The following is a 57671-nucleotide window of genomic DNA, read 5'->3' on the forward strand; positions in this document are numbered from 1 at the left end:
AGCGGGTGTCGTACGGCGCGCGGGCGATCACCGCGGGCGGGCTGCTGTCGCTGCCCAGGCTGGTGTTCCCGGGCGGCGCGCTGGTGGGCGACGACGCGGGTTTCCTGAACGCCTCGCGCATCAAGGGCTCGCACGCCGCGATCAAGACCGGCATGCTCGCCGCCGACGCCGCGTTCGACGCGGTGCAGGCGGGCCGTCAGGCCGATGAACTCGCGGCCTATCCGGAAGCGTTCAAGACCTCGTGGCTCTATACCGAGCTGTACCGTGCGCGCAACTTCAAGCAGTGGATGAGCAAGGGGCTGTATCTGGGCACGCTGATGGTGGGGCTCGAGCAGAAGGTGCTGGGCGGCAATGTGCCGTGGACGCTGCATCACCGGCATTCGGATCACGAGATGCTCAAGCCCGCCTCGCAATGCAAGCCGATCGTGTACCCGAAGCCGGACGGCAAGCTGACGTTCGACCGGCTCTCGTCGGTGTTCATCTCGAACACGAATCACGAGGAGAACCAGCCGGCGCACCTGACGCTCAAAGACCCGTCGGTGCCGGTGAACGTGAATCTGGCGACGTACGCGGGCCCGGAAGCGCGTTACTGCCCGGCCGCTGTTTATGAATTCGTAAAGAACGACGACAACACGGAGCGGCTTGTGATCAATGCGCAGAACTGCGTGCACTGCAAGACGTGCGACATCAAGGACCCGACGCAGAACATCGTGTGGGTCACGCCCGAAGGTGGCGGTGGGCCTAACTATCCGAATATGTGATCCGGCTGCACTGTGATGCAGTAAAAAGAGTAAAAAGCCCCGCGACCGAGCGGGGCTTTTTGTTTCTCGGCGCCTGCGCCATTCGCCGTACGAAAGCGCTACACAGCGTGCTGACTTCAGCGCATCAAGGTGCGCTTGCCGCGATCTTCGGCGTGGCGACGACGACATCGCCACATTGCGCGCGATGCCGCAGCGCGTGATCGATCATCACCAGCGCGAGCATCGCTTCCGCGATCGGCGTCGCGCGGATGCCGACACACGGATCATGACGTCCGAACGTTTCGACGATAGCCGGTTGCCCCGCCTTGTCGATCGAGCGACGCGGCGTACGGATACTCGACGTCGGCTTGATCGCGATCGAAACCGTCACATCCTGCCCGCTCGAAATACCGCCGAGCACGCCGCCGGCGTGATTGCCGACGAAGCCTTCCGGCGTCAGTTCATCTCCATGTACCGAGCCGCGTTGCGCGACGCTCGCGAAACCCGCGCCGATCTCCACACCCTTCACCGCGTTGATGCCCATCATCGCGTGCGCGATATCGGCATCGAAACGGTCGAAGAGCGGCTCGCCGAGCCCCACCGGCACGCCCGATGCCACCACATTGATGCGCGCGCCGATCGAGTCGCCATCCTTGCGAAGCGCGTCCATATATTCTTCGAGCTGCGGGACGATGTCGGCGTTCGGCGCGAAGAACGGGTTCTCCCGCACGTGCGACCAGTCGACGAACGGCACGTCGATCTCGCCCAGCGCGCTCATGTAGCCGCGAATTTCGGTACCCAACTTCTCGCGCAGCCATTTCTTCGCGACGGCACCGGCCGCGACGGCCGGTGCCGTCAGACGCGCCGACGAACGGCCGCCGCCGCGATAGTCGCGGATACCGTATTTCTGCCAGTAGGTGTAATCGGCGTGCCCCGGCCGGAACGTATCGGCGATGTTGCCGTAATCCTTGCTGCGCTGGTCCGTGTTGCGGATCAGGAGCGCGATCGGCGCGCCGGTGGTCGTGCCTTCGAAGACGCCCGAGAGAATCTCGACCTTGTCCTCTTCCTGGCGCTGCGTGACATGACGCGACGTGCCCGGCTTGCGGCGATCGAGTTCGAACTGGATATCGGCTTCCGTCAGCGCCATTCCCGGCGGACAGCCATCGATGACACAGCCGATTGCCGGACCGTGCGATTCGCCAAAGGTCGTGACGGTGAAAAGCGTACCAAGGGTATTGCCGGACATGAGCGTCGTCCAAAGAAAGGCGGGGAAGCCGCTATTATGCCAGCCCGTCCGCCTGAACGCGCCCTCCGGCGAGCGGCGCGGGCCCTGTTCGAATGCCCGCCGCCCGCTGGAAACACGCAGCCGGACCTGGCCGCGAGGCACACCCGGCGATCGTGGCGCCGCGGCTATTTACGCGCGCCGCGCAACTCCGTCACGACCTGCTGCAAACCTTCAGGCGTAACGGTTACCGGATCGAGCGGCTCGCCGACCGCGAGCGTCAGACGGCTCATCACGCCTTTGCGGACCGGCCGGGGCAGGTGCGTGGCCTCATGCCGCGAAAACACGCTGCCCCACAGTCCGCGCAACGCCATCGGGATGACCGGAACCGGCGTGCGCTGGATGATTTCGCTCACGCCATGCCGGAACGGATTCAGATCGCCCGTACGCGTCAGCTTGCCTTCGGGAAAGATGCACACCAGATCGCCTTCGGCGAGCGCTTTCGCACAGGTCTCGTAGGCGCGCGTGAGCATCTCCGGGTTCTCGTGCGCGGGTGCGATCGGGATCGCCTTCGCCTGACGAAACAGCCATCCGGCAAACGGCGAGCGAAAAATCCGGTAGTCCATCACGAAACGGATCGGCCGCGGGCTTTCCGCCATGATGACGACCGCATCGAGATAACTCACGTGATTGCACACGAGCACCGCGCCGCCCTCCTCGGGGATACGTTCGGCGTGCACGAGGCGGATGCGATAAAACGTGTGTACCAGCAGCCACGCGATAAAACGCAGCAGAAACTCCGGCACGAGCGAATAGATGTAGGTGGCGACCACGATATTGAGTATCGCCGTCACGAGAAAGATGCCAGGAATGCCGACGCCCGCCGCACTCAGCGCAACCGCCATCAGCGCCGACACGATCATGAACAGCGAATTCAGAATATTGTTCGCCGCGATGATGCGCGCGCGATAGCCGGGCTGGCAGCGGCTCTGGATCAATGCGTAGAGCGGCACGCTGTAGAAACCGCCGAACATCGCGAGCAGGAAAAGATCCGCGAGGATACGCCAGTGCGGCAACAGCGAAAGAAACTCGCCGACGCCCAGCAGATGCGCGGCCGGCGGGATCGCGTGGCTCGCGAAGTAGAGGTCGATGGCGAACACGCTCATGCCGATCGAGCCGAGCGGCACAAGACCGATCTCGATGCGTCGTTTCGACAGCCGTTCGCAGAGCAGCGAGCCGATGCCGATACCGATCGAGAACGTGCCGAGCAACACCGTGACGACATCCGGGTTTGCCGAGAGCACGTCTTTCGCGAAGCTGAAAAACGACGACAGGAACGTGGCGCCGACGAACCACAACCACGAAATGCCGAGCAGGCTCAGGAACACCGTGCGGTCTTCGCGGGCGAGTTTCAGATTGCGCCACGTTTCGCTGACCGGATTCCAGTTGATGGGCAACTCCGGATGCGGCGCGGCCGACTCCGGCACGGCACCCGACACGAGCCGCCCGACCAGTGCAATCGCCACGCAGCCACACGCGAGCACCACGGCACCGTGTTCCACAAAGCCCGCAGCCGCTCCGCCGACGATCGTCCCGATCAGGATCGCGACGAACGTGCCCATCTCGACCATCCCGTTACCGCCGACAAGTTCCTGTTTCGACAGATGCTGCGGCAGATACGCGTATTTCACTGGACCGAACAGCGTGGAATGGACGCCCATCAGGAACGTGCAGACATACAGCAACGCCGCGCTGTGGAACACGAATCCTGCTCCGCCGACCAGCATCACGCCGATCTCGAACGTTTTCACGAAGCGCGTGAGCATCGCCTTGTCGTACTTGTCGGCGATCTGCCCCGAGGTGGCCGAGAACAGCACAAACGGCAGGATGAACACGGCCGAAATCAGAAACGCGGCCGTCTTCGCGTCGACGCCTGAAAACCGCGCGGTCTGAAACGTGACCAGCGACGAGAAGCCGATCTTGAAGACGTTGTCGTTCATCGCACCGAGAAACTGCGTCCAGAAAAACGGCGCGAAACGGCGCTCCCGCAGCAGGCGGAACTGCGATTCGTGCTCCCCGCCAGGACGACTGGCGCGACGGACTCCAGGTAACGGACGATCGTTCATGAAAACGGTAACCAGGACTTGAGGTAAGGGCGACCAGCGGCCTGCGCGGACACAAAAAAAGCGCACGCTTTCGCGCGCGCTTTCTGCTCAGATTCCATTTCTACTGCAGCGACGCATTGAACGCGGACGGCGATCTATATCTATGCCCGCCCGCTGCGGCGAACGCTCAACGCGACTGTTCCTGCTCCTGCTCGGGCCAGTCGCGGATATACGCCTTCAGCATGCGGTTCTCGAAACCCTGTTCCTCGACGACCGCCCGGGCAACGTCATAGAACGAGATCACGCCCATCAGCGTGCGACTTTCGAGCACGGGCAGATAACGAACGTGATGCTCGATCATCATGCGGCGGACTTCGTTCACATCCGTTTCCGGCGTACAGGTAAGCGGATGGTCGTCCATGATCTTGCGGATCGTCGACGTGCCGACGCTGCCGCCATTTTCGCGCAGCGTGAGAATGATTTCGCGGAAGGTCAGCATGCCGACCAGATCGCCGTATTCCATGACGACCAGCGAGCCAATATCGTGCTCGGCCATTGTGTTGACTGCTTCGCTCAGCGCGGTATCGGGCGTGACGGTGAAAAGTGTATTGCCCTTGACCTTGAGGATGTCGCTGACTCGCATGATTGTCTCCTGTAATGCCGTAAAGCCTGACTGACTTTCGATCCTAGCGGAAAGGGGTGCAAAAGGAAAGCGGGCAAACCGCATGCGGACGCGCCCGGGCCCCGGTGATACGATGGCCCCCACTTTCATCCTTCGCCGGGCCACCCGTGGCTCCGCCGCTCACGATGTCCGCCAACCGTTTCGACACGCTTGCGCTGCATGCCGGCGCTGCCCCCGACCCGACGACCGGCGCCCGCGCCACGCCGATCTACCAGACCACCTCGTTTTCGTTCCGCGACGCCGACCACGCCGCATCGCTCTTCAACATGGAGCGCGCCGGCCACGTGTATTCGCGGATGTCGAACCCGACCGTCGCCGTCTTCGAGGAGCGCGTCGCCGCGCTGGAGAACGGTGCCGGCGCGATCGGCACCGCCAGCGGCCAGGCCGCCCTGCACCTTGCGATCGTCACGCTGATGGGCGCTGGCTCCCACATCGTGGCATCCAGCGCGCTTTACGGCGGTTCGCACAACCTGCTGCACTACACGCTCCGGCGTTTCGGCATCGAGACGACGTTCGTCAAACCGGGCGACCTCGACGCCTGGCGCGCCGCGCTGCGTCCCAATACACGGCTGCTGTTCGGCGAAACGCTCGGCAATCCGGGCCTCGACGTGCTGGATATCGCCGCAGTCGCGAGCATTGCCCATGAGCACCGCGTGCCGTTGCTCGTCGATTCGACGTTCACGACACCGTACCTCATCAAGCCGTTCGACCTCGGCGCCGACTTCGTCTACCACTCGGCGACCAAGTTTCTCGGCGGACACGGCACGACGATCGGCGGCGTGCTGGTGGATGGCGGTACATTCGACTTCGAGGCGTCCGGGCGCTTTCCCGAATTTACCGAGCCGTACGAAGGCTTTCACGGCATGGTGTTCGCCGAGGAAAGCACCGTCGCGCCGTTCCTGCTGCGCGCCCGCCGCGAGGGCCTGCGCGACTTCGGCGCGTGCCTGCATCCACAGGCCGCCTGGCAGCTGTTGCAGGGCATCGAGACGCTGCCGCTGCGCATGGAACGCCACGTCGCGAACACGCGCAAGGTGGTCGCGTTTCTGGCCGCCCACGCGGCGGTGCAATCCGTCGCGTATCCGGAACTGGAATCGCATGCCGACCACGCGCTCGCGAAACGTCTTTTGCCGCGTGGCGCGGGCGCGGTATTCAGCTTCAACCTGCGGGGCGACCGCGCCGCTGGGCGCCGGTTCATCGAAACGCTCTCCCTCTTCTCGCACCTCGCGAACGTGGGCGACGCGCGCTCGCTCGTCATCCATCCCGCGTCCACGACGCATTTCCGCATGGACGCCGCCGCGCTTGCCGCAGCCGGGATCGCCGAAGGCACGATCCGGCTGTCGATCGGCCTCGAAGATCCCGACGACCTGATCGACGATCTCAAGCGCGCGCTGAAGGCGTCGCAGAAATCCGCCGGTACAGGCGCGGCGAAAGACACCGCGAAAGGCACTGCAAGCAACGGGGCGGCAACCCCACCCAGGGAAGGCGGCGCGCGCAAGGAGTCCGCATGATTCTCGACGTTCACGGCCAGCCCGCGTACGCCTACACCGGCGGCAAACCGTTCGATCCGGCGCTCCCAACGGCCGTGTTCATTCACGGCGCCGAACACGACCACAGCGTATGGGCGCTGCAGACCCGCTACTTCGCGCACCACGGCTTCGGCGTGCTCGCGGTCGACCTGCCGGGTCATCACCGCAGCCGCGGGCCCGCGTTGCGCGACATCGGCGCCATGGCCGACTGGCTGGCCGCGCTGCTCGACGCGGCGGGTGTCGCGCGCGCGTTCTGCGCCGGCCACAGCATGGGCTCGCTCATCGCGCTCGATTTCGCCGCGCGCTACCCCAAGCGCGCGACCCATCTCGCGCTGCTCGCCACCGCCGCGCCCATGACTGTTTCCGATACCCTGCTCGACGCGGCGGCGAACCGCGAACCCGACGCCATCGCGATGGTCAACCAGTGGTCGCACTCGACCTTCGCCGCCAAGCCGTCGTGTCCCGGGCCGGGCTTCTGGCTGCACGGCATGAACCAGCGGCTGATGGAGCGCGTCGCCGCCACCGGCGAGCCCCGCCTCTTTCACACGGACTTCAGCGCCTGCAACGCCTGGACGGAAGGCATCGCGCGGGCAGCGCAGGTGCGATGCCCCGTGCGGTTGATTGTCGGGTGGCGCGACGCCATGACGCCGCCACGCGCTTCGCGCACGCTCGCCGACGCGTTTGCGCGCGCCGGTGCCGCCGTCGACACTGTCACGCTGGACGCGGGGCATGCGCTGATGTCCGAGCAGCCGGACGCAACGCTCGACGCCCTGTTCACATTTGCATCCCGCGCCGCGCCGAACCCCTGAACCTGCGCGACAGCCACCACGATAGCGAATCGCAGCGGCGCGCACCATCGGCCGGACGGCCAGGTTGCGCCCTTGATCCGTTAGCAGCACAATGAATTCAGTTGTCCGGCAGCACGTGCATGGCGCACGCGACGTGTAACGGCCGGGCATGGAAGAAACGGAGGCGATGATGGCACACACCACTCATACCGGTCACTTCGCGAGTTTCGCGGAGTTCTATCCGTTCTACCTGGAAGAGCATCGTCACCCGGTATCGCGCCGGCTGCATTTCGTGGGCTCGCTGGGTGTGATCGGCTTTCTTGCGATGGCGCTCGCCACCGGCGGCTGGGTATGGCTGCCGGCCGCCCTCGTCTGCGGCTATGGCTGCGCGTGGATCGGGCATTTCTTCTTCGAGAAGAATCGCCCCGCCACCTTCCGGCATCCGGTTTACAGCCTGATGGGCGACTGGGTGATGTTCAGGGACATCTGCACCGGGAAAATCCCGCTTTAGCGGGATAGCAGAATAATGACGAGCGACGAACCGTTCGGGCCGTAGCCGTAATCGCGACGCTCGTCGAACTACGCCGTCTGATGCGGCATCGCCCGCCGCTGTGCGTCGTCCCCGGCGCTGTCGGACGCGCGTGCGGCGGCCCGCGTCAGCAGCAGCGAAGCAAGCGAAATGTCGAGTTTGTCGTTATCGAGTGCGGCGAGCAGCGATGCGCCATCCACGCGCGTCGAATCGAGATTCAACTGGTACTCCAGTTCCGGGCGGTCGATGACGAACATCGCGAACAGGTGCGCAACGGTAATCTGGTTCGGGTTCGCGAGCAGCAGAAAGTGCGGCTGCGCGCCGTTTTCCTCCAGGTGCGCAACCCACTCGCGGTTTTCGAGTTCTCGCGTGATACGGATGGTCGTATCCATATCGCGACGAAGCATGCGCGCGAGCTGCTGGATCGTGTAGCCCGGCTTGCCGGCTTCACGGGCTTCGGAGAGCCGTGCCAGAAGTTCGAGTCCGTCGAACAGGTCGCTGCCGGGAAACTGCGGCCGGTGGAACTGGCCGGTGCGGATGGCCGGCAACGCCGAGGCGATCATCGCGCCCGCCAGCGTGACGAACCAGCTGAGATACATCCAGAGCAGGAACATCGGCAGCGCGGCGAACGCGCCGTAGACGGCCGTGTACGTTGGAATGCGCCGGATGTAATAGCCAAAGCCGCGTTTCGCGAGTTCGAAGGCGAGTGCGGCGCACAGGCCGCCGACCACCGCGTCGCGCCATTCGACCCGGCAGTTCGGCAGATAGACGTACAGCATCGTGAACGCGAGCGCGGTGAGCGGCAACGCCGCACCCGTCAACGCCCATTCGATCACGGTCGGCACGTGCTGCGCGCCGGTGAACGCCATCGACTGCGTGAAGAGATAGGAGGAAATCGACAGGCTGAAGCCGATCAGCAGCGGGCTCAGCGTGAGAATCGCCCAGTAGACCAGCACGCGCTGCGCGAAAGGTCGCGGCTTGCGCACGCGCCAGATCACGTTGAAGGCGGATTCGACCGTCATCATCGTCATCACCGACGTGAGGAACAGGAAGATCATGCCCATCGTCGTCAGGCCTTTAGCCTTCGACGCAAATTCGTTCAGCCAGTTGAAAATCTGGTTGTTGATCTGCGCGGGCATCAGATGGTCGGCGAGAAAATCCTGCAGCGACACCCGGAACGACGCAAAAATCGGAAATGCGGTGAAGAGAGCAAACGCGACCGTCGCGAGCGGGACTATCGCGAGCATCGTGGTGAACGTGAGGCTGCCGGCCACCTGCGGAATACGGTCTTCGCTGCTGCGTTGCGCGGCAAACTGCGCAAGACGCCGGACTACGTCGAGATCGACACGCATTCTGGACAACAAAAGCACCTCCTTCGCCGCGCGAAACCGCCCGCCGCGCAACGTGCGCGCGGACCCAGCCCCTATAATACCCGCTCACCGACGAGGCCTATGAAAGACATTCTTGTGCTCTATTACAGCCGTCACGGCGCCACGCGCGAGCTTGCGCTGGCGATCGCACACGGCATCGACAGCGTGCCGGGCATGCAGGCGCGCGTGCGTACCGTGCCGCCCGTTTCGACCGTCTGCGAGGCGACCCAGCCGGACATTCCCGCCGGGGGCCCGCCGTATGTCGAACTGCGCGATCTCGAGGAATGCGCCGGGCTCGCGCTCGGTTCTCCCACCCGCTTCGGCAACATGGCCGCTTCGCTTAAATATTTCCTCGATGGCACGACACCCCAGTGGCTTTCCGGCGCGCTCGCTGGCAAGCCGGCCTGCGTGTTTACGTCGACGGGCAGCCTGCACGGCGGGCAGGAAACCACGCTGCTTTCCATGATGCTGCCGCTCCTTCACCACGGCATGATGATCCTCGGCATTCCGTACACCGAGAGCACGCTCACCACCACGCAGACCGGCGGCACACCCTACGGCGCGTCGCATTTCGCGCGCGCGGGCTCGGCCGGACAGGGTATTTCCGCCGACGAAAAAACGCTCGCGATCGCGCTGGGCACGCGCGTTGCCCGGGCGGCTTCGATGATGAGCGAGCGGCCATGAACACACCGCATGTGCCGCCCGCCGGCCTCACTCCAGCACCCGAGCCATCGACCGCGCCCGTTAGCGCGCCGCGCGGCTTCGCGCACGGCGCCTCGGTGACGCTGATCGCGCTGATCGTGTTGTCGATCGCGTGGGAATGGTGGCTTGCGCCGCTGCGTCCAGGCGGCTCGGCGCTCGTGCTGAAGGCCGTGCCGCTGTGTTTCGCGCTGGGCGGCGTGCTGCGCCATCGCGTGTACACCTTGCAATGGGCTTCGATGCTGGTGCTGCCTTATCTCGCGGAAGGCATCGTGCGCGGCATGACCGATGCGGGCCTGAGCGCACGGCTCGGCTGGTTCGAAACGGTGCTCGCGGGCGTTTTCTTTGTCTGCGCGCTCGGCTACGTCGCGCCCTACAAACGCGCGGCGAAGCGCGCGAAGAAAGCCGCCGTATGAACAGCCGTAATGCGCACGCCACGCACGCCACACACGTGGAAAATCGGCTGAAACAGATATGCATGCCGGTCGCATGCATCGCGCACGCAAGACAGGAACCCACGCCCGAAGCCCGCAATACACACTGACCGACCATCATGACTCAACCTGCTGAAGCCTCCCGCCATCACACGTTCGTCGACGCATGCCGCGCGACCATTGGCGCCGCGCACGTCCTGACGGACCCGCACGACACCGCGCCGTACGTCACCGACTGGCGCCGCCGCTACACCGGCGCCACGCTTGCGGTGCTCTGCCCGTCGTCGGCCGGGGAGGTGGCGGCGCTCGTCAGGCTTGCCGTCGAACACCACATCGTGATCGTCCCGCAAGGCGGCAACACCGGACTCGCCGGCGGCGCAACACCCGACAGCAGCGGCGAGCAGGCCGTGCTGAGCCTGAAGCGCCTGAACCGCATTCGCGATATCGATCCGCACAACAACACGATCACCGTCGAAGCAGGCGTCGTGCTCGCCGACGTCCAGGCCCGCGCGCAGGAAGCCGGCCGTCTGTTTCCGCTCAGCCTCGCGGCGGAAGGCAGCTGCACGATCGGCGGCAATCTCGCGACGAACGCGGGCGGCACTGGCGTCCTGCGTTACGGCAACACGCGCGAACTGTGTCTCGGCCTCGAAATCGTCACGGCGCAAGGCGAACTCTGGGACGGCCTGCGCGGGCTGCGCAAGGACAACACCGGCTACGACCTGCGCGACCTCTTCATCGGTGCCGAAGGCACGCTCGGCATCATCACCGCCGCTGTCATGAAGCTGCATCCGCAACCGGCCGCGCGCGTCACGGCGCTCGCGGCGCTTGCGTCGCCGCATGCGGCACTCGAATTTCTCGCGCTCACGCAGCGCTTTGCCGGACCGCTGCTGACCGGCTTCGAACTGATGTCGGATTTCTGTCTGAAGCTCGTCGGCAAGCATTTCCCGCAGATGCGCTATCCGTTTGCAGAATCGCACGCACAGGCCGTGCTCCTCGAACTGTCGGACAGCGAGAGCGAGGAGCACGCGCGCGCGCTCTTCGAACGGCTGATGGAACACGCGCTCGAAGAAGGCCTCGTCGAGGATGCGGTCGTCGCGGAAAACATCGCCCAGTCGCGGGCGTTCTGGAACCTGCGCGAACATATTCCGCTCGCCCAGGCCGAGGAAGGACTGAACCTCAAGCACGATATCGCCGTGCCGGTTTCGCGCATCGGCCACTTCATCGATGAAACCGGCGCGGCGATCGCCGAGCACGTGCCGGGCGCACGCATGGTGACGTTCGGCCACCTCGGCGACGGCAATCTGCATTACAACGTGCAGGCGCCCGAAGGTGTCGACGCAAAGGCGTTTCTGACGCAGTATCAGACATCGATCGCCCGCATCGTGTACGACAGCGTGCACCGGCATCGCGGCAGCATCAGCGCGGAACACGGCCTCGGGCAGCTGAAAATCGACGAGGCGATGCACTACAAGCAACCCGTCGAGGTTCAGCTGATGCGCACCCTGAAGGCCGCGCTCGATCCGCTCAATCTGATGAACGCCGGCAAGGTGATACGCTGAGGTCCGGCGCATCGATCTTGAAGGAGGAGCCGTGCCTGTGAAGATCCGTGTCCTGTCCGACCTGCATCTCGAAAGCGACGAGCCCGAAGTGATCCCCCATGCGAACGCGGATCTGGTGGTGCTCGCCGGCGACATCCACAATCACGCGCTCGGCCTGCGCTGGGCGGCGGAAACGTTCGATGACGCGGTGCCCGTCATCTACGTGCCGGGTAACCACGAGTACTACGACGGCGAGTTCGGCGCGCTGGAGTCGGCCATGCACGACGCGGCGCATGCGGTCGATAACATCCACTTCCTGAACAATGCTTCGCTGGTCGCCCCCGACGGCCGCTGGCGCGTGCTCGGCACCACGTTGTGGACCGACTTCGCGCTCTACGGCACGAGCGACGAGGCGCGCGCGGAGTCGATTGCCGCGGCCGAGCGCGTGATGCTCGACTTCCGCGGACTCATCCAGCTCACCTGGCCAAACGCCCAGGATGCCGGTAACGAAGACGGTAACGCCGCCGGCCCACGCGACTTCACACCCGCCGATTCGCTCGCGCTACACAGGAACGCACGCGCCTGGCTCGAGGCGGAACTGGCGAAGCCGTTTGCCGGCAAGACGATCGTCGTGACCCACCACGCGCCGCACCGGCTCAGTCTCGCCGCCCGTTACGCCGACGACCGCGTGTCGGCCGGCTTCGTCAACGATCTGCCGGAACTCGTCCGGGCACCCGCCGCGCTGTGGATCCACGGGCATACGCATACCGCGTTCGACTACACGGTGAACGGCACGCGCGTGGTGTGCAACCCGCGCGGCTATATCGACCGGCGCACCCGCAAGCTCGAAAACCCCGATTTCGCGTGGGACAAGGTGGTGGAAATCTAGCGCCGCGGTTCCCATGCGTGGTTCTTTCCGACGCTGCCATTGCGGGAACCTGAAACGATGGCGCGCAACGACTGCGTGCCGGCGGGCGAATTCGTGTGGTATCGCGTGGGCGGCGATGTCAACCGCCTGCCTGGCGGCAAACAGCGTCTGATCGAAGTCTTACCGTGACCAGACGTCACGAACGCAGGCGATCCGGTCAGCGAATGTCGGAACGGTCTGAACGAACGGGACGGGACACCTTGAGCGGCACGAGTTGGGGTTGCGGGCGCAGGGTGCGCAGCAGATTGCGCCCGGCGGCGATTCCGATCAGTCCGAGCATGACGGCAATGCCGACGAGCAGATGCGTATCCATGAAATTCCTCTTCGTCCGGTTCAGGTGATGCGATTGATTCGGGTGCTGCGTGTACACATCAGATCGATCGGTGCACCCGCCACACGTTAGCAAATCGATTCGCGCGAAGAAGTAAGGAAGTGTTGCGGTGCGCCACGGGTGTAACAGCGCGCAACCGCATGCGCACGTCCGGCTAGACAGTCACAACGCGGTCACACGCGTAGTCAAGTCCGCGCGAAACGGCGCAACTCGGCCTGATCGGTGGCAAGCGTCGCCGGCAGTTCATCGCGCATGAACTCGACCCACGTGCGGATTTTCGCGTCGAGATACTGGCGCGAGGCGTAGAGCGCGTACACGTTCATTTCCTGCGACGTGTATTCCGGCAGGATCCAGACAAACTCACCGCTACGCAGGCCGCTGATCGCCGAGTAGATCGGAATCAGGCCGATGCCCATGCCTTCGCGCACCGCCACCGCCATCGCTTCGGCGACGTTCACCTGAAACGTCGCCGGACCGAGGAACACGGATTCCTGGCCGTTGGGGCCATCGAAAATCCATTCGTCGGACGGGAAAACCGGCGTCATCATCTGCAGGCAGGTGTGTTTTGCGAGATCGGCCGGCGTTTGCGGAATGCCATTGCGCTCCAGATACGCCGGCGACGCGCAGGCGATGCTGAACGCGCTGCCGAGTCGCTGCGAAACGAGACCGGAATCGGGCAGGCCGGTCGCGAGCGTGAGGGATACGTCGTAGCCTTCGTCGAGCAGGTCAGGCATGCGCGGGGCGAGCGTCAGCTCGACGTGCACATCCGGATATCGCTTCTGATAACGACCGACGGCGGGCACGACGTAGTGCTGGCCGAAGCTCGTCATCCCGTGTATTTTCAGCTTGCCGGACGGACGGGCGTGCGCGTCGCCCGCCTCCGCTTCCGCCTGGTCGACATAAGCGAGAATCTCCTCGCAGCGCTGCAGATAACGCTCGCCCGCTTCGGTCAGCGCGATGCGCCGCGTCGTGCGGTTGAGCAGCCGCGTGCGCAGGTGCGCTTCCAGATCGGACACCGCGCGGGAACAATAGGCCGTGGTGGTATTAAGGTGCTGCGCGGCGCCCGTGAAGCTGCCTGCTTCCACGACCCGGACAAAGACGCGCATGTTTTGAAGCGTATCCATATATCCTTCCTTTAACCCGGTCGATTGTTACATGAATCGCAAGAACGATTATCTCAATTCCCGTAAAAATGCCTTTCACTTTTACGGGTTATTCAGTAATCGCTGAAAAAATATAATGACGCACAGTGTTCTATAGTCATTTGAGGAGCAAATCGTGCAGTCTCCGGTATCGAAATGGATCGTTGCGCTCAGCGTTCTTACGATCTCATTAATAATCACCGGCTGTGCCAATACCGGAGGCATCGCGCCGCAGGCGCAGGGGCTCGATTCATCCACGCTCGACGCCGGCGCGGCGATCCGCACGGCCAACGCGGACGCGAAATGGCCCGACGCCAGGTGGTGGCGCGCCTATAACGATCCGCAACTGAACGCATGGGTGGCCGCCGCGCAGGCAGGCAATCCGACGCTCGCGGTCGCCCAGGCGCGCGTGCTTCAGGCGCGCTCGCTCGCGGGCGTGGTTGCCTCGGCGCTCTCGCCGCAGGTGAAGGGCGATCTGTCGATCCAGCGCCAGCACTGGCCGGACAATGTCTATTACGGTCCGGGCCCGCTCGCCGACGCGAACACCTGGAACAACACCGGCACGATCAGCCTCTCGTACAACCTCGACCTGTGGGGCCACGATCGCAACAACGCCGAACGCGCGCTGGACATGGCGCACGCGTCAGCCGCCGACGCCCGCGCCGCCCAGCTCGAACTCGAAGCGAACGTGGTGCGCACGTACGTGCAGATGTCGATGAATTACGCGCTGCTCGACATCGCGAAATCGACGGTCGACCAGCAGCAGCGCATTCTGGATCTCGCGACGAAGCGCCTGAAAGGCGGCCTCGGCACACAGCTCGAAGTGAGCCAGGCCGAAACGCCGCTGCCGGAATACGAACGTCAGATCGACGCCTACGAAGAAGCGATCGCACTCGGGCGCAACCAGCTCGCCGCACTCGCGGGCAAGGGCCCAGGCGCGGGCGAAGCGATCACGCGCCCGACCATCGGGCTTGCGGCGCCGGTCGGCCTGCCCTCGACGTTGCCGGCCGAACTCATCGGGCACCGGCCGGACGTCGTGGCCGCCCGCTGGACGGTCGCGGCACAGGCGCGCGGCATCGACGTCGCGAAGGCCGACTTCTATCCGAACATCAATCTGCTCGCGTCGGTCGGCGGCTTTGCGGCGGCAGGCCCGATGTTCCAGTTCCTGCACGCGGCGAACGGCGGATGGACGGCCGGCCCCGCGCTGTCGCTGCCGATCTTCGAGGGCGGCCGGCTGCGTGCGCAGCTCGGTGCGGCGTCCGCCGGCTATGACGCAGCCGTCGATCAGTACAACCAGACGATCGTGAGCGCGCTGAAGGATATCGCCGACCAGATCGTGCGCATGAAGTCGCTCGAAACACAGGCGAAGGACGAACAGCGCTCCGTCGATGCCGCGCGCCGGAATTTCCAGCTGTCGGCGGAGGGTTACCGGCGCGGCCTGACCGACTACCTGAACGTGCTGATCGCGCAGACGCAACTGCTGCGCGCCCAGGAAGGCGTTGCGCGCGTGCAGGCCGAACGGATCGGCGTGCAGGCTTCGCTCGTGACCGCCCTCGGCGGCGGCGTCATCGAACCGGAAGACGGCCCCGATACCACCGAGACGCTACCGGCGCATGGACGCGGCAAGAAGACGCCGGCACCGGCCACACCGGTTGCATCGACGACACCCGGCGCGGCGACCGCCGCCACGCCGCGGCCGGTCAGCACGGTGTCACCGAAGTAAGCGCGGCGCTCCCATGTCCACACCGCTTTCCTCCGCCCCGTCGCCGCTCGCCGCGTTCTACACGGCCGCTGCCGACTGGGCCCGCACCGACGGCCGCACCTGGATCTACATGTTCAAGGCGATCGCCGCGGCGCTGCTCACGCTCGGCATTGCGATGAAGCTCGACCTGCCCCAGCCGCGCACTGCGATGACGACCGTGTTCGTCGTGATGCAGCCGCAAAGCGGGATGGTGCTCGCGAAAAGCTTCTACCGGATCTGCGGCACGCTCGTCGGGCTTGTCGTGATGCTCGCGCTGCTCGGACTTTTTTCGCAGCAGCCGGAGCTTTTCCTGCTCTCGACCGCGCTCTGGGTCGGCATCTGCACGGCCGGCGCGGCGCGTAACCGCAATTTCCGCTCGTATGGCTTCGTGCTCGCGGGCTACACGGCGGCGCTGATCGGCATTCCGGCCTCGCAGCATCCGGACGGCGCGTTCCTGTCGGCGCTCACGCGGGTGGCCGAGGTCACGCTCGGCATCCTGTGTTCGGGCGCCGTCAGCGCGCTTGTGTTTCCGCAGCATGCGGGCGAACAGATGCGCTCTACCGTGCGCGCACGCTTCAGCGCGTTTGTCGAATACGTGTCCGGCTCGCTGTCCGGCCGCGTGCCGCGCGAGCAGATCGAAGCGACGAACGCGCGCTTCGTCGCCGATATCGTCGGCTTCGAGGCGACCCGCAGCGTCGCAGTGTTCGAAAGCCCGGAATCGCGGATGAAAAGTGGGCGCCTGTCGCGGCTGAACAGCGAGTTCATGACCGCGTCGACACGTTTTCATGCGCTGCATCAGTTGATGAACCGTCTGCACAGGACGGCCGCCGCCGAAACCATCGCCGCGCTCGAACCGTACTTCAAGGAAATCGCGCCGCTGCTCGCGAAATCGGGCGCGGGCGAGCCGGTGCTGACCGCGAGCGACGCCGAGCACGCCGCCGCGCAGCTCGAAGCGTACAAGGCGGCGTTGCCGAAGCGCATCCGTGCGACGCGCGCGGAACTCGAGACGAAACCCGAGTGTCCGCTGCTCGATTTCGACACGGCGAGCGAGCTGCTGTATCGCTTCGTCGACGATCTGCATGCCTACGCCGCGACGTACGCGTCGCTGGCCGTCGATACGCATGAGCGCGAACGCTGGATCGAGCGCTACGAGCCGAAGACCAATCCGGTCGCGGCGGGCATCGCGGGCCTGCGCGCGGTCGTCGTGATGCTGGTGCTCAGCGCGTTCTGGATCGCGACCGCGTGGCCGAGCGGCACGACGCTCGTACTGAATGCGGCGGCGATCTGCGCGCTGGCGTCGTCGTCGCCTTATCCGACGCGCACCGCGTTCCAGATGGCGGCGGGCACCGTGCTCTCGACGGTCATGGGGATGATCGTCATGTTCGGCATCTATCCGCACATCGACGGCTTTCCGCTGCTCGCCCTCACGCTCACGCCGTTCCTGCTGCTGGGCGTGTTCATGACGACGCGGCCGAAGCTGGCCGGCTACGGCGTCGGCTATTGCATTTTCTTCTGCTTCCTGGCGGGGCCGGACAACCTCATCCACTACGACCCGACGAGCTTCATGAACGATGCGCTCGCGCTCGTGATGTCGCTGCTGGTGTCGTCGATTGCGTTCGCGGTGCTGCTGCCGCCGTCGACGCCGTGGCTGCGCAACCGGCTCTTTCACGATCTGCGCCGCCAGGTGCTGCTGAGTTGCCACGGGCGGCTCGCGCGCCTGCGCTCGCGCTTCGAGAGCGGCGCGCGCGACCTGATGTTCCAGATCAACGCGCTCGCCGAGGGCGAGCCCGAACTGAAGCTGAAAACGTTGCGCTGGCTCTTCGCGGTGCTGGAAGTGGGCAACGCGATCATCGATGTGCGCAATGAACTCGCGACGCTGCCCGCCGATCCGCGCTACGCCGGATCGACGCCGTGGCGGGTTGCGATCCGCACGATGCGCGACTCGCTCGCGGCGCTCTTCGATCATCCGCGTGCCGACCGCATGGACGAAGCACTGCTCGCCAACGCCGACGCGATCGCGTCGACGCAACTGGTGCTCGCGACGTTCACGCCGCCGCGCGAGGAACGCCACCAGCTGCAACGCATTCTGAGTCATCTGCATTTCATACGTACCGCGCTGCTCGATCCGCAGTCGCCGCTGGAGGCACTGGTGGGCGAGCGCGACGAGACGCTTGAGGGAGAACGCCATGCCGCGTGAAATTTCCGTCCTGGACGCCTATATACCGGCCATCGTGCTGCTGTTCATTGGCGGTGCCGCGATCACGTGGGTGCTGGACCGCGTGATCGCGTGGACGGGTTTGTACAGCATCGTCTGGCATCCATCCTTATTCAGGGCGAGCCTGCTCGTCTGTGTGTGCGGGGTGCTTGGCCTCGCCGTTTATCGTTGATCAGAGTCGAAACATGACCATCCGGAAAATCATTGGCTTTATCGCGACGCTTGCGATCTTTGCAGTCGCGATCTTTATTGGCCGCGCGCTGTGGGTTCACTATATGGACGAACCGTGGACGCGCGACGGGCGTGTGCGCGCCGAAGTGATCAACATCGCGCCGGACGTCTCGGGCGCGGTGGTGGAACTGCCCGTACACGACAACCAGCTCGTCAGGAAGGGCGACCTGCTGATGCAGATCGATCCGTCGCATTACCAGATCGCGGTCGAACAGGCGCAGGCGGCGGTTGCGGCGCGCAAGGCGGAACTGCAGGCACGTCGCGACGATGCGCAGCGGCGGGCGGATCTGGACAGCCTGGTCGTATCGAAGGAAAGCCGCGAAAACGCTTCACATTCCGCAGCGGCGGCAGAAGCGCAGTATCAGCAGGCGGTTGCCGCGCTGGATGCGGCGAAACTGAATCTGGAGCGCACGCGGGTGGTGGCGCCGGTGGATGGATATGTCACGAACCTGTCGGTGTATCGCGGGGATTACGCGACGGCGGGCGCCGCGAAGTTCGCGATCGTCGATAGTCATTCGTTCTGGGTTTATGGGTATTTTGAAGAGACGAAGCTGCCGCGGGTCCGGATCGGCGACAAGGCCGAGATACGGTTGATGAGTGGTGGCGTGTTGCACGGGCATGTCGAAAGCATTTCCCGCGGGATTTACGATCGCGATAATCCGCAAAGCAGGGAGCTGCTCGCTGATGTGAATCCGACTTTCAACTGGGTTCGGCTGGCACAGCGGGTGCCAGTTCGAATTCGGATTGATCAGGTGCCTGATGGGCTTGTTCTTTCTGCTGGCACTACTTGTACTGTTGTTGTTACGCCTCGTTGAAGCTGGTTTTGTGTTGCCCCTTTGGCGGGGCGGCATTTTGTTTTTCTGGCTTTTTGGCCTTTCCTTGGTTTGCTTTTGGTCTATTGGCGTTGCCCCTGTGCGGGGCGGCACCAATAGACCGACATGAATGCAAGGAAAGGCCAAAAAGCCAACAACAAAAGACCCCTATACCGCCAGCCGGAACTTCCCAACCATTCCTTTAAGCGCCTTCGCCTGATCATCAAGCGACCTTGCGGCAGCAGTAGCCTGCTCCACCAGCGCGGCATTCTGCTGTGTCCCGGAATCCATCTGGGTAACAGCGAGATTGATCTCTTCGATCCCGGAGCTCTGCTCGGCGGACGCCGCCGAGATCTCCCCCATGATGTCCGTCACGCGCTTCACCGCCTTCACCACCTCATCCATCGTCTGGCCAGCATCGTGCGCCAGCGTAGATCCATTGCCGACGCGCTCGACCGACGCACTGATCAGCGTCTTGATCTCCTTCGCAGCCGCAGCGGAACGCCCGGCAAGATTTCTAACCTCGCCAGCGACAACCGAAAACCCGCGTCCGTCCTCACCCGCCCGCGCCGCTTCAACCGCCGCGTTCAGCGCGAGAATGTTCGTCTGGAATGCAATGCCCTCGATCACGCCGATGATGTCGCCAATGCTGCGCGCGCTATCGTTGATCGCACTCATCGTCGCGACGACGCGACCCACCACCTCGCCGCCCTTCTCCGCAATCTCCGATGCATTGTTCGCCAGCGTGCTCGCCTGCTTCGCATTGTCCGCGTTCTGACGCACCGTCGACGTCAACTCCTCCATGCTGCTCGCCGTGCGCTCAAGCGCAACCGCCTGCTGCTCGGTGCGGCGCGACAGATCGAGATTGCCCATCGAAATTTCACCCGATGCCGCCGCGATCGCTTCAGCACTCGCCGCAATATCCGCAACCGTCGTCGATAAACCGGTCTGCATGTCGCGTAGCGCGGACAGCATGCTCGACGTGTCCTTGCGCCCCAGCACGATGTGATTCGACAGATCGCCCGCCGCGATGCGGCTCGCGATTTCCTTCGCGTACACCGGCTCGCCACCCAGCTGGCGCGCAAGACGCCGCACCACCCATTCGCTCACGAAAAACGCGAGCGCCATCAGCGCAATCGTCATCACGGCCATCATCACGAACGACGAGCGGTAAATGAACGCGGACGCCTCGATGGTCGCTTTCGCAGCCTTGCCGCGCTGGGCAACGAGTTCGTCGACGAGCTTCTCAAGCTTGCCGGTCTCGACCAGCAGCGACACGTCCTGCGTGCCAACCTGCCAGTTCATCTGAGAAAGATCGAGCGGCTGCGCCTTCACGAGCGTCACGAACGCACGCAGGTCGCCACTCCACGTCTTCACGGCGGCCGCGAATTTCTTCTGCTGCGCAACGGCCACGCCGTCCGACGGGTCGACGTACTGCTGCAATGTATTCAGTTCGGTATTGATCGACGAAAGACCCGTCTCGATGTCGCTGCCAAGTTCGTCGCGCTCCTTGCCGGTGGTCGCGGTCAGCAGCATTTTCTGCGCGCGGCTTGCACGCAGCACGTAACCGCGCGCTTCCTCGGCGGCTCGGCTCGCGACGTGACCCTGATCGTAGATCGACCGCGTCGAGCCATTCAGACGGCTGATCTGTGTCAGCGAAAACACGCCGATCGCCATCGTGCCGATCAGCAGCAACGCAAATGCCAGCCGCAGAGTAGCCTTCACCGAAAGCCCCGAAAGACGGCCCGCGCGCTGGCGCGTTTGCGAGGTGCCCTCCGCCCGGCCGCTGTTCGCCCTCAAACCTGCACCCGACTTTGAATCTGCCTGCGCGTCTGGTTGCCTGCCCAGCGAAACTGCTTTCATTCTTTCATTCCCCCGCTTCCGAATGCCGACTGCCGGAAAGGTCCGTTCCGGCATTTCTGCTTGTCTATCCGGGTCTACGGCAACATCCGCTGCGATCTTTAATGCCGCTCAGATGGGCCGCCCCGTGCCACCCGGCCTCGTGAGCCGCGTGTCCGCGCTGGGTTTATACACGTCCAAAAAGTCAGCCGGAAGCATTTGCCGAAATAAAAGCCCACTATTCGGGACGTTTTTGCACCGTTTTGGCGCAATTCGTCGACAAGTCGCTGTCCGATTCGCGACAAATCTTGGCCGGACAATTCTTCCCAGCCAAACTACACTGTCAGCACTAGCAGATAAAAACCGGCAAGAAAATCCCGATAACTGCGTCCTGATGCCGCGGCGCCGGAGACTGCCCCGGTCGCGAGACAATTCTTCCCAGCCCTTTTCGACATTTATGGAAACGAGCCTCGACAAAAGCGCCCTGAGCGCCGCGCCACCTGCTGCCGTCCGGCCGCAGCGCACGATTTACTCCGTGCTCGGCGCAATCAGCTTCACGCATATGCTCAACGACATGATCCAGTCGTTGATCCTCGCCATCTATCCGATGCTAAAGGACAACTTCTCGCTGTCGTTCGGGCAGATCGGTCTCATCACGCTCGTCTACCAGATCACCGCTTCGCTGCTGCAACCGCTCATCGGCAGTTATACCGACAGGCATCCCAAGCCCTATTCGCTGCCGGTCGGCATGGGTTTCACGCTGTCGGGCCTGCTGCTGATGTCGGTCGCGCCGAACTTCGGCGTGCTGCTGATGGCGGCGGCGCTGGTCGGCTGCGGCTCGTCGGTGTTTCACCCGGAATCGTCGCGGGTGGCGCGCATGGCCTCCGGCGGCAAGCACGGCCTCGCGCAGTCGCTGTTCCAGGTCGGCGGGAACGTCGGTTCGTCGCTCGGACCGCTGCTCGCCGCGCTGATCGTGATTCCGCACGGACAGGGCAGCATCGCGTGGTTCTCGGTGGCCGCGCTCGTCGCGATCGCCGTGCTGACGCAGATCGGCCGCTGGTACAAACAGCATCCCGCCACGAAAAGGACGCGCGGCGCGCAGGCCGGCCATCCGACGCTCTCGCGCAACAAGGTGCTGGTGGCGGTGGGCGTGCTCGTGCTGCTCGTGTTCTCGAAGTACTTCTACCTCGCGAGCATCAACAGCTACTTCACGTTCTACCTGATCGACCGTTTCCATCTGCCCATCCAGGCGGCGCAGATCCATCTGTTCGTGTTCCTCGCGGCCGTCGCGGCCGGCACGATGATCGGCGGCCCGATCGGCGACCGGATCGGACGCAAATACGTGATCTGGGTGTCGATTCTCGGCGTCACCCCGTTCACGCTGCTGCTGCCGTACGCGAACCTGTTCTGGACCGGCGTGCTGACCGTCGTGATCGGCATCGTGCTAGCGTCGGCGTTCTCCGCGATCCTCGTGTATGCGCAGGAGCTGATTCCGGGCAAGGTCGGCACGATCGCCGGACTGTTCTTCGGTCTTGCGTTCGGCCTCGGCGGCGTCGGCGCGGCCGTGCTCGGCCAGCTGGCCGACGCGACGAGCATCACGTACGTCTACAAGGTCTGCTCGTTCCTGCCGCTGATCGGCGTGTTGACGGTGTTCCTGCCGAACCTCGAACGCGGGAAAGTCAAGGCCTGAGCGCAGCGCGCCCGATTCGCCCGCTGTCTTTCGAGGCGCCGCACCGCGGCGCCTTTTCTTTTGGCGGGTCAGATCGCCACTTCCTGGCCCGCTCGTCGGGCCGCCTGCCGGATCCATGAGCGGCGCACAGGATGCGAGTCATGGTGAACCCGCGTTGTTCGACGATGCTTCGCTGCTCTATGCTGTGCGCACGCACTGCCCGCGAGCCACCTGCGTGGCCGGAAGTCGCAGGCGCGAAGAAGCCGGTCGCTGTCCCGCTCAACGCTTCCCAGAAGGATCGCCGCAGATGAGCCGTTATCGCGATTTCCACCGCCGCTCGATCGATGACCCTGAAACGTTCTGGGGCACCGAGGCGCAACGCATTCACTGGGAAACGCCGTTCGACACCGTGCTGGACCGCTCGAACCCACCGTTTGCGCGGTGGTTCACCGGCGGCCGGACGAACCTGTGTCATAACGCCGTGGACCGGCATCTCGCGGCACGGGCGCAGCAGAACGCGCTCGTCTACGTCTCGACCGAAACCGGCATCGAACGCCGCTACACGTACGCCGACCTGTACGCCGAAATCAACCGGATGGCGGCGGTCATGCGCTCGCTCGGCGTGAAACGCGGCGACCGCGTGCTGCTCTATCTCCCGATGATCCCCGAAGCCGTGTTCGCGATGCTCGCGTGCGCGCGGCTCGGAGCGATCCACTCGGTCGTGTTCGGCGGCTTCGCGGCGACCAATCTCGCGGCCCGCATCGACGACGCCAAACCCGCGCTGATCGTCACCGCCGACGCCGGCGCGCGCGGCGGCAGGGTGATCGACTACACGCCGCTCGTCGACGAAGCGCTCGCGCGTGCGCAGCACAAGCCGCCGCACGTGCTGCTGATCGACCGGCAACTCGCGCCGGAGCGGCTCAACGCGCATTATCTCGTCGCGTATGAACCGCTGCGCGAGCAGTTCTTCAACGCGCACGTGCCGTGCGAATGGCTCGAATCGAACGAACCGTCCTACGTGCTCTACACATCGGGCACGACCGGAAGGCCGAAAGGCGTGCAGCGCGACGTCGGCGGCTATGCGGTGGCGCTCGCGGCATCGATGGAGTACATCTTCGAAGGCCGCGCCGGCGACACGATGTTCACCGCGTCGGACATCGGCTGGGTGGTCGGGCACAGCTACATCATCTATGCGCCGCTGATCGCGGGGCTCACGACGGTCATGTACGAAGGCACGCCGGTTCGCCCTGACGGCGGTATCTGGTGGCGCCTCGTCGAGCAGCACGGGATCAATCTGATGTTCACCGCGCCGACCGCGCTGCGCGTGCTGAAGAAACAGGATCCGAAGCTCATGAAAGCCGCGGATCTGTCGAGCCTGCGCACGCTGTTCCTCGCCGGTGAGCCGCTCGACGAACCGACCTCTTCGTGGATCGCGGACGCACTCGGCAAACCTGTCGTCGACAACTACTGGCAGACCGAAACCGGCTGGCCGATTCTCGCGATCCAGCGCGGCGTCGAAGCGCTACCGCCGAAGCCCGGTTCGCCCGGCGTGCCGGTCTATGGCTACAACCTGTCGGTGCGCAACGAACACACGGGCGAGCTGTGCACGCCAGGCGAGAAAGGTGTGATCGCGCTCGGCTATCCGCTGCCGCCGGGCTGCATGACGACCGTCTGGGGCGACGACAAACGTTTCGTGGATACCTACTGGTCGAGCGTGCCGGGGCAGCGGCTCTATTCGACGTTCGACTGGGGCGTCCAGGACGACGACGGCTACGTGACGATCCTCGGCCGCACCGACGACGTGATCAACGTCGCCGGACACCGCCTCGGCACGCGCGAAATCGAGGAAGCGTTGTCGGGCCACACGGCGGTCGCGGAAGTGGCGGTCGTCGGCGTCGCGGACAAGCTGAAGGGACAGGTGGCGCTGGCGTTCGTCGTGCTGCGCGAGCCGGACCGTTATGCGGACCCCGCCGCCCGCAACGCGCTGGAAACGGAGCTGGCGGGAACCGTGGACCGGCAGCTCGGCGCGATCGCACGACCCGCACGCGTGCACGTGGTAACGATACTGCCCAAGACGCGCTCCGGCAAGCTGCTGCGGCGCGCGATCGCGGCGCTGGCCGAAGGTCGCGACCCAGGCGATCTGCCGACGATCGAAGATCCGGCCGCGCTCGGGCAGATTCGCGCGGCGCTGGATACGGTGGGTGGCTAAGGTGGGTGGCGCGGGGGATGCGCTGGACGGCGTTGGGTTGGAGCGGCGGATCGAAGTGGCGGACCGAAGAGGTGAGTTGAAGCGCGGGGCCGAAGCAGCGAATCGATGCAGCGACACAGGTTAGCGCCGCTGCATTACGCATCAGCGCCTCGGCTCACCCCGCGCCTGAAAGAACCGCGACAGAATACCGGTCGAATACGCGCCGGCAATTTCCACGAGAAACGTAGCAAACGAAGCCGGCGCGTGCGCATCGGCCGTATCGGAAATGGTCCGCACGATCGCACACGGCACGCCGTACTCGAAGCACACCTGCGCGAGCGCCGCGCCTTCCATCTCGACCGCGAGCGCGTCCGGCAATGCGTCACGCAACACCTGAACCGCCGCGGCGCTTGCGACAAACTGGTCGCCGCTGACAATCAGCCCGCGATGTATACGCGGACCCTGTGTGGCGAAGCGTGTTGAAAGCGCGCCGCCCTCCTCGGCGACAAACCGTTCGCAGGCCGCGTTGAGTTGCGCGGACAGCGTGCTGTCCGCAGCGAAGCGCGAAATGCCCAGCAACGGCACTTCGAAGCGCGGAAATAGCGGCGACGCGTCGAGATCGTGCTGCAACAGCGTATCGGCGATGACGATGTCGCCAATCCGCACGTCTTCCCCGACACCGCCCGCGACACCCGCGAACACGACTTCCTGAACGTCGAATACGTGAATCAGCGCGCTGACCGTCGCCGCGGCCGCTACCTTGCCGACCCGCGCAAGCGTCACGACACACGGCGTGCCCTGCACTGTGCCCACGTGATAGTCGCGCTGCCCGTGCGTGACGGTACGCACGCCGGATTCAGCGCGCATCGCGCCCAGCAGGTCGCCGAGTTCCTGCGGCAGCGCTGCCAGCACGCCAAGCGGACGGCGAGCGGCCTCCCGACCGGGTTGCGGTGTCGCGCTCATTCCACCGCCTGCAGTTTGGCGACGGCGAGCGCGAGCCATTTTTCGCCGTGCCGCTTGAACTTGACCTGCGCCTTCGCGTCGGCGCCACCGCCTTCGAGCGCCGTGACCGTGCCTTCGCCGAACTTCGTATGGAACACCTGCTGGCCGACACGAAAACCGGTTTCCGCGGCCCGCTGCGCGTTCGCGAACGCCGGCAGCGGCGCGGAAGTCGACGACGCCGCGCCGTCCGTATAACCCTGCTGACGGTCCGGACGCGCGAACCAGTCACGTCCATAACCGGCATTGTCCGAACGGCCGCCCCAGCGCGCGCCGGCCTCGACCTTCGGCGTAAGCCACTTCAGCGTTTCCTGCGGCAATTCGTCGAAGAAACGCGAGCGGATGTTGTAGCGCGTCTGGCCGTGCAGCATCCGGCTCTGCGCGAACGACAGATACAGCCGCTCCTTCGCGCGCGTGATCGCGACGTACGCGAGACGGCGCTCTTCTTCAAGACCGTCCGATTCCATCGCGCTGTTTTCATGCGGGAACAGGCCTTCTTCGAGACCCGTGATGAACACCGCCGTGAATTCGAGACCCTTCGCCGCGTGCACGGTCATCAGTTGCACGGCTTCCTGGCCGGCCTGCGCCTGGTTGTCGCCCGCTTCGAGCGATGCGTGCGACAGGAAGCCGGCGAGCGGCGTCATCGTGTCGGGGTTTTGCGCCGGATCGGTGGGCGCGGCGGCGTCGAGCACGACCGTGTCCGGGTCACCGGTGGCGACGAGTTCGGGCGCGCTGGTCGCACCCGCACGCAGCGGAATCGAGCGCGCGGGCGTGTCGAGGCCGTAGCCTTCCTCGCTGACAAAAGCGGTCGCCGCGTTGACCAGTTCCTGCAGGTTCTCCAGCCGGTCCTGGCCTTCACGCTCGTTCTGATAGAAGTCGAAAAGACCGCTCGTACGCACGACGTACTCGACCGTCTCCGGCAAGCTCATCTGTTGCGTTTCCGCGCGCATCTTCGCGATCAGTGTCGCGAACGTGCCGAGGCTCGAACCCGCCTTGCCGGTCACGTACGGAATCGCCGCCGCCATCGAAACGTTGTAGAGACGCGCCGCGTCAGCCAGCTGTTCGATCGAGCGCGCGCCGATGCCGCGCGTCGGAAAATTGACCACGCGCGCGAACGCGGTATCGTCGTTCGGGTTGTCGATCAGACGCAGATACGCGAGCGCGTGCTTCACTTCCTGGCGCTCGAAAAAGCGCAAGCCGCCGTACACACGATAGGGAATGCCCACGTTCACGAGCGTGTGTTCGATCGTGCGCGACTGCGCGTTACTGCGATACAGCACGGCGATTTCACTGCGCGACGTGCCAGTGTTGATCAGCGCCCGGATTTCCTCGACGATCCAGCCGGCTTCCTGCGTGTCGGTCGCGGCTTCGTAGACGCGCACCGGCTCGCCGTGGCCCGCGTCCGTGCGCAGGTTCTTGCCGAGACGGCGCGAATTGTTCGCGATCAGCTGGTTCGCGGCGTCGAGAATATGGCCGTGCGAGCGGTAGTTCTGCTCCAGCTTGATCAGGTGGCGCACATTGAACTCATGCTCGAAATCGCGCATGTTGCCGACGTTCGCACCGCGAAATGCATAGATCGACTGGTCATCGTCGCCGACCGCGAAAATCGCATTCGTCTGGCCCGCGAGCAGCTTGAGCCACGCGTACTGAAGCTTGTTGGTGTCCTGGAATTCGTCGACGAGAATGTGCCGGAAACGCGCCTGGTAGTGCGCGCGCAGCGGCGGATTGTGCGCAAGCAGTTCAAAGCAGCGCAGCAGCAGTTCCGGAAAATCGACGACCCCTTCGCGCTGGCACTGCTGGTCGTAGGCTTCGTAAAGCTCGACGAACTTGCGGTTGAAGTTGTCCGTTGCGTCGACGTCTTTCGGGCGCAGCCCCTGCTCTTTCGCGTTATTGATGAAGTACTGCAGGTTCCTGGCCGGATATTTCTCGTCGTCGATGTTAAGACCCTTCATCAGACGCTTGATGGCTGACAGCTGGTCGGCCGTATCGAGAATCTGGAACGTGGCCGGCAGCGCGGCGTCGCGGTGATGCGCGCGCAGCATCCGGTTGCACAGGCCGTGGAACGTGCCGATCCACATGCCGCGCGTATCGATGGGCAGGAGCGCCTGCAGGCGCGACATCATTTCGCGCGCGGCCTTGTTCGTGAACGTGACGGCGAGAACCGTGGCGGGCGAAGCAAGGCTGTTCTGGATCAGCCACGCGATCCGCGTGATCAGCACGCGCGTCTTGCCACTGCCGGCGCCAGCCAGAATGAGTGCCGGTTCGTTCGGCAACGTGACGGCGGCGTGTTGTTCGGGATTCAGGTTCGCTAGCAGATCGGGCATGTGAGATGGGTAGACGGCGGGGTGAAACAGCATTGGGGCAGGTCGTCGGACATTATAAGTCCGGGCGCTGTTCGTGCCGCTTCGTACTGCCCGCATTGACCAACCGGCCAGGACTTCGGTGAGTTCTTTGCCGGGCTCGCCTTGTCCGGATGGCCAGTCGGAGCGGGCCTGCGCCGTGCCGGCCGCGCCAGCCTTTATAATTGGGCATTCCCCGCTTCTTTTCACGCATTTTTCGGCAGACTTCCAATAATGAGCGACAGCACGCTTGCCAAGAGTTTCGAACCCCAGACAATCGAGGCCCAGTGGGGTCCCGAATGGGAAAAACGCGGTTACAGCACCGCGAAGATGGATGCGGACCGCAAGGATTTCTCGATTCAACTGCCGCCGCCGAACGTCACGGGCACGCTGCACATGGGCCACGCGTTCAACCAGACCATCATGGATGGCCTCACGCGTTATCACCGCATGCTTGGCGAGAACACGCTGTGGGTGCCCGGCACCGACCACGCCGGTATCGCCACGCAGATCGTCGTCGAACGCCAGCTGGACACGCAAAAGGTATCGCGTCACGACCTGGGCCGCGAGAAGTTCGTCGAACGCGTATGGGCGTGGAAGCAGGAATCCGGCTCGACCATCACGAACCAGGTGCGGCGCCTCGGCGCGTCGATCGACTGGTCGCGCGAATACTTCACGATGGACGACAAGATGTCCGCCGCCGTGCGCGACGTATTCGTCCGTCTGTATGAACAGGGTCTGATCTATCGCGGCAAGCGCCTCGTGAACTGGGACCCGGTGCTGCTCACCGCCGTCTCCGATCTCGAAGTGGTCAGCGAGGAAGAAAACGGCCACCTGTGGCACATCCAGTATCCGCTTGCGGATGGCTCCGGTCATCTGACGGTCGCGACCACGCGCCCGGAAACGATGCTCGGCGACGTCGCCGCGATGGTGCATCCGGAAGACGAACGCTATGCGCATCTGATCGGCAAAATGGTGAAGCTGCCGCTGACCGGGCGCGAGATCCCGGTCATCGCCGACGACTACGTCGATCGCGAATTCGGCACGGGCGTCGTGAAGGTCACGCCCGCGCACGATTTCAACGACTACCAGGTGGGCCTGCGTCACAAGCTCCCGCAAATCGAGATCTTCACGCTCGACGCGAAGATCAACGACAACGCGCCGGAAAAATATCGCGGCCTCGATCGCCTCGACGCACGCAAGCTGGTCGTGGCCGATCTCGAAGCGATTGGGCTGCTCGAATCGGTCAAGCCGCACAAGCTGATGGTGCCGCGCGGCGACCGCACGGGCGTCGCGATCGAGCCGATGCTCACGGACCAATGGTTCGTCGCGATGAGCAAGCCGGCGCCGGAAGGCACGTTCAATCCGGGCAAGTCGATCGCGGAAACGGCGCTCGACGTCGTGCGCGGCGGCGAGATCAAATTCGTGCCGGAGAACTGGACCACCACGTACTACCAGTGGCTCGAAAATATCCAGGACTGGTGTATTTCGCGCCAGCTGTGGTGGGGCCATCAGATCCCTGCATGGTACGGCGAGAACGGCGAGATTTTCGTCGCAAAGACCGAAGCAGAAGCGAAGGCGCAGGCCGTCGAGAAAGGCTACACCGGCGCGCTGCGCCGTGACGAAGACGTGCTCGACACGTGGTTCTCGTCGGCGCTCGTGCCCTTTTCGTCGCTCGGCTGGCCGAACGAGACGCAGGAACTGAAGCACTTCCTGCCTTCGTCGGTGCTCGTCACGGGTTTCGACATCATTTTCTTCTGGGTGGCGCGCATGGTCATGATGACCACGCACTTCACCGGCAAGGTGCCGTTCGACACCGTTTACGTGCATGGTCTCGTGCGCGACGCCGAAGGCCAGAAGATGTCGAAGAGCAAGGGCAACACGCTCGACCCGATCGATATCGTCGACGGCATCGAACTCGATGCGCTGGTCGCGAAACGCACAACCGGCCTGATGAATCCGAAGCAGGCTACGTCGATCGAAAAGAAGACGCGCAAGGAATTCCCCGAAGGCATTCCGGCCTTCGGCACGGACGCGCTGCGCTTCACGATGGCGTCGATGGCCACGCTCGGGCGCAACGTCAACTTCGATCTCGCGCGCTGCGAGGGCTACCGCAACTTCTGCAACAAGCTGTGGAACGCCACACGCTTCGTCCTGATGAACTGCGAAGGTCACGACTGCGGTTTCAGCAAACCGGGCGACTGCCAGCCGGGCGATTGCGGCCCGGGCGGCTATACCGATTTCTCGCAGGCGGACCGCTGGATCGTGTCGCTGCTTCAACGCGTCGAAGCCGAAGTCGCGAAGGGTTTCGCCGACTATCGTTTCGACAATGTGGCGAACGCCATATACAAGTTCGTGTGGGACGAATACTGTGACTGGTATCTCGAACTCGCGAAGGTGCAGATCCAGACCGGCACGCCGGAGCAGCAGCGCGCTACGCGCCGCACACTGCTACGCGTGCTCGAAACCGTGCTGCGTCTCGCGCATCCGGTGATCCCGTTCATCACCGAAGCGCTCTGGCAAAAAGTGGCGCCGCTCGCGGCCAGCTATCCTGAAGGCATGGCGGAAGGCGAAGCCTCCATCATGGTGCAGCGCTATCCGGTGGCCGAGCCGAAGAAGATCGACGAGGCGGCTGAGCAGTGGGTCGCGGACCTGAAAGCGGTCATCGACGCGGCGCGTAACCTGCGCGGCGAGATGAGCCTGTCGCCCGCCGTGAAGGTGCCGCTGCTTGCCACCGGCAACGCCGAGCGCCTGAAAACGTTCGCGCCGTATGCGCAGGCGCTGGCCCGTCTGTCGGAGGTCCAGATCATTGCCGACGAGGCAGCGCTCGACGCGCAGGCAGCGGGCGCGCCGATTGCTATCGTAGGTAATGACAAGCTCGTGCTGAAGGTCGAGATCGATGTCGCGGCGGAACGCGAGCGTCTGTCGAAGGAAATTGCGAGACTGACCGCGGAAGTTTCGAAATGTAACGCCAGGCTTCAGAATGAGAGCTTTGTTGCAAAAGCGCCGCCTGCAGTCGTTGAGCAGGAGCAGAAAAGGCTGGCAGAATATCAGACCACGATTGGCAAGCTCACGGCGCAACTTGCGCGTCTGCCGGCCTGAACGTCGAACCTGTTGCGCGGGATGGACCGAAACGCGCGTTTTAACCGGCGATATTTTGCAAGCACTGTAACCAGAGGATCCAGGGTAATCACATGCTAAAAGTTACAAAAGCAGTCTTTCCGGTAGCTGGTCTTGGCACCCGGTTCCTCCCTGCCACCAAGGCGAGCCCCAAGGAAATGCTGCCTATCGTCGACAAGCCGCTGATTCAGTATGCGGTGGAAGAGGCGATGGCGGCGGGCATTACGGAAATGATCTTCGTGACCGGGCGCAGCAAGCGCGCGATCGAGGATCACTTCGACAAGTCGTATGAGATCGAGGCCGAACTCGAAGCACGCGGCAAGCAGAAGCTGCTCGAACTCGTGCGCAGCATCAAGCCGAGCCACGTCGACTGCTTCTACGTACGTCAGCCGGAAGCGCTGGGTCTTGGCCACGCCGTGCTGTGCGCCGAAAAGCTGGTGGGCGACAATCCGTTCGCCGTCATCCTCGCGGACGACCTGCTGTACGGCAAGCCGCCTGTCATGCAGCAGATGATCGAGGTCTTCGACCACTATCACAGCTCCGTGCTCGGCGTGGAAGAGATCCCGGCGGAAGAAACAAAATCCTACGGTATCGTCGACGGCAAGGAATGGGAAGATTCGATCATCAAGCTGTCGGGGATCATCGAAAAACCAGCGCCGGAAGTCGCGCCGTCGAACCTCGGCGTGGTCGGTCGCTATGTGCTGAAGCCGCGCATTTTCCATCACATCCGCTCGATCAAGCCGGGTGCTGGCGGTGAGATTCAACTGACGGACGCAATTCAATCGCTGCTCGCCGATGAACAGGTGCTCGCGTACAAGTATCACGGCACACGTTTCGACTGCGGCAGCAAGCTGGGCTATCTGAAGGCGACAGTGGAATTCGCGCTGCGCCATCCGGAAGTGGCTGCGGATTTCGAGGAATATCTGCGCACGCGTTCGCCGGTGCTGGAAGGGTAAGCCGTCCGGTTCATTCACACCGCTTCACGGCGGTGGTCGTTTCAAAAAGGCGCTGTGCTTGCGTTTATCGTGGGCACAGCGCCTTTTTTCATGCGCGCGTGTGGCGCACATCGACGCCGCGCACGGCACAACCGGACACAACCCGCATGCCAGCCGCGACGCCTGGCCCAGCCCGGCTCAGCGCCGGCGCATCAGAAACGTGAAAACCTTGTCCTGCGATGAAACTTCGACGAGCTCATTACCCGTCTGTTTCGCGAACGCGGCGAAATCGCGTTGTGAACCGGGATCGGTGGCGAGCACCTTGAGAATCTGGCCGCTTTCCATATCGGCAAGCGCCTTTTTGGCGCGCAGGATGGGCAGCGGGCAGTTCAGCCCACGCGCATCGACTTCCTTGTGAATCTGGATCTGCATCGGGGATCGACCTTCGGGAGGAGGCGTCCGAAGGACGCCGTCAGAGCGTCAAATTCTACCGCACCCTCCCGGTCCGCGCTCCCACGCGGCGTGGCGCGACGAAACACAACCGCCGCCATCAGACGCTATCACAGCACAACCGGCTGCCCGCTCGCGAGCGATTCGCGCATCGCGCAGCCGATGCGCGTCGCCTCGAGCGCATCCGCGAGACTCGCGCCGGCCTGCGCCCCGCCCTTCACCGCCGACACGAACGCCTGCGCCTCATACAGGAAGGCGTCCTCGAAACGCTCGAAGAACGTCGGCGTGCACTCGCTGCGCACACCGTGCGCATCGGCGATCTCGACGCGATTCGCTCGCGGCACCCTCCCGATCGTCATCGCGCCCGCCGTGCCGATCACTTCGCTGCCGGTATCGTTGCCGTGCGCCATCGTGCGCGACGCGTAGAACATCGCGAGGCGGCCGCCTTCGAATTCGCAGATCGCCACGCCGTTGTCGACGTCGCCGAATTCGCGCAGCCCCTCGTGTAAGGCAATCGTGCCGCTCGCGAATACGCGCGTCGCGCGTGGATTGCCCAGCAGCCAGCGCGCGACGTCGATGTCATGCACGCTGCAGTCCAGAAAAATACCGCCCGACGTCGGCGCGAACCGGACGAAAAAGCCGTCGGGATCGTTCTGGTCGCAGGTCTGCGAGCGCACCATGAACGGCCGGCCGATCGAGCCCGCCTCGATACGGTCGAACGCATTGCGATAGCTCGGATCGAAACGCCGCATGAAGCCGATCGTCACGCGAAGCTGCGGATACTGCGCGGCTTCGGCAATCACACGCTCGCACTCGGCGACGTCGAGCGATAGCGGCTTTTCGCAGAACACATGCTTGCCTGCGCGCAACGCATCGAGAATCTGCTGCGCGTGCAGCGACGAAGGCGTCACGAGCCAGACCGCGTCGATGTCCCGGTCGTCGAGCAGCGACGCGTAATCGCGGTAGAGACGCGTCGACGGCAACGTGTCGCGCGCCCATTCAAGCTCCTCTTCCACCGGGCTGCACGCCGCGACGAGCGAAGCGCCCGGCACGCGAAACGCCAGATTCTGCGCGTGCCGTCGGCCCAGACGGCCGAGCCCCACCACGCCGACCCGCACACTCGATCCCGCTGGACTCATCGAACTGTCTCCCATGTGAATTTCGCAACGCGCTTCGGCGGATGCAGAAGCAAACGCATCCGCACGCTTACTCGCCGATCCGCACCGCCTTGCCTTCGCGCCACGAGCGCGTCGCGGCTTCGGCAAGTTCAAGCGCTTTCATGCCGTCGGCCACCGTCGTGCGCACTGGCTTGCCGTGCGTCACCGCATCGAAGAAATGGGCGATTTCCAGCGCATAAGCCGCGCGATAGCGTTCGAGGAAAAACGCCTCCGGCACGTCGCTCGACACCGCCGTCTTCGAATAGGCAGTCACTTCGGTCGGACGCACATTGCCCGCCTGCAACATGCCTTCGCTGCCCAGCACTTCGAAACGCTGGTCGTATCCGTAAGCGGCGCGGCGCGCGGTATTGATCTGGCACAGGCGTCCGCGTTTCGTGCGGATCGTGACGGCAGTCGAGTCAATATCGCCCGCCCCGGCGATGGCCGGATCGGAGAGACAGCTGCCGGTGGCATGGAGCGTCTCGGCTTCGTCGTCGAGAATCCAGCGGAAGATGTCGAAGTCGTGAATCAGCATGTCCTTGAAGATGCCGCCCGAATGCTTGATGTACTCGACCGGCGGCGCGCCCGGATCGCGGCTCGTCACGACGAGCATTTCCGGCGTGCCGATCTCGCCTGCATCGATGCGCGCCTTCAGCGCCGAAAACGTCGGATCGAAGCGCCGCTGGAAACCGATCATGCACACCACGCCGGCCTTTTCGACCGCGGAAGCGCATGCCCGCGCGCGCTCCAGCGTCAGATCGACAGGCTTCTCGCAAAACACATGTTTCTTTTGCGCGGCCGACTGCAGGATGAGATCGGCGTGCGTATCCGTGCTGGAACAGATCACCGTCGCGCCCACCGACGCATCGCCCATCGCGCCGTCGATATCCGCAACCTGCGCGCCGTGCTGTTCAGCCAGCGCTGCCGCGGCCTCGCGGTTCACGTCGACGACATATTTCAGTCGCACACCCGGTTGACGCGCCAGGTTCGCCGCGTGAATCCGGCCGATGCGACCCGCGCCGAACACTGCCACATCGATCGTCTTTACCACTTCAGTCATCGTAGCCTCCAAGATCTTTCGATTCTTCCACGTTCAGTTCGAGCCGGTACGCAAGCGCGATAAAGAGCGCCTGGCACAGACAGATGGTGCTCGTGAGCGAACGGAACGCGAACGCGCTCCCTTCCTTCACATAGAGTTGCGCGCTGGCATAGCGCAGCAGCGGTGAAAGCTGGCTGTCGGTGATCACCAGCGTTTTTGCCTGGTGGTGGTGCGCCACGCGCAGGCAGTACTGCGTTTCCTTGCCGTACGGCGCGAAGCTGATCGCGATCACCACGTCGCCCTTCTTCACGCTGCGAATCTGTTCGCGATACATGCCGCCGAACCCGGACACGAGGTGCACGCGCTTCGGCGTGTGCTGCAACGCGTAGACGATGTAGCTCGCCACCGGAAACGAGCGGCGCACGCCGATCACGTAGATGTTCTCCGCCTGCTGGAGCATCTTGACGGCGGCTTCGAACTGCGCGTCGTCGAGACTCTCCTCGAGTTCGTCGAGGCCGCCACGGCAAGCCGCCACGAACTCGCGCGCCACCGCGCCGCCGGACAACGCACCCGGCTTCTCGTCGATCAGCTTGCGGATGCGCTGCTGGTAACTCGGCGACGACGTCCCATGTCCCGTATAAGCCTGACGAAATACCGCCTGCAGGTCCGAAAATCCGGAAAATCCGAAACGCTGCGCGAACCGCACCACCGCCGACGGATGCACGCCGCAACTCGCCGCGATATCGCTCGTGCGATCCACCATCACGCTCGACTTGTGCTGCTCGATGTAGGTCGCGACGCTCTTCAACTGGCGTGGCAGCGATTCGTAGTTTTCCGCGATGCGCTGCATCAATTCCTCGACGCTTCGCAACGCTTCCGTGCTCTCTTCCGCCATGGGCTTTCCCCCGTGCATTTTCCGCGCTGCATCAATGACTTGACGGCCCTCGACAACGCGCTCTGACGGTCCGGATTATAGGCACGGAAAGTCATAAATGGAACACATTTTCCAATTTAGTTTGTAATGAAATTTTCATTGCAAGACGAAAGAAGTTGGCCTAATCTTGGTCGTGAGTGCTGGTGCGACGGTGACGTTTCGCGGTCCATCAAGCGCTCCTCTTGATAACGACAGACCGAGAAAGGTGGAGACAATGAGACTTTGCAAGGGCAAGGCTTCGCTCAGGATTCTGACAGCAGCACTCACACTGGCCATGGGGTTCGGGGTCGCGTCGTCCGCGCAGGCTGCGGACGCGCACTTCGTGCTGATCAGCCACGCGCCGGATTCCGACTCGTGGTGGAACACCATCAAGAACGCGATCAAGCAGGCCGACGAGGATTTCAACGTCGAGACCGATTATCGCAATCCGCCGAACGGCGACATCGCCGACATGGCGCGCCTCGTCGAACAGGCTGCCGCGCGCAACTACGACGGCGTGGTCGTGTCGATTGCCGACTTCGACGTGCTGAAGAACTCGATCGGCAAGGTCACGGAAAAGCACATCCCGCTTGTCACGATCAACTCCGGCACCGAGAAGCAAAGCGCCGAGCTGGGCGCGATCATGCACGTCGGCCAGCCTGAATACGCGGCGGGCAAGGCAGCGGGCGAAAAGGCCAAGGCCGCGGGCATCAAGTCGTTCCTGTGCGTCAACCATTACGCAACCAATCCGGCTTCGTTCGAACGCTGCCGCGGCTTCGCGGAGGCGATCGGCGTCAACTTCAAGACGTCCACGCTGGATGCAGGCCAGGATCCGACCGGCGTGCAGTCGAAGGTGAGCGCCTATTTGCGCAATCACCCGAAGACCCAGGCGGTGCTCGCGCTCGGGCCGCTGTCGGCTGACCCGACGATCAAGGCGCTGCAGCAAATGGGGCTGGCCGGCAAGATCTGGTTCGCGACATTCGACTTCGACAACGACATCGCGAAGGCCATCCAGGACGGCACGATCCAGTTCGCGATCGACCAGCAGCCCTATTTGCAGGGCTATATCCCGGTGGCGGTGCTCGCCATAGCGAAAAAGGACCACACCACCGATCCGGTGAAGATCACCGAAATCCTGAAGGCGAATCCCAAGTTCCAGCAACGGCTCGCGACCTACGGGCTTGCGCCCGCCTATGGCGCGCGCAATATCGGCTCCGGCCCGGGTTTCATCACGAAGGCCAATATCGACAAGGTGGTCAAGTACGCGGGGCAATACCGCTAATGCGCTAACGCAGCATGCAGGACGGCCGGACACGGAGACCGCGTTCCGGCCGGCATGAAGGAAACCGGGGCGGCAAGCCGTAGCCGCCGCCCCCTCGTCTGCCATGTTTCACACGCAATGCGCGCCGGACAGGGTCCAACGACCCGCCATGCCCCGGCGCATCAAGGAGAGCTTCGATGGGCGTAGCCAACCCCTTCCACATCCATTCGCGCAAACGTCCCGCCGCCGACGCGCCAGCCGAGGATCCGTCGACGTCCGATGAGCGCGTGCGCCGTGAATCGTGGTTCCGGCATCTGCTGACCCGGCCGGAGTTCGCGGCGCTCGCAGGCACCGTCATGGTGTTCATCGTGTTCGGGCTCGCGGCGGGCAACTCGGGCATGTTCAATCTCGACGGCGTGATGAACTGGTCGCAGGTGGCCGCCTATCTCGGCATCATCTCGGTCGGCGCGTGCCTGTTGATGATCGCCGGCGAGTTCGATCTGTCGATCGGCTCGATGATCGGCTTCGCCGGCATGATGGTCGCGCTGCCGACCATGTATTTCCACTGGCCGATCGCGCTGTCGATCGCGTTCGCGTTCGTCGGCTCCATGCTGCTCGGCGCGCTCAACGGCTATCTGGTGATGCGCACGCGGCTGCCGTCGTTCATCGTGACGCTCGCGTTCCTGTTCATTCTGCGCGGGCTCACGCTCGCGCTGTCGGTGATGTTCGCCGACCGCACGATCATCTCCGGCGTCGGCGACGTCGCGCGGCAGGACTGGTTCGCCCATACGTTCTTCCAGGGCGTCGCCTTCAAGGGGCTGTTCGTCTGGCTGGGCCACATCGGCGTCGTGAAGCTGCTCGACAACGGCCTGCCTCTCGTGCCGGGCATTCCAAAAGTCCTGCTCTGGTGGTTCGTGCTGGCCGCGGTCTGCGCTTTCATCCTGGCGAGGACGCGTTTTGGCAACTGGATCTTCGCCGTCGGCGGCGACGCCAATGCCGCCAAGAACGTCGGCGTGCCAGTGCGGCGCGTGAAGATCCTGCTGTTCGTGCTGACCGCGTTCTGCGCATGCCTCTATGCCGTACTGCAGGTGTGCGACATCGGCTCGGCCGCGGCCGACCGTGGGCTGCAGGCGGAATTCGAAGCGATCATCGCCGCGGTGATCGGCGGCACGCTGCTCACCGGCGGCTACGGCTCGGTGGTCGGCGCGAGCTTCGGCGCATTGATCTTCGGCGTCGTGCAGATCGGCATCACCTACACGAATATCGATTCCGACTGGTTCCGCGTGTTCCTTGGCGTGATGCTGCTGTTCGCCGTGCTCTTCAACCACTACGTGCGCAGCCGCGTCGCGGCGTCCCGCTAGACAAGGAGTTCATGATGACCGCCATACAACCGGCCGGTGACGACTACATTCTCGAACTGGACAACGTCAGCCGTTACTTCGGCAGCGTGATCGCCCTGAAGGACGTCACGATCAGGCTGAAGCGCGGCGAAGTGCATTGCCTGCTCGGCGACAACGGCGCCGGCAAGTCGACGCTCATCAAGACGCTGGCGGGCGTGCATCAGCCGAGCGCCGGCGTCTACCGGGTGGACGGCCAGCCGGTGCACTTTACGTCGCCGAAGGACGCGCTCGATCTGGGCATCGCCACCGTCTATCAGGATCTGGCGCTGGTGCCGCTGCTGTCGGTGGCGCGCAATTTCTTCATGGGACGGGAGCCGCAGAAGAAACTGTTCGGCTTTCTGAACGTGATGGACCTCGACCGGTGCGCGACGGCTTCGCGCGACAAGCTCGCGGAAATGGGCATCAACGTGCGCGATGCGCATCAGCCGATCGGCACGATGTCGGGCGGCGAGAAGCAATGTCTGGCGATTGCGCGCGCGATTCACTTCGGCGCACGCGTGCTGATTCTCGACGAGCCGACGGCCGCGCTCGGCGTCAAACAGAGTTTCAACGTGCTGAAGCTGATTCACACGGCACGCGCGAAAGGCATCTCGGTGATTTTCATCACGCACAACGTGCATCACGCGTATCCGATCGGCGATTCGTTCACGCTGCTCAATCGCGGCAAATCGCTCGGCACCTTTACGAAGGACACCATCACCAAGGACGAAGTGCTCGACATGATGGCAGGCGGCGCCGAAATGCAAAAGATGATCGGCGAACTCGAAGGCGCAACGATCTGAGCCGCGACGTCCATGCCTTTCATGCTTCGCATGCCCTTGCGCGCCGGGTCGCGTGCCCGGTCGGGCACCCGGTTGCGCACCTAGACATTCAGGAATATCCATGGCTCTCTCCAGCAAACCCGCGGTAGCCGCCAGCCCGGCCAGCCGCTTCGCACCCGGCCGCAGCCGCGACGTGATCTGCCTCGGCCGTCTCGCGGTCGATCTGTACGCACAGCAGGTCGGCGCGCGGCTCGAAGACGTGTCGACGTTCGCGAAGTACCTGGGCGGCTCGTCGGCGAACATCGCGTTCGGCTGCGCGCGGCTCGGCCTCGAATCCGCGATGCTCGCGCGCGTCGGCAACGACCATATGGGCCGCTTTCTCACGGAGACGCTCGCGAACGAAGGCTGCGACGTGAGCCACGTGCGTATCGACCAGGAACGTCTGACGGCCCTCGTACTGCTCGGCCTGAAGGACCGCGACACGTTTCCGCTCGTTTTCTACCGCGAGAACTGCGCGGATATGGCCGTCGACGAAAACGACTTCGACGAGGCGTATATCGCGTCGTCGAAAGCGCTTCTGATCACCGGCACGCATTTTTCGACGGAACAGGTCAACCGCACGAGCCGCCGCGCGCTCGACTGCGCGCGCCGCAACCAGGTGCGCACGGTGCTCGACATCGACTACCGTCCGGTGCTGTGGGGCCTGACCGGCAAGGCGGACGGCGAGACGCGCTTCGTCGCGAGTGAAGGCGTCACCGCGCATCTGCAGCGCATCCTGCCGCTCTTCGATCTCGTCATCGGCACGGAGGAGGAATTCCGTATCGCCGGCGGCAAGAACGGACTGATCGAAGCGCTCGCGATGGTGCGGGCCGTCACGCCGGCCACGCTCGTCGTGAAGCGCGGCCCGATGGGCTGCCAGATCATCGACGGCGCGGTCCCCGTCTCGCTCGACAGCGTGCCCGTTCAGGGCGGCGTACAGGTCGAGGTGCTGAACGTGCTCGGCGCGGGCGACGCGTTCGCCTCGGGGTTCCTGTCCGGCTGGCTGCGCGACGAACCGCTCGAAGCCTGCGCGCGCGCCGCGAACGCGAGCGGCGCGCTCGTGGTGTCGCGCCACGGCTGCGCGCCGGCCATGCCGACGCCGGCCGAACTCGAATATTTTCTGCGCGAAGCGAAAGCCGACCCACAACGGATGCGCCGCCCGGATCGCGACGCGACGCTCGCCCGGCTGCATCGCGTCACACCCGCGCGTACCGCCCGCAACGAAGTGCTCGGCTTCGCGTTCGATCATCGCAACCAGTTCTTCGACCTCGCGCAGCAGACCGGCGCGGACGAATCGCGCATACACACGCTGAAAGGGCTGTTCGTCGAAGCCGTAGCGCAGACGGAAGCCGCCCTCGGTCTGCAGGGCCGCATCGGCGTGCTGATCGACGACCGTTACGGTCAGGACGCGCTGAACGCCGCAACCGGACGTGGCTGGTGGATCGGCCGCCCGGTGGAACTGCCGGGATCGGTGCCGCTCGTCTTCGATCATGGCCGCTCGATCGGCACGACGCTCACGAACTGGCCGCGCGACCATGTCGCGAAATGCCTCGTGCAGTTTCATCCGGACGAGCCGGTCGAACAGCGGCTCGAACAGGAAGCGCAGCTAAGCGCGCTCTACGACGCGACACAGGCAAGCGGTCACGAACTGCTGCTCGAAGTGATTCCGCCGAAGAACGCGAATCTGCCGATGGCGTCCGACACCGTGTATCGCGCGCTCAAGCGGCTTTACAACATCGGCATCTATCCGGAATGGTGGAAGCTCGAACCGATGGAAGCGAGCCAGTGGCAGGCCATCGACGCGCTGATCGCCGAGCGCGACCCGTATTGCCGTGGCGTCGTGCTGCTGGGTCTGTCGGCGGCCGTCGAGCAGTTGAACGAAGGGTTCCGGGCCGCCGCCGCATCGGCGACGTGTCGCGGTTTCACGGTCGGGCGTACGATCTTTCATGAGCCGAGCCATGCGTGGCTCGCGGGACAGATCGACGACGCCGAACTCATCGCGCGCGTGCGCAACGTCTTCGAAACGCTGATCGCTTCGTGGCGTGCGGCCCGCGGCGAAACCGCGGCGCCGGCCGGCGGGGCGCGCAACGTCCATCAGGAGCAGGCGGCATGAACCAGCGTGTGTTGCATCACGATACGGCGCCCGCCAACGAAGCGACGCAGGTGTCCCCAGGCGGCACGATCCGCCTGACCGGCGCGCAGGCGATCGTGCGCTATCTGGCCGCGCAGCGCGTCGTCACCGAAGACGGCAGCGGCACCGAGCCGCTCTTCGGCGGCGTATTCGCGATCTTTGGACACGGCAACGTCGCGGGACTCGGCGAAGCGCTGTATCAGCATCGCCACGAATTGCCGACGCTGCGCGCGCACAACGAACAGGCGATGGCGCACAGCGCGATCGCCTTCGCGAAAGCGCATTTCCGCCGGCGCATGATGGCCGTCACCACGTCGATCGGCCCCGGCGCGACGAACCTGCTGACAGCGGCGGCGCTCGCGCACGTCAACCGTCTGCCGGTCCTGCTGCTGCCCGGCGACATCTTCGTGTCGCGCGCGCCCGATCCGGTGTTGCAGCAGATCGAGGATTTCCACGACGGCGGCATTTCGGCGAACGACGCGTTCAAACCCGTCTCGCGCTATTTCGACCGCATCGTGCATCCGGCGCAGTTGCTGACCGCATTGCCGCGCGCGATCCGCGTGCTGACCGACGCGGCGTTGTGCGGCCCGGTCACGCTGGCGCTACCGCAGGACGTGCAGGCCGCGGCGTTCGACTTCCCGGCGGATTTCTTCGCGCCGCGCGTCGTGCCGTTCCACTCGCCCGCGCCGGTCGCGCATGAACTCGACGCGGCGCTGGAACGGCTGAAGAGCGCGAAGCATCCGCTGATCGTCGCGGGCGGCGGCGTGCTGTACGGCCGCGCGACCGATACGCTCAAGGCGTTCGCCGCGCGGCACGGCATTCCCGTCGCCGAAACGCAGGCCGGCAAGGGCTCGCTCGCGTGGGACGATCCGCTCAACACGGGCGCGCTCGGCGTGACCGGCTCGCCGGCCGCGAACGAACTCGCGCATCGCGCCGATTGCGTGCTGGCCGTCGGCACGCGTCTGCAGGACTTCACGACCGGCTCGAACACGCTCTTCGCGCAGGCCGACGTCATCGGCATCAATGCGAACGCGTTCGACGGCATGAAGCATCGCGGCGTGGTAGTCGAAGCGGATGCGCGTCTCGCGCTGGAAGCGCTTACCGCGCGGCTGGGCGCATGGCGCGCCGACGCCGGCTGGACGCAGCGTGCGCAGCAGCTCGGCGGCGCATGGCGCGAGACGATCGGAAAGCTCACGCACGCGCCGCAGCGCGAAGGCGTGCTGCCCTACGACGCCGACGTGATCGGCGCCGTGCAGCGCTCCAGCGCGCGCTCGACCACCGACGACATCGTCGTCTGCGCGGCGGGCACGCTGCCGGCGGAGCTGCACAAGCTGTGGCGCACCGGGCGGCCGGGCGGCTATCACGTCGAATACGGCTACTCGTGCATGGGCTACGAGATCGCGGGCGGTCTCGGCGCGAAGCTCGCGCGGCCCGAGCGCGACGTCATCGTGATGGTCGGCGACGGCAGCTATCTGATGCTCAACAGCGAGATCGCGACGTCGGTGATGCTGGGCGCGAAGCTGATCGTCGTCGTGCTCGACAATCGCGGTTACGGCTGTATCAACCGCCTGCAGCAGGCGTGCGGCGGTGAGCCCTTCAACAACATGTTCGACGACTGCGCGCAAGGCCCGCCCGGCGCACCGGCGGTGGATTTCGCCGCGCACGCGCGTGCACTCGGCGCGCTCGCGGAGCATGTCGCGAACGTCGGCGAACTCGAAGCCGCGCTGCAACGTGCGCGCGCGGCGGATCGCACCTACGTGATCAGCATCGACACCGACGCGGCCCGCACCACCGACGATGGCGGCTGGTGGTGGGAAGTGGCCGTGCCCGAGGTATCGAGCCGCCCCGCCGTACGCGAAGCCCGCGCGAAATACGAAGCCCAGATGGCCGCGCGCGAACGCGGCGACGTGCGTGATGCCGGCGATAACGGTGATAGCGGCGATAATGCGGCCAACGATTGAGGACATCCGTATGACTGACTTTGAAGTACGTATCGGCATCAACCCGCTCTCGTGGATGAACGACGACCTGCCCTCGCTTGGCGGCGAGACGCCGCTCGAGCTCGCGCTGACCGAAGGCCGCGAAATCGGCTACGACGGGTTTGAACTCGGCAACAAGTTTCCCCGCGAACCCCAGGCGCTGAAGACGCTGCTCGCGCAATACGATCTCGCGCTCGTCTCCGGCTGGTATTCGGGACGTCTGGCGAAACGCAGCGTCGCGGAAGAAATCGAATCCGTGGGTCCGCATCTCGACCTGCTCGCGAAAAACGGTGCGACGGTCATGGTGTACGGCGAAGTCGCGGATTCGATCCAGGGCGCGCCGCAACCGCTCTATCAACGGCCGCGCTTTTTCTCCGACGCGCAGTGGGAACAGTACGCCGCGCGCCTCGATGAATTCGCGCGTTACACGCTAAGCCGCGGCGTGCGGGTTGCGTATCACCATCACATGGGCGCGTACGTCGAAACGCCTTCGGACGTCGACCGCCTGATGTCGCTCACGAGCGACGCCGTCGGTCTGCTCTTTGACGCCGGACACATCACGTTCGCGGGCGGTGATCCGGTCGAGATGCTCGACAAACACATCGCGCGCGTATGCCACGTTCATTGCAAGGACGTGCGGCCCGCCGTCATCAAGCTCGCGCGCAACCGCAACTGGAGCTTCCTCGACGCCGTGATCAACGGCGCGTTCACCGTGCCGGGCGACGGCACCGTCGATTTCGCGTCGATCATCGGCCGTCTGAAACAGCACGGATATCGTGGATGGCTCGTGGTCGAAGCCGAACAGGATCCGGTGATCGCGGCTTCGTACAAGTATGCGCAGAAGGGTTACCAGACGTTGCGATCGCTTGTCGACGCGCCGCTGGCCCCAACCAGGGAGGCAGCATGAGTCTGCTCGTCAAGGCACAGCGCGATGGCCAGACAATCGCGCGCGTGACACCGCAGTCCGCCGCGTGGCGATACGTCGGGTTCGCCGCGTACCGGATGGACGCGGAAGAAATCATCTACGTGCACGAAACTGTGCGCGAATCGTGCATCGTCGTGCTGACGGGCACGGTCGATATCGAAACCGCCGACACGAAATGGACGAGCCTCGGTTCGCGCGACAGCGTCTTCGAAGATGCCGCGCCCTACGCCGTCTACATTCCGCCCGGCGTGCGCACGACGATTCGCGCGACGCGGCACGCGGAGATCGGCATTGCCAGCGCGCCGGCCACCGGCACGCTGCCGGCCCGCCTGATCGAGCCTTCGCAGATGAAGCGCTCGACGCGTGGCAAAGGTCAGAATACCCGTTACGTCTGCGACATTCTTCCGCAGACCGAAGCGGCGGAATCGCTGCTGGTGGTCGAGGTTCGCACGCCCGGCGGCCATGCGTCGAGCTATCCGCCGCACAAGCACGACACGGATAACGTGCCGCTGGAAAGCTCGCTCGAGGAGACGTACTACCACCGCCTGAATCCGCCGCAAGGCTTCGCGTTCCAGCGCGTGTACACCGATTCGCGCGATATCGACGAATCGCTCGCGGTCGAGAATCACGATGTAGTGATGGTGCCGCGCGGCTATCACCCGGTCGTGGTGCCGTATGGGTACGACTCGTATTATCTGAACGTGATGGCCGGCAAGCAGCGCGTGTGGCACTTTAAAAACGATCCGGCGCATGAGTGGATCGTGGAACGTGACGCAAAGGCCTGAATCGTTACAGCGGGCGGATTACGTGTGCTTCCTGGCCAACGCCGAGCCATTCGTGCATCACGTGATCCTGCTCGCGAAACGCTTCAAACGTACCGTCAAAGACGATCTCGCCGTGGCCCATTACGGCGATCCGGCTCGCGATGTCATGTGCGATGACGAGCCGCTGCTCGATCAGCAGCACCGCCATGCCGCGCTCGCGAAGCTGCGCGAGACAACCGCTGACCTGCGCGACGAGCCGGGCGGCAAGCCCTTCGGCCGGCTCGTCGATGACGAGCAGATCGGGGCCGCCGAGAAGTGCTCGCGCAAGTGTCAGCATTTGCTGCTCGCCGCCGGAGAGTGCGCCGGCACGGGTCGCCCGTCGTTCGTGAAGGATCGGAAAAAGCGCGTACGCGTCATCGAGCGTGAAGCGCGGTTGCGCGCCTTTCGCTCGACGCGGCGCCACGCCGAGTTCGAGATTCTCACGCACCGTCAAAGCCGGAAAGACATCGCGATGTTCGGGAACGTAGCCTATGCCGAGCCGCGCGATCTCGAAGGTGCGCCGCCCCGCGAGCGGCTGGCCGGCGAACTGCATGCGGCCCTTCGTGCGCACGAGACCCATGATCGCTTTCGCGAGCGTCGAGCGACCGGAGCCGTTGCGCCCCACAAGCGCGACGACCTCGCCCGCCTCGATACGCAGATCGACGCCGAAGAGCGCCTGGCTCGCGCCGTACCACGCACACAGGCCATCGATGTCGAGCAAGGTGGTCATCGGACGGGATCCTCACCGAGGTAGGCCGCGCGAACGTTTCTGTCCGCGCGGATGGCTTCCGGTGTACCCGTCGCGATCACGCGCCCCTGCACGAGTACGGAGACGCGGTCGGCGAGGCTGAAGACCGCGTCCATATCGTGTTCGATCATCAGCAGCGTGCGGCCCCGGGTTGCTTCGCGGATCAGTTCGATGGCGCGCGCGGCTTCGGCGCGATTCATGCCGGCTGTCGGCTCGTCGAGCAGCAGTACGGGCGCGCCGCCCGCGAGCGCGATGCCCAGGTCAAGCGCGCGCTGTTCGGCGTAGCTGAGTGTGCCCGCAAGCACATGCCGGCGCGGCGCGAGACCCACGGCGTCGAGCACGCGGTCGACGCGCGCGTCGACCGCACGGGCATGCAGCCACCGATGCCACCAGTGCACGCCATCGCCGTTCGCCGCGAGCACGGCGCAGCGCAGGTTGTCGAGCACCGTCAGGCGGCCGAAGACGCTCGTCGTCTGGAAGCTGCGCGCGACACCGCCACGGCTGATCGCGGCTGGCGTCGATCGCGTCGTATCGACGCCGTTGATTTCGATGCGCCCCGCACTCACCCGGCCGGCGCCGGCGATCAGGTTGAAGAGCGTCGATTTGCCCGCGCCGTTCGGGCCGATCAGCGCGTGCCGCTCGCCGGCCGCGATGCTCAGATCGACGCCACGAAGTATCGCGGTCCCGTCGACGCTTTTCTCGACGCCCCGGAGGACGAGCGCGGGCGCGCCGGGTTTGATCGCGGATGGCGTGCTGACGGTAGCTGTTGAACGGGGTGTGATGATGTCCGCACCGGCCGCGGCAGGTGCAACGGTTGCCGCTTCGCCGCGAAGCCATTCGAGACGCGCCCATTCACGTTGTGCACGACGTCGTATCAACCAGCCAGCGAACGCCAGCACGACAATCGCCGCGCAGATCGCGGCAATCCGCGCGGTCGTATCGATTGCAAGCGAACCAAAAAGCACGACGTGTCCGCCCATTTCATCCGCCGACTGCATCGCATACGCGTACTGCACCGCCAGCACGACGGCGAGTATCCAGGCCAGACCAGCGCAGGCATCGGACAACGCGGCGCCCGAACATGCGCGCCATCCGTGCCGGCGTAATCGCGTAACGGCACGCGCCAGCAGCCCGGCGACACCATCCGGCGAATGCACGACGATCACAATGAACAACAGCCCCAGGTAAAACAGCCACGCACGTGTCACGCTCGCCACCGCGACGCTGAAAAACACCAGCACGACCGCGCCCGCGACCGGCCCAAAAAACGCACCGGTTCCACCAATCACGGTTGCGATCAGCACCGAGCCCGAGCGCAACATACCGACGCTTTCTGTCGACACCAGCTCGACGTTGATGAGCCCCAGCGTGCCCGCGACGCCCGCGAAGAACGACGCCAGCACGAACATCCGATACCGCACGCCCCGTGGATCGCAACCCGTCGACGCCGCGCGCACCGGATTGTCACGCACCGCATTCGCGAGCCGCACGAACGGCGTGCGCGACAGCGCCCACATCGCGAGCGTGGCGAGCAGGCACCAGCACGCGATCACCGCATACGCTTCGCGCGCCGGGCCAAACGTAAACGTCCCCCACGCGGGGCCGCCCGCGCGGTCGATCGACACACCCGCTTCACCGCCGAACCAGTCGGGCAACGACCACGCCGCAGCCGCCACGAGCTCCCCGATGCCAAGCGTGATCATCGCGAACGCAGTACCCGCGCGACGCGTCGCGACGAGGCCCGCGATCGCACCGGCAAGCGCGCCGCCCACGCCGCCTGCAAGCGGCAGCCACGGTAACGCGATGCCATACCGGTTAAAGAGATGCGCCGCGACGAGCGCGCCGAGCCCGGCAAACGCGGCGTGACCAAACGAAAGCAGGCCTGTCTCGCCGAGCAGCAGGTTCCAGGAGAGCGCGAGGACGATCATCGACGCGGTTTGCGCCAGATACGCGAGCATCCAGCTCTGCGACGACAGGCCCAGCGGCGCGACAAGCAGCGCGATCAACGCGAGCCACGACAGGCCGGTTCGCCACGCCGACGCATGCGCGTGCGATTCGCCACCGGCGCCTGCGCTGCCGGACAAGTGAGGAGCGCGATGCAAATCAGGCCTCGTCATCGCGCTGCCCGAAAAGACCACGCGGCCGCAGCGCGAGCATCGCGACGAGCAGCAGATACGGCACGAGCGGCGCAACCTGCGCGACGCTGAGCGATGCCCATTCCACTGGCAACGACTGCCCCGCCAGCGCGGCAAGCGAACCGAGCGAGATATCGCTAGCGACAGCGAACGTCTGCACGCACCCCACAACCAGCGAGGCCACGAGCGCGCCGCCAAGCGACCCGAGGCCACCAGTCACGACAACCACGAAGACGATCGAGCCGACCGAATCGGCCATCGCCGGCTCGATCACGAAGAGCGGCGCACCGATCACACCGGCAAGTGCGGCGAGTGCCGTGCCCGCCGCGAACACCAGCGTGAACACGCGCGGCACGTTGTGACCGAGCGCCTCGACGGCACTTGCATGCGTGAGCGCCGCGCGCACGATCAGGCCGGTTTTCGACGTGTGCAGCAGCAGATACAGCGCGGCGAGCATCGCGACCGAAGCCGCCATCATGAACGCGCGATAACGCGAAAAACCCGCGCCGAAGACCGTGAACAGCGGGCCGTCCAGCGCGTGCGGCACGGGCGCCGACAGCGCCGGCAAACCCCACACGAGCTTGACCGCTTCGCCGATCAGATACGCCGCGCCGAACGTGAGCAGTAGCTCGGCCAGGTGGCCATGCGGCCGCACGCGCCGCAACAACCAGCGCTCCATCGCCGCGCCGATGAGGCCGACGATCACCGGCGCGATCACGAGCGCACTCCAGAACCCCGCGTGCGCCGCGACCGAAAGCCCGACGTACGCGCCGAGCATGTAAAAGCTGGCGTGGGCGAAGTTGAGCACGCCGAGCATGCTGAAAATCAGCGTCAGCCCCGCCGACAGCATGAATAGCAGCAATCCGTAGCTGACGCCGTTCAGCAGATTGATGACTAGCGACTGCACCCGCTAGTCCGCCGCCACGACAAGCGGCGCGAGCGCCGCGTGCAGGACATCCGGCAGCGCGACCGGACGACGCGTCGCGCGATCGACGTACACATGCACGAAGTGCCCCTGTGCCGCCGCATGCGTCCCGCCCTCCCGGAAAAGGCCAACTTCGTAGCGCACGCTCGTCGAGCCCAGTCGCGCGACGCGCAGACCCGCCTCGACCCGCTCCGGGAACACGAACGGCTCGAAGTAGTTGCAGTGTGTTTCCACGACGAGCCCGATCGTCGCGCCGCGCTCGAAATCGAGCGCGCCGGCGCGGATCAGATACTCGTTCACCACCGTGTCGAAGTAGCTGTAATAGACCGTGTTATTGACGTGTCCGTAGACGTCGTTGTCCATCCAGCGCGTCGAGATCGGCAGAAAGTGGCGGTAAGCTTCGCGTGGCGTCGGAGTCGGTTTGCTCATCTTTTTATCGCGTCGTCAGGGGTCGCCATGGCGGCAGGATCAGAACGATTCGGTCAGCATGCGGCGATAGTCGTCCGCCGAGGCCTCGCGCGGATTCGTCTTGTGGCAATGATCGGCCAGCGCGCCCTTGATGACCTTGTCGAACACGCTTTCGTCGACGCCCATCTGTTTCAGCCCGGTCGGCAGCCCGAGCCGCGCCGTCATGTCGAACAGCGCCCCGGCAAGATCGGCGTTCTCCGGCAGGTTCATCACACGACGCATGCGCGCATAGCGATTGTTCGCCACCACCGTTTCAGCGGACGCGTTAAAACGCAGCACGGCCGGCAGCACGACGGCGTTCAGCGTGCCGTGATGCAGCGACGTACGCCCGTTCACCGCGATGCCGCCCAGCGGATGCGACAGCGAATGCACGCAGCCGAGTCCCTTCTGGAACGCCATCGCGCCCTGCATCGACGCGCTCATCATGTTCAGGCGCGCGTCCCGGTCGCTGCCGTCGTGCGTCGCGCGTTCGATATTGGCCCATGCACGTTCGAGCCCGTCGAGCGCGATGCCGTCCGCCGGTGGATTGAACGAAGGCGCGAGGAAGGTTTCGATGCAGTGGGCCACCGCGTCCATGCCGGTGGCGGCCGTCAGACCGGCAGGCAAGCCCAGCGTCAGACCCGGATCGCAGATCGCCGACTTCGGCAGCAGATGCCACGAGTGAAAGCCCAGCTTGCGGCCGTCGTTCAGGATCACGATCGCACCGCGCGCGACTTCGCTGCCGGTGCCCGACGTGGTCGGAATCGCGATTAGCGGCGCGGCGGCATCCGTGATCTTGCCGCTACCGCCTTCGATCGTTGCATACTGGGTCAGTGCACCCGGATGCGTCGCGGCAATCGCCACGCCCTTTGCCAGATCGATCGACGAACCGCCACCTACCGCAACCAGCCCGTCGCACCCTTCCTCGCGATACCGCACGGCGGCAGCGAGAACCATGGCCTCCGTCGGATTCGACGGCGTGTCGTCGAATACCGGTACGTCGGCGAGCTTCAGTGCATCGATCGCGCGCTGGGCGACGCCCGCCGCGACGACACCCTTATCGGTAATGACGAGCGGTCGCTTGATACCGACCCGCTCGCATTCGGCGGGCAGTTGCGCGAGCGCATCGTAACCAAGATGGATGTGCGTCAGATAGTAGATGTAGGCCATGTCGGTTCTGTCTCCTGGTGATGAACAAGTGTGGCGCGGGCTGCCGTGTGCCCACGCTCGTATGTTTCGCTGCCGTGTGCCGGGGTCATGCAGCCACTCTAACAACCCGGCGACGTGCTGACTATCGGCCGGATGGCCAGGTGTCCGGCCTGTTGAAAACGTGATCGAATGACTGCACGCAATCGCTCGCCAGCACGCTGCTCACTGTCCCGGCCGCTCGACGAATTCAAAAGGCAGGCCGCGCCGGCGCATCCATTCGCCGAGCGCCTGGCCGGTGCCCGCCCGCCACGGCCGCAGGTTCGCCGGTTCGACCAGCCGGTATTCGAGCAGTTCGGGCGAAAGCGTGACCGTGCCGTGCGCCTTCACGTGATAGGCAATGATCAGCTCGTTCTTGCGGATGAACTCGTAGACGCCAATCAGTTCGACCGATTCCGCGTGCAGCGCGGTTTCCTCGAGCACCTCGCGGGCGATGCCTTCCTCGGGTGTTTCGCCGTTTTCGAGAAACCCGGTGATCAGCGCGAACATGCCTTCGGGCCAGGCCGCGTTGCGCGCGAGCAGGATCTTGCCTTCGTATTCGACGATGGCCGCGACGACCGGCAGCGGATTGTTCCAGTGCACATAGCCGCAGGTTGCGTCGGGACAGACCTGGCGCACGCGGCCGCCTTCGTGGGCGGCGTCGCTGCGTTCGCTGAGCGGCGTCGCGCAACGTGGGCAGTATTGGTAGTCGGACATGCTCGTTGGAATTGAGGTGAATGAATGTCGGGAAAGGCTTCGGATCGTTTCACGTCGTGCGCGTCGCCGTGCGCCATGCGCTGGCGACGCTCGCTCTCATGCCGCGCACAGGTCGCGCACTTCGGCGGCAAACCGCTCGACGGTTTCGGGCTGTGTGTCCCACGCGCACATCAGCCGGCAACCGCCCGCGCCGATGAACTCGTAGAACTTCCAGCCTTTCGTCCGCATCGCTTTCGCCGCATGCGCGGGCAATTGCGCGAACACGGCGTTCGATTCGACCGGGAACATGATGCTCACACCGGGAATCGCTTCGAGACGCGTTTTCATGAGTTGCGCCATCGCGTTCGCGTGACGCGCGTTGCGCAGCCAGACGTCGTCGTCGAGCAGACCCAGCCACGGCGCCGAGATAAAGCGCATCTTCGACGCAAGCTGGCCCGCCTGTTTAAGGCGATACGCGAAATCGTCGGCCAGCGCGCGATCGAAGAACACGACCACTTCGCCCACCGGCAGGCCGTTCTTCGTGCCGCCAAAACACAGCACGTCGACGCCCGCGCGCCACGTGATCTCCGATGGATGCACGCCCAGCGTCGCGACCGCGTTGGCGAAGCGGGCGCCGTCCATGTGAACCTTCAGATGACGTCGTCTGGCAATCGCCGCGATCGCGCGCACTTCCTCGACGGTGTAGACGCTGCCGACTTCCGTCGACTGCGTGAGCGTCACCACCTTCGGCTTCGGATAGTGGATATCGGCCCGACGGGTCACGACGGCCTCGATGGCATCGGGCGTCAGCTTGCCGTGGGCGCCGGGCGCGGTCAGAAGCTTCGAGCCTCCGGAGAAAAATTCGGGGCCGCCGCATTCGTCGGTCTCGATGTGCGCGAGGTCGTGGCAGATCACCGAGTGATACGACTGACACAGCGATGCCAGCGCCAGCGAATTCGCCGCCGTGCCGTTAAAGACGAAGAACGCTTCGCAGTCGGTCTGAAACAGGTCGCGCAGGCGGTCGCACACGCGCTCGGTCCAGGAATCGTCGCCGTAAGCCGGCTCGTGACCGCTGTTGTTTGCTTCAACGAGCGCCGCGAGCGCCTCGGGGCAGATGCCGGCGTAATTGTCCGACGCAAAGTGTTGCATGGCGGGCGGCGCACCCTGTAGAAGGCACGCGAAAGTAACGGGAAGCGGACATTTTAGTGCGCCATCCCGTTATTGTCCGGTCGTTCGAATTTGCTGGAGGGTAATCGTAGGGTCGGGAAGCGCCGTGGGCGGCGCACGAGGCGCGAACGGACGTACGGCCCGAGCGGGCTATCGGTGCGAACGGCGATTCGAGACGCGGGTGACGATAAGGAGGCCGGCGGCGCCGAGCATCAGTGCGAACGCGGCCAGCCACAGCGCGGGCGAAAACGAGCCCGTATGAGCGGCGACCGGCGCGGCCACCAGCGGCCCCGCGATCTGGCCGATGCCATAGGCGGCCGTGGCGTAACCCATCAGTCCGGCTGCATGCTCCCCATGCAGTCGACGCGCTTCACGCATCGCGAAAAGCGTGATTGCCGTGAACGGCAACCCGATCAGCATGCTGCCGATCGAAAAACCCGCTGCGGTCGGCCAGACGATGCCCGACGCGATGCCTGCCGCCTGCAACACGTAAGCGCCCGCGAGGAGCATGCGATTGTCCCAGTGGAGCGGCAGACGCGCGGCAAGCAGCGCGCCTGCCATGAGCGCCACGCCGAACATCGGCCAGAACAGATCGGGCCAGGGCGAACCCGGTAACGCGGCGCGCGCGATCACCGGCAGGAACGTCGCGGTAATGATGTAGCCAAATCCCGGCACGCCGTACAACACGACGAGCCAGATCGCATCGGCGCGGTGAATGGTTCGATCGGGCCGGGCGTGATGTGTCGATGCGGAACTGCGCGCCGGTGGCGCGGTGCGGCCGGACGGTCGGGTGTGACTGCCGGGTCGATCGTGCCCGACGGCGACGGCTTCGGAATGCTCCGCTGCGACTGCCGGTGAAGCCGGAGCAACGCGTCGGGGCGCGGCCTCGAACACGTGCCACACGAGCGCCGCCAGGGCCGCCGAGATAAGCCCAAAGCCAATCCAGCCCAGTTTCGCACCGAGGCCGCCCGCGGCGCTCACGAGAAGCCCCGTGCCGACGATCCCGACCCCGGGGCCGGTGTAGATAACGCCGCTCCAGCGGTGCGCACCGAGTTCGGCGAGCCGGCGCAGGCCCCACTGCGATGCGAACACGAAGGCCCATGCGCTGATCGCTCCGCCCACGAAGCGCACCAGCGCCCAGATCCAGAACGCGTCGCTGACGCCCATGACGACGGTCAGCACGGCCGTGATGGCAAGGCCGGCGCGCACCATCCGGGCATGGTCGACCCGCAGCGCCGCGCAGGTAATCGCACCGATGAAATACCCCGCGTAGTTGAACGATGCGAGCCAGCCGCCGTGGCGAATATCAATCGAGCCGCTTTGCAGCATCAACGGCAACAGCGGCGTGAACGCGAAGCGCCCCACGCCCAGCGCGACCGCGAGCGCCACCATGCATCCGAGCGCGACGCGCCTTGCGTCGTGCGGGTGGGAGGAAGCAGCAGCAGTGGAAGTGGCGAGGGGTGTCATGGATGTCTTCGGGGATTCTCGGGGCCGGCGACACGTGCGCGCCGACCATCGCACGTTCAGATAGTAATCCGCACAGTTCATCACAAAAAATGAATTATCATGATTAAAAGCATCTCGGAGTGAGAACGATGGACCTGGCCGCCTTGAACATCTTTCGCGCGGTGGTGCGCGAAAACGGCGTGACGCGCGCTGCTGCAAAGCTGAACCGGGTGCAGTCGAACGTGACGACGCGCATCAAACAGCTTGAAGAGCAGCTGGGCACTGAACTCTTTATCCGCGACGGACGCCGACTCGTGCTGACGCCAGCTGGCGAGACGCTGCTGCCGTATGCCGAACGTCTGCTCGCGCTCGCCGACGAGGCGCGCCACGCGGTGCGCGAGAACCGGCCGAACGGCCGGCTGCGGCTCGGCACCATGGAAAGCGTCGCGGCGAGCCGGCTGCCGTCCCTGCTTGCCCGATATCACCAGCGCTGGCCCGACGTAGCACTGGAACTCGAAACCGGCACGACCGGACGGCTGATCGAACGGGTGCGCGACTTCGAAGTCGATGCCGCACTCGTTGCGACGCCGCTCGACCCGGACGCTTTGCGCGACGTTTTCGATTTTGTGCCGGTCTTTCGCGAAGAGCTCGTGATGCTGACGCCGCGCGGTCACCGGCCGATCCGCGATGCGCGCGATGTGGCACTGTCCACGCTCGTCGCGTTCGAGCGGGGTTGCGCGTATCGGAGCTATATCGAGAAGTGGTATCTGGCGTGCGATCTGCGGCCGGCGCGCATCCTGGAACTCGGTTCGTATCACGCGATGGTCGCGTGTGTCGCGGCCGGCGTGGGCGTCTCGATCGCGCCGCGCTCGGTGCTGGGTCTGCAGCAGAACGTGGACGATATCGCCGTTCATCCGCTCGGCGAACTCGATGCGATCGATACGCTTCTGGTCTGGAGGCGCGGTCACTTTTCGGCAGCGCTGAACGCATTGCGCGAGCAGTTGCTGGCGGGGAGCAATCTGTCGGCAAGTTCGGAGCAACCGGAGAGGATTGCGCAACCGGCGGTGTGATTCTTCTGGCCGCCCCAAAACGCAGAAAGCCGCGAGTTCGAAGCTCGCGGCTTTCTGTTTTCATGCTTTCTGCTGGATCTTTGGCGAAGCGGCCGGCTCAACCCTTTCGACAATCGAAACCGGTGCCGCTTATCGCATATCGCGCGCCCGTGGTTACAGTTGCGCCTCGACCCAGCCCTTCACGCCTGCCAGCGCTGCCTGCAGGTTCGCCGGTTCCGTGCCGCCGGCCTGCGCCATATCGGGACGGCCGCCGCCCTTGCCGCCCACCTGCTGCGCGACGAAGTTCACGAGTTCGCCCGCCTTGACCTTCCGGCTGGCCTCAGCGGTTACGCCCGCGATCAGGCTCACCTTGCTGCCTTCGACGGAGGCCAGCACGATCGCCGCGTTCTTCAGCTTGTCCTTCAGCTTGTCGACGGTTTCACGCAGCGTCTTGACGTCCGCGCCTTCGAGCGTCGCGGCCAGCACGTGCACACCCGCGACTTCGATCGCCTGACCCGCGAGCTCGTCGCCCTGGCTCGAAGCAAGCTTGGACTTCAGCGCGCCGAGTTCCTTCTCCAGCGATTTGACCTGCTCCTGGACCTGAGCGATACGCTGCGTGAGTTCCGCCGGTTGCGCCTTCAAGGCGGCTGCGGCCGCGTTGATACGGGCGTCGAGTTCCTGCACGAAACGCACCGCGTTATCCCCGGTAATGGCTTCCACACGACGGATACCCGCGGCCACGCCGCCTTCTGTCACGATCTTGAAGAAACCGATATCGCCGGTGCGATGCACGTGCGTACCGCCGCACAGCTCACGCGAGAAGCCGAGATCGAGCACACGCACTTCGTCGCCATACTTTTCACCGAAGAGCGCCATTGCACCGCCCTTCACCGCTTCGTCGAACGGCATCACGCGCACGATGCCCGGCGCGTTCGCCAGCACCTCGGCGTTCACGATTGACTCGACCTGGCGAATCTGTTCGTCCGTCATCGGCGCGTTGTGCGCGAAGTCGAAACGTGTCTTTTCAGCGTCGACGAGCGAGCCCTTCTGCTGGACGTGCGAGCCCAGCACTTCGCGCAGCGCCTTGTGCATCAGGTGGGTGGCCGAGTGATTGCGCTCCGTGCGTGCGCGACGCACGGCATCGATCTCCGCCTTCACCACGTCGCCGACCTTCAGCGTGCCCTGTTCCAGGGTGCCGTGATGGCCCACCACGTCGGCCTGTACCTTCAACGTATCCACAACGGCGAAGCGCACGCTCGCGTTGGCGAGCAGACCCTGATCGCCAACCTGCCCGCCCGACTCCGCATAGAACGGTGTGTGGTCGAGCACGACGACAGCCTGCTGGCCCTTCGCTACTTCCTTGACGGACGCGCCGTCGACGTACAGCGCAATGATCTTCGCGTCGTCGAAGACGATTTCCTCGTAGCCATGGAACGTGGTTTTCGCGCCCGAATATTCGAGACCCTGCGCCATCTTGAACTTGCCGGCCGCACGCGCCTGTTCGCGCTGACGGGCCATGGCCTCGTCGAATGCGGACTCGTCGACCGTGACCTCGCGTTCGCGGCAGACGTCCGCCGTCAGATCCAGCGGGAAGCCGTACGTGTCGTGCAGTTTGAACGCGAGCTCGCCGTCGAGCGTCTTGCCGCCCTTCGTATCGAGATCGGCCAGCGCGCTTTCGAGGATCGACATGCCGTGCTCGATCGTTTCGAAGAAGCGTTCCTCTTCCTGGCGCAGCACGTCGGTGACGCGCTGTTCCGCTTCCTTCAGTTCCGGATACGCGGCGCCCATCTGCGCGACGAGATCCGCCACCAGACGGTGGAAGAACGAACCCTTGCGGCCCAGCTTGTAGCCGTGACGGATCGCGCGGCGCACGATCCGGCGCAGCACATAGCCACGGCCCTCATTACCGGGAATCACGCCATCGACGATCAGGAACGAGCACGCGCGGATGTGATCGGCGATCACCTTCAGCGAATTGTTCGTGAGATCGGTGACGCCTGTCTCGCGGCCCGCTGCCGTGATCAGCGCCTGGAACAGGTCGATCTCGTAGTTGCTGTGCACATGCTGCAGCACGGCGGCGATACGCTCGAGGCCCATGCCGGTATCGACGCACTGCTTGGGCAGCGGCGTCATGTTGCCCTGCGCGTCGCGATTGAACTGCATGAACACGAGATTCCAGATCTCGATGTAACGGTCGCCATCTTCCTCTGGAGACCCCGGCGGGCCGCCCCAGATGTCCGGGCCATGGTCGTAGAAGATTTCCGAACACGGGCCGCACGGACCGGTATCGGCCATCTGCCAGAAGTTGTCCGACGCGTAACGTGCGCCCTTGTTGTCGCCGATGCGGATGATGCGCTCGACCGGCACGCCGACTTCCTTCGCCCAGATGTCGTGCGCTTCGTCGTCTTCGTGATAGACCGTGACCCACAGCTTGTCTTTCGGCAGCCCGTAGACGCCCGTCAGCAGTTCCCACGCGTAGTGGATCGCGTCGCGCTTGAAATAGTCGCCGAACGAGAAGTTGCCGAGCATTTCGAAGAACGTGTGGTGCCGCGCGGTATAGCCGACGTTTTCCAGATCGTTGTGCTTGCCGCCCGCACGCACGCTGCGCTGCGCAGTCGTGGCGCGCGAATACGGACGCGATTCGGCGCCGAGGAACACGTCCTTGAACTGCACCATGCCCGAGTTGGTGAAGAGCAGTGTCGGATCGTTGCCGGGCACGAGGCTCGACGAACGGACAATCGTGTGGCCCTTCGATTCGAAGAACTTGAGGAATTTCTCGCGGATTTCGGAGGCTTTCATGGCGTGCGGGGGACGGTCCTGACTGTTTCGGCTGCACCCGGAGATGCGCCAACTGATTGTTTCCTGAGCCGCTGATTATACGGGATCGGCGAGC

46 protein-coding genes are annotated in these 57671 nt (G+C 64.6%); 24 read left to right on the forward strand and 22 right to left on the reverse strand.

The genetic code is table 11. From position 1 onward, the window contains the following. On the forward strand, positions 1 to 761 hold a 761-nt coding region (locus tag LPA34_RS04375), incomplete at its 5' end, for an electron transfer flavoprotein-ubiquinone oxidoreductase (RefSeq protein WP_228975330.1). A 124-nt stretch (positions 762 to 885) separates the two neighbouring features. On the opposite strand, the gene aroC is transcribed toward LPA34_RS04375, so the two are convergent. The 3 genes from aroC to LPA34_RS04390 all read right to left on the reverse strand — a co-directional run bounded on the left by aroC (position 886) and on the right by LPA34_RS04390 (position 4710). Then, entirely contained in the window at positions 886 to 1986 is a 1101-nt protein-coding gene (aroC, locus tag LPA34_RS04380; protein ID WP_228975332.1) for a chorismate synthase, read from the reverse strand. Between the two features lie 164 nt (positions 1987 to 2150). Continuing rightward, positions 2151 to 4088 (reverse strand): MFS transporter, encoded by a 1938-nt coding sequence (locus LPA34_RS04385; RefSeq protein WP_228975334.1) that lies wholly within the window; start codon positions 4086 to 4088, stop codon positions 2151 to 2153. A 166-nt stretch (positions 4089 to 4254) separates the two neighbouring features. Next, positions 4255 to 4710, reverse strand: a complete 456-nt coding sequence (locus tag LPA34_RS04390; RefSeq protein ID WP_228975335.1) for a CBS domain-containing protein — start codon at positions 4708 to 4710, stop codon at positions 4255 to 4257. 164 nt (positions 4711 to 4874) lie between these two features. On the opposite strand from LPA34_RS04390, the gene LPA34_RS04395 reads away from it, so the two are divergent. The 3 genes from LPA34_RS04395 to LPA34_RS04405 all read left to right on the forward strand — a co-directional run bounded on the left by LPA34_RS04395 (position 4875) and on the right by LPA34_RS04405 (position 7574). Then, complete coding sequence (locus tag LPA34_RS04395; protein ID WP_228975339.1) at positions 4875 to 6257, forward strand: O-acetylhomoserine aminocarboxypropyltransferase; 1383 nt, start codon at positions 4875 to 4877, stop codon at positions 6255 to 6257. Then, on the forward strand, positions 6254 to 7084 hold the full coding sequence (locus tag LPA34_RS04400; protein ID WP_228975341.1) for an alpha/beta fold hydrolase: 831 nt from the start codon (positions 6254 to 6256) through the stop codon (positions 7082 to 7084). Before LPA34_RS04395 ends, LPA34_RS04400 begins: the two co-directional genes overlap by 4 nt. A gap of 169 nt (positions 7085 to 7253) precedes the next feature. Further along, entirely contained in the window at positions 7254 to 7574 is a 321-nt protein-coding gene (locus LPA34_RS04405; protein ID WP_228975690.1) for a DUF962 domain-containing protein, read from the forward strand. A 68-nt stretch (positions 7575 to 7642) separates the two neighbouring features. Here the strand turns inward: LPA34_RS04405 and LPA34_RS04410 are convergent, their stop codons facing one another. Next, positions 7643 to 8944, reverse strand: coding sequence for a YihY family inner membrane protein (locus LPA34_RS04410; RefSeq protein WP_324251705.1), 1302 nt, complete (start codon positions 8942 to 8944; stop codon positions 7643 to 7645). Positions 8945 to 9043: 99 nt separating this feature from the next. On the opposite strand from LPA34_RS04410, the gene wrbA reads away from it, so the two are divergent. The 4 genes from wrbA to LPA34_RS04430 all read left to right on the forward strand — a co-directional run bounded on the left by wrbA (position 9044) and on the right by LPA34_RS04430 (position 12522). Further along, the gene (gene wrbA, locus LPA34_RS04415; protein ID WP_228975346.1) at positions 9044 to 9646 is read left to right on the forward strand and encodes an NAD(P)H:quinone oxidoreductase; all 603 of its coding nucleotides are present in this window, start codon (positions 9044 to 9046) and stop codon (positions 9644 to 9646) included. Beyond that, a complete protein-coding gene (locus LPA34_RS04420; RefSeq protein WP_228975348.1) occupies positions 9643 to 10077 on the forward strand; it encodes a DUF2069 domain-containing protein in 435 nt (144 codons plus the stop codon). The genes wrbA and LPA34_RS04420 overlap by 4 nt, the downstream gene beginning before the upstream one ends. A gap of 137 nt (positions 10078 to 10214) precedes the next feature. After that, positions 10215 to 11654: an FAD-binding oxidoreductase gene (locus LPA34_RS04425; RefSeq protein ID WP_228975350.1), complete on the forward strand. Its 1440-nt coding sequence runs from the start codon at positions 10215 to 10217 to the stop codon at positions 11652 to 11654. A 37-nt stretch (positions 11655 to 11691) separates the two neighbouring features. Continuing rightward, the gene (locus tag LPA34_RS04430; protein ID WP_228975352.1) at positions 11692 to 12522 is read left to right on the forward strand and encodes a metallophosphoesterase; all 831 of its coding nucleotides are present in this window, start codon (positions 11692 to 11694) and stop codon (positions 12520 to 12522) included. A 196-nt stretch (positions 12523 to 12718) separates the two neighbouring features. Here LPA34_RS04430 and LPA34_RS04435 read toward each other — a convergent pair whose 3' ends face one another. Together LPA34_RS04435 and LPA34_RS04440 are read right to left on the reverse strand one after the other, a co-directional pair. After that, positions 12719 to 12874 carry a hypothetical protein gene (locus tag LPA34_RS04435; protein WP_228975354.1) on the reverse strand — a complete coding sequence of 52 codons (156 nt, stop codon included), beginning with the start codon at positions 12872 to 12874 and terminating at the stop codon, positions 12719 to 12721. A 203-nt stretch (positions 12875 to 13077) separates the two neighbouring features. Continuing rightward, positions 13078 to 14016 carry a LysR family transcriptional regulator gene (locus LPA34_RS04440; RefSeq protein ID WP_228975357.1) on the reverse strand — a complete coding sequence of 313 codons (939 nt, stop codon included), beginning with the start codon at positions 14014 to 14016 and terminating at the stop codon, positions 13078 to 13080. Positions 14017 to 14170: 154 nt separating this feature from the next. Here LPA34_RS04440 and LPA34_RS04445 point away from each other — a divergent pair, with 154 nt between their 5' ends. Genes LPA34_RS04445 through LPA34_RS04460 form a run of 4 tightly spaced genes read left to right on the forward strand, consistent with a single transcriptional unit; the run spans position 14171 to position 19036 of the window. After that, positions 14171 to 15757 carry an efflux transporter outer membrane subunit gene (locus tag LPA34_RS04445; RefSeq protein WP_228975358.1) on the forward strand — a complete coding sequence of 529 codons (1587 nt, stop codon included), beginning with the start codon at positions 14171 to 14173 and terminating at the stop codon, positions 15755 to 15757. Positions 15758 to 15770: 13 nt separating this feature from the next. After that, the gene (locus LPA34_RS04450; RefSeq protein WP_228975359.1) at positions 15771 to 17972 is read left to right on the forward strand and encodes an FUSC family protein; all 2202 of its coding nucleotides are present in this window, start codon (positions 15771 to 15773) and stop codon (positions 17970 to 17972) included. Beyond that, positions 17962 to 18162: a DUF1656 domain-containing protein gene (locus tag LPA34_RS04455; RefSeq protein WP_228975364.1), complete on the forward strand. Its 201-nt coding sequence runs from the start codon at positions 17962 to 17964 to the stop codon at positions 18160 to 18162. Before LPA34_RS04450 ends, LPA34_RS04455 begins: the two co-directional genes overlap by 11 nt. A gap of 13 nt (positions 18163 to 18175) precedes the next feature. Next, positions 18176 to 19036, forward strand: a complete 861-nt coding sequence (locus LPA34_RS04460) for an efflux RND transporter periplasmic adaptor subunit (RefSeq protein ID WP_228975692.1) — start codon at positions 18176 to 18178, stop codon at positions 19034 to 19036. A 165-nt stretch (positions 19037 to 19201) separates the two neighbouring features. Here the strand turns inward: LPA34_RS04460 and LPA34_RS04465 are convergent, their stop codons facing one another. Beyond that, entirely contained in the window at positions 19202 to 20896 is a 1695-nt protein-coding gene (locus tag LPA34_RS04465; RefSeq protein WP_228975367.1) for a methyl-accepting chemotaxis protein, read from the reverse strand. Between the two features lie 433 nt (positions 20897 to 21329). On the opposite strand from LPA34_RS04465, the gene LPA34_RS04470 reads away from it, so the two are divergent. After that, positions 21330 to 22562 (forward strand): MFS transporter, encoded by a 1233-nt coding sequence (locus tag LPA34_RS04470; RefSeq protein ID WP_228975370.1) that lies wholly within the window; start codon positions 21330 to 21332, stop codon positions 22560 to 22562. A 286-nt stretch (positions 22563 to 22848) separates the two neighbouring features. Next, positions 22849 to 24750, forward strand: a complete 1902-nt coding sequence (locus LPA34_RS04475; RefSeq protein ID WP_228975372.1) for a propionate--CoA ligase — start codon at positions 22849 to 22851, stop codon at positions 24748 to 24750. A gap of 141 nt (positions 24751 to 24891) precedes the next feature. On the opposite strand, the gene LPA34_RS04480 is transcribed toward LPA34_RS04475, so the two are convergent. Together LPA34_RS04480 and LPA34_RS04485 are read right to left on the reverse strand one after the other, a co-directional pair. Further along, a complete protein-coding gene (locus tag LPA34_RS04480) occupies positions 24892 to 25692 on the reverse strand; it encodes a 5'-methylthioadenosine/adenosylhomocysteine nucleosidase (protein ID WP_228975374.1) in 801 nt (266 codons plus the stop codon). Beyond that, complete coding sequence (locus tag LPA34_RS04485; RefSeq protein ID WP_228975377.1) at positions 25689 to 28052, reverse strand: UvrD-helicase domain-containing protein; 2364 nt, start codon at positions 28050 to 28052, stop codon at positions 25689 to 25691. Before LPA34_RS04485 ends, LPA34_RS04480 begins: the two co-directional genes overlap by 4 nt. A gap of 249 nt (positions 28053 to 28301) precedes the next feature. Between LPA34_RS04485 and LPA34_RS04490 the strand changes: the two genes are divergently transcribed. Together LPA34_RS04490 and galU are read left to right on the forward strand one after the other, a co-directional pair. After that, positions 28302 to 31169, forward strand: coding sequence for a valine--tRNA ligase (locus tag LPA34_RS04490; protein WP_228975379.1), 2868 nt, complete (start codon positions 28302 to 28304; stop codon positions 31167 to 31169). Between the two features lie 92 nt (positions 31170 to 31261). Continuing rightward, a complete protein-coding gene (gene galU / locus LPA34_RS04495; protein ID WP_228975382.1) occupies positions 31262 to 32143 on the forward strand; it encodes a UTP--glucose-1-phosphate uridylyltransferase GalU in 882 nt (293 codons plus the stop codon). Positions 32144 to 32320: 177 nt separating this feature from the next. On the opposite strand, the gene LPA34_RS04500 is transcribed toward galU, so the two are convergent. From LPA34_RS04500 to LPA34_RS04515, 4 genes are all read right to left on the reverse strand, one after another. After that, complete coding sequence (locus LPA34_RS04500) at positions 32321 to 32548, reverse strand: sulfurtransferase TusA family protein (RefSeq protein WP_228975694.1); 228 nt, start codon at positions 32546 to 32548, stop codon at positions 32321 to 32323. Between the two features lie 134 nt (positions 32549 to 32682). Further along, the gene (locus tag LPA34_RS04505; protein ID WP_228975384.1) at positions 32683 to 33711 is read right to left on the reverse strand and encodes a Gfo/Idh/MocA family oxidoreductase; all 1029 of its coding nucleotides are present in this window, start codon (positions 33709 to 33711) and stop codon (positions 32683 to 32685) included. A 67-nt stretch (positions 33712 to 33778) separates the two neighbouring features. Beyond that, positions 33779 to 34789, reverse strand: a complete 1011-nt coding sequence (gene iolG / locus LPA34_RS04510; protein WP_228975386.1) for an inositol 2-dehydrogenase — start codon at positions 34787 to 34789, stop codon at positions 33779 to 33781. After that, the gene (locus LPA34_RS04515; RefSeq protein ID WP_228975388.1) at positions 34782 to 35663 is read right to left on the reverse strand and encodes a MurR/RpiR family transcriptional regulator; all 882 of its coding nucleotides are present in this window, start codon (positions 35661 to 35663) and stop codon (positions 34782 to 34784) included. Before LPA34_RS04515 ends, iolG begins: the two co-directional genes overlap by 8 nt. A gap of 253 nt (positions 35664 to 35916) precedes the next feature. Here LPA34_RS04515 and LPA34_RS04520 point away from each other — a divergent pair, with 253 nt between their 5' ends. The 7 genes from LPA34_RS04520 (at position 35917) to iolB (ending at position 44962) form a co-directional block, all read left to right on the forward strand. Then, positions 35917 to 36963, forward strand: coding sequence for a sugar ABC transporter substrate-binding protein (locus LPA34_RS04520; protein ID WP_228975390.1), 1047 nt, complete (start codon positions 35917 to 35919; stop codon positions 36961 to 36963). Between the two features lie 176 nt (positions 36964 to 37139). Then, positions 37140 to 38303, forward strand: coding sequence for an ABC transporter permease (locus LPA34_RS04525; RefSeq protein ID WP_228975393.1), 1164 nt, complete (start codon positions 37140 to 37142; stop codon positions 38301 to 38303). 14 nt (positions 38304 to 38317) lie between these two features. After that, positions 38318 to 39124 (forward strand): ATP-binding cassette domain-containing protein, encoded by an 807-nt coding sequence (locus tag LPA34_RS04530; protein ID WP_228975695.1) that lies wholly within the window; start codon positions 38318 to 38320, stop codon positions 39122 to 39124. A 100-nt stretch (positions 39125 to 39224) separates the two neighbouring features. Continuing rightward, positions 39225 to 41255 (forward strand): bifunctional 5-dehydro-2-deoxygluconokinase/5-dehydro-2-deoxyphosphogluconate aldolase, encoded by a 2031-nt coding sequence (locus LPA34_RS04535; protein ID WP_228975395.1) that lies wholly within the window; start codon positions 39225 to 39227, stop codon positions 41253 to 41255. Further along, entirely contained in the window at positions 41252 to 43234 is a 1983-nt protein-coding gene (iolD, locus tag LPA34_RS04540) for a 3D-(3,5/4)-trihydroxycyclohexane-1,2-dione acylhydrolase (decyclizing) (protein WP_228975396.1), read from the forward strand. The genes LPA34_RS04535 and iolD overlap by 4 nt, the downstream gene beginning before the upstream one ends. Positions 43235 to 43244: 10 nt before the next feature. Further along, positions 43245 to 44159 (forward strand): myo-inosose-2 dehydratase, encoded by a 915-nt coding sequence (gene iolE, locus LPA34_RS04545; RefSeq protein WP_228975398.1) that lies wholly within the window; start codon positions 43245 to 43247, stop codon positions 44157 to 44159. Next, positions 44156 to 44962, forward strand: coding sequence for a 5-deoxy-glucuronate isomerase (gene iolB / locus LPA34_RS04550; protein ID WP_228975400.1), 807 nt, complete (start codon positions 44156 to 44158; stop codon positions 44960 to 44962). Before iolE ends, iolB begins: the two co-directional genes overlap by 4 nt. A 4-nt stretch (positions 44963 to 44966) precedes the next feature. On the opposite strand, the gene LPA34_RS04555 is transcribed toward iolB, so the two are convergent. The 8 genes from LPA34_RS04555 to LPA34_RS04590 form a co-directional block, all read right to left on the reverse strand. Beyond that, positions 44967 to 45710, reverse strand: a complete 744-nt coding sequence (locus LPA34_RS04555) for an ABC transporter ATP-binding protein (protein ID WP_228975402.1) — start codon at positions 45708 to 45710, stop codon at positions 44967 to 44969. Further along, positions 45707 to 47812: a branched-chain amino acid ABC transporter ATP-binding protein/permease gene (locus LPA34_RS04560; protein ID WP_411178792.1), complete on the reverse strand. Its 2106-nt coding sequence runs from the start codon at positions 47810 to 47812 to the stop codon at positions 45707 to 45709. The genes LPA34_RS04555 and LPA34_RS04560 overlap by 4 nt, the downstream gene beginning before the upstream one ends. Positions 47813 to 47831: 19 nt before the next feature. Further along, positions 47832 to 48770 carry a branched-chain amino acid ABC transporter permease gene (locus LPA34_RS04565; protein WP_228975405.1) on the reverse strand — a complete coding sequence of 313 codons (939 nt, stop codon included), beginning with the start codon at positions 48768 to 48770 and terminating at the stop codon, positions 47832 to 47834. 3 nt (positions 48771 to 48773) lie between these two features. Next, a complete protein-coding gene (locus LPA34_RS04570) occupies positions 48774 to 49217 on the reverse strand; it encodes an acyl-CoA thioesterase (RefSeq protein WP_228975406.1) in 444 nt (147 codons plus the stop codon). A 39-nt stretch (positions 49218 to 49256) separates the two neighbouring features. Next, on the reverse strand, positions 49257 to 50405 hold the full coding sequence (locus LPA34_RS04575) for an iron-containing alcohol dehydrogenase (protein ID WP_228975408.1): 1149 nt from the start codon (positions 50403 to 50405) through the stop codon (positions 49257 to 49259). Between the two features lie 201 nt (positions 50406 to 50606). Further along, a complete protein-coding gene (locus LPA34_RS04580; protein WP_228975410.1) occupies positions 50607 to 51137 on the reverse strand; it encodes an NUDIX domain-containing protein in 531 nt (176 codons plus the stop codon). A gap of 96 nt (positions 51138 to 51233) precedes the next feature. After that, positions 51234 to 52265 (reverse strand): threonine aldolase family protein, encoded by a 1032-nt coding sequence (locus LPA34_RS04585; protein WP_228975412.1) that lies wholly within the window; start codon positions 52263 to 52265, stop codon positions 51234 to 51236. Between the two features lie 168 nt (positions 52266 to 52433). Then, entirely contained in the window at positions 52434 to 53750 is a 1317-nt protein-coding gene (locus tag LPA34_RS04590; RefSeq protein ID WP_228975414.1) for a YbfB/YjiJ family MFS transporter, read from the reverse strand. Between the two features lie 128 nt (positions 53751 to 53878). On the opposite strand from LPA34_RS04590, the gene LPA34_RS04595 reads away from it, so the two are divergent. Further along, positions 53879 to 54799 (forward strand): LysR family transcriptional regulator, encoded by a 921-nt coding sequence (locus LPA34_RS04595; protein ID WP_228975416.1) that lies wholly within the window; start codon positions 53879 to 53881, stop codon positions 54797 to 54799. A 153-nt stretch (positions 54800 to 54952) separates the two neighbouring features. On the opposite strand, the gene alaS is transcribed toward LPA34_RS04595, so the two are convergent. Continuing rightward, positions 54953 to 57577, reverse strand: coding sequence for an alanine--tRNA ligase (gene alaS, locus LPA34_RS04600; protein ID WP_228975418.1), 2625 nt, complete (start codon positions 57575 to 57577; stop codon positions 54953 to 54955). Positions 57578 to 57671 lie beyond the last annotated feature (94 nt).

Origin of the sequence: Paraburkholderia gardini (assembly GCF_907164575.1) — a bacterium.
Classification (GTDB): Bacteria; Pseudomonadota; Gammaproteobacteria; order Burkholderiales; family Burkholderiaceae; genus Paraburkholderia; species Paraburkholderia gardini.

What these genes read in the sequence shown, in the direction of transcription:
- LPA34_RS04465 (WP_228975367.1), bottom strand. Translation starts at nt 20,896, where the DNA reads ATGAAAGCAGTTTCGCTGGGCAGGCAACCAGACGCGCAGGCAGATTCA.
- LPA34_RS04435 (WP_228975354.1), bottom strand. Translation starts at nt 12,874, where the DNA reads ATGGATACGCATCTGCTCGTCGGCATTGCCGTCATGCTCGGACTGATC.
- aroC (WP_228975332.1), bottom strand. Translation starts at nt 1,986, where the DNA reads ATGTCCGGCAATACCCTTGGTACGCTTTTCACCGTCACGACCTTTGGC.
- LPA34_RS04520 (WP_228975390.1), top strand. Translation starts at nt 35,917, where the DNA reads ATGAGACTTTGCAAGGGCAAGGCTTCGCTCAGGATTCTGACAGCAGCA.
- LPA34_RS04485 (WP_228975377.1), bottom strand. Translation starts at nt 28,052, where the DNA reads ATGCCCGATCTGCTAGCGAACCTGAATCCCGAACAACACGCCGCCGTC.
- LPA34_RS04525 (WP_228975393.1), top strand. Translation starts at nt 37,140, where the DNA reads ATGGGCGTAGCCAACCCCTTCCACATCCATTCGCGCAAACGTCCCGCC.
- LPA34_RS04425 (WP_228975350.1), top strand. Translation starts at nt 10,215, where the DNA reads ATGACTCAACCTGCTGAAGCCTCCCGCCATCACACGTTCGTCGACGCA.
- iolB (WP_228975400.1), top strand. Translation starts at nt 44,156, where the DNA reads ATGAGTCTGCTCGTCAAGGCACAGCGCGATGGCCAGACAATCGCGCGC.
- LPA34_RS04515 (WP_228975388.1), bottom strand. Translation starts at nt 35,663, where the DNA reads ATGGCGGAAGAGAGCACGGAAGCGTTGCGAAGCGTCGAGGAATTGATG.
- alaS (WP_228975418.1), bottom strand. Translation starts at nt 57,577, where the DNA reads ATGAAAGCCTCCGAAATCCGCGAGAAATTCCTCAAGTTCTTCGAATCG.
- LPA34_RS04490 (WP_228975379.1), top strand. Translation starts at nt 28,302, where the DNA reads ATGAGCGACAGCACGCTTGCCAAGAGTTTCGAACCCCAGACAATCGAG.
- LPA34_RS04420 (WP_228975348.1), top strand. Translation starts at nt 9,643, where the DNA reads ATGAACACACCGCATGTGCCGCCCGCCGGCCTCACTCCAGCACCCGAG.
- LPA34_RS04570 (WP_228975406.1), bottom strand. Translation starts at nt 49,217, where the DNA reads ATGAGCAAACCGACTCCGACGCCACGCGAAGCTTACCGCCACTTTCTG.
- LPA34_RS04580 (WP_228975410.1), bottom strand. Translation starts at nt 51,137, where the DNA reads ATGTCCGACTACCAATACTGCCCACGTTGCGCGACGCCGCTCAGCGAA.
- LPA34_RS04460 (WP_228975692.1), top strand. Translation starts at nt 18,176, where the DNA reads ATGACCATCCGGAAAATCATTGGCTTTATCGCGACGCTTGCGATCTTT.
- LPA34_RS04450 (WP_228975359.1), top strand. Translation starts at nt 15,771, where the DNA reads ATGTCCACACCGCTTTCCTCCGCCCCGTCGCCGCTCGCCGCGTTCTAC.
- LPA34_RS04585 (WP_228975412.1), bottom strand. Translation starts at nt 52,265, where the DNA reads ATGCAACACTTTGCGTCGGACAATTACGCCGGCATCTGCCCCGAGGCG.
- iolD (WP_228975396.1), top strand. Translation starts at nt 41,252, where the DNA reads ATGAACCAGCGTGTGTTGCATCACGATACGGCGCCCGCCAACGAAGCG.
- LPA34_RS04590 (WP_228975414.1), bottom strand. Translation starts at nt 53,750, where the DNA reads ATGACACCCCTCGCCACTTCCACTGCTGCTGCTTCCTCCCACCCGCAC.
- iolG (WP_228975386.1), bottom strand. Translation starts at nt 34,789, where the DNA reads ATGACTGAAGTGGTAAAGACGATCGATGTGGCAGTGTTCGGCGCGGGT.
- LPA34_RS04505 (WP_228975384.1), bottom strand. Translation starts at nt 33,711, where the DNA reads ATGAGTCCAGCGGGATCGAGTGTGCGGGTCGGCGTGGTGGGGCTCGGC.
- LPA34_RS04400 (WP_228975341.1), top strand. Translation starts at nt 6,254, where the DNA reads ATGATTCTCGACGTTCACGGCCAGCCCGCGTACGCCTACACCGGCGGC.
- LPA34_RS04455 (WP_228975364.1), top strand. Translation starts at nt 17,962, where the DNA reads ATGCCGCGTGAAATTTCCGTCCTGGACGCCTATATACCGGCCATCGTG.
- LPA34_RS04440 (WP_228975357.1), bottom strand. Translation starts at nt 14,016, where the DNA reads ATGGATACGCTTCAAAACATGCGCGTCTTTGTCCGGGTCGTGGAAGCA.
- galU (WP_228975382.1), top strand. Translation starts at nt 31,262, where the DNA reads ATGCTAAAAGTTACAAAAGCAGTCTTTCCGGTAGCTGGTCTTGGCACC.
- LPA34_RS04480 (WP_228975374.1), bottom strand. Translation starts at nt 25,692, where the DNA reads ATGAGCGCGACACCGCAACCCGGTCGGGAGGCCGCTCGCCGTCCGCTT.
- LPA34_RS04530 (WP_228975695.1), top strand. Translation starts at nt 38,318, where the DNA reads ATGACCGCCATACAACCGGCCGGTGACGACTACATTCTCGAACTGGAC.
- LPA34_RS04555 (WP_228975402.1), bottom strand. Translation starts at nt 45,710, where the DNA reads ATGACCACCTTGCTCGACATCGATGGCCTGTGTGCGTGGTACGGCGCG.
- LPA34_RS04470 (WP_228975370.1), top strand. Translation starts at nt 21,330, where the DNA reads ATGGAAACGAGCCTCGACAAAAGCGCCCTGAGCGCCGCGCCACCTGCT.
- LPA34_RS04475 (WP_228975372.1), top strand. Translation starts at nt 22,849, where the DNA reads ATGAGCCGTTATCGCGATTTCCACCGCCGCTCGATCGATGACCCTGAA.
- wrbA (WP_228975346.1), top strand. Translation starts at nt 9,044, where the DNA reads ATGAAAGACATTCTTGTGCTCTATTACAGCCGTCACGGCGCCACGCGC.
- LPA34_RS04405 (WP_228975690.1), top strand. Translation starts at nt 7,254, where the DNA reads ATGGCACACACCACTCATACCGGTCACTTCGCGAGTTTCGCGGAGTTC.
- LPA34_RS04385 (WP_228975334.1), bottom strand. Translation starts at nt 4,088, where the DNA reads ATGAACGATCGTCCGTTACCTGGAGTCCGTCGCGCCAGTCGTCCTGGC.
- LPA34_RS04595 (WP_228975416.1), top strand. Translation starts at nt 53,879, where the DNA reads ATGGACCTGGCCGCCTTGAACATCTTTCGCGCGGTGGTGCGCGAAAAC.
- LPA34_RS04575 (WP_228975408.1), bottom strand. Translation starts at nt 50,405, where the DNA reads ATGGCCTACATCTACTATCTGACGCACATCCATCTTGGTTACGATGCG.
- LPA34_RS04395 (WP_228975339.1), top strand. Translation starts at nt 4,875, where the DNA reads ATGTCCGCCAACCGTTTCGACACGCTTGCGCTGCATGCCGGCGCTGCC.
- LPA34_RS04390 (WP_228975335.1), bottom strand. Translation starts at nt 4,710, where the DNA reads ATGCGAGTCAGCGACATCCTCAAGGTCAAGGGCAATACACTTTTCACC.
- iolE (WP_228975398.1), top strand. Translation starts at nt 43,245, where the DNA reads ATGACTGACTTTGAAGTACGTATCGGCATCAACCCGCTCTCGTGGATG.
- LPA34_RS04535 (WP_228975395.1), top strand. Translation starts at nt 39,225, where the DNA reads ATGGCTCTCTCCAGCAAACCCGCGGTAGCCGCCAGCCCGGCCAGCCGC.
- LPA34_RS04410 (WP_324251705.1), bottom strand. Translation starts at nt 8,944, where the DNA reads ATGCGTGTCGATCTCGACGTAGTCCGGCGTCTTGCGCAGTTTGCCGCG.